This is a genomic window from Streptomyces sp. NPDC006733 (genome assembly GCF_040636125.1).
Lineage (GTDB): Bacteria > Actinomycetota > Actinomycetes > Streptomycetales > Streptomycetaceae > Actinacidiphila.
Map to the genome: position 1 here is coordinate 1 of NZ_JBEYJD010000053.1, position 56,517 is coordinate 56,517.

Annotated in this window: 51 protein-coding genes; 30 read left to right on the forward strand and 21 right to left on the reverse strand. The window is 71.7% G+C overall.

The window, feature by feature from the left end:
- Positions 1 to 137: 137 nt before the first annotated feature.
- A complete protein-coding gene (locus tag ABZ721_RS34065) occupies positions 138 to 2,219 on the reverse strand; it encodes an MMPL family transporter (protein WP_358792660.1) in 2,082 nt (693 codons plus the stop codon).
- A gap of 503 nt (positions 2,220 to 2,722) precedes the next feature.
- Here ABZ721_RS34065 and ABZ721_RS34070 point away from each other — a divergent pair.
- Positions 2,723 to 5,761: a carbohydrate binding domain-containing protein gene (locus ABZ721_RS34070; protein WP_358792661.1), complete on the forward strand. Its 3,039-nt coding sequence runs from the start codon at positions 2,723 to 2,725 to the stop codon at positions 5,759 to 5,761.
- Positions 5,762 to 5,851: 90 nt separating this feature from the next.
- Here ABZ721_RS34070 and ABZ721_RS34075 read toward each other — a convergent pair whose 3' ends face one another.
- Together ABZ721_RS34075 and ABZ721_RS34080 are read right to left on the reverse strand one after the other, a co-directional pair.
- Positions 5,852 to 6,169: an NIPSNAP family protein gene (locus ABZ721_RS34075; protein ID WP_358792708.1), complete on the reverse strand. Its 318-nt coding sequence runs from the start codon at positions 6,167 to 6,169 to the stop codon at positions 5,852 to 5,854.
- Between the two features lie 105 nt (positions 6,170 to 6,274).
- Positions 6,275 to 6,514: a hypothetical protein gene (locus tag ABZ721_RS34080; RefSeq protein WP_358792662.1), complete on the reverse strand. Its 240-nt coding sequence runs from the start codon at positions 6,512 to 6,514 to the stop codon at positions 6,275 to 6,277.
- Positions 6,515 to 6,763: 249 nt separating this feature from the next.
- Here ABZ721_RS34080 and ABZ721_RS34085 point away from each other — a divergent pair, with 249 nt between their 5' ends.
- A complete protein-coding gene (locus ABZ721_RS34085; RefSeq protein WP_358792663.1) occupies positions 6,764 to 8,512 on the forward strand; it encodes a hypothetical protein in 1,749 nt (582 codons plus the stop codon).
- A gap of 20 nt (positions 8,513 to 8,532) precedes the next feature.
- Here ABZ721_RS34085 and ABZ721_RS34090 read toward each other — a convergent pair whose 3' ends face one another.
- Together ABZ721_RS34090 and ABZ721_RS34095 are read right to left on the reverse strand one after the other, a co-directional pair.
- On the reverse strand, positions 8,533 to 8,970 hold the full coding sequence (locus ABZ721_RS34090; protein WP_358792664.1) for a glutaredoxin domain-containing protein: 438 nt from the start codon (positions 8,968 to 8,970) through the stop codon (positions 8,533 to 8,535).
- A 76-nt stretch (positions 8,971 to 9,046) separates the two neighbouring features.
- Positions 9,047 to 10,246, reverse strand: a complete 1,200-nt coding sequence (locus tag ABZ721_RS34095) for a hypothetical protein (protein WP_358792665.1) — start codon at positions 10,244 to 10,246, stop codon at positions 9,047 to 9,049.
- A gap of 244 nt (positions 10,247 to 10,490) precedes the next feature.
- On the opposite strand from ABZ721_RS34095, the gene ABZ721_RS34100 reads away from it, so the two are divergent.
- Positions 10,491 to 11,030, forward strand: coding sequence for a helix-turn-helix domain-containing protein (locus tag ABZ721_RS34100; protein WP_358792666.1), 540 nt, complete (start codon positions 10,491 to 10,493; stop codon positions 11,028 to 11,030).
- Between the two features lie 17 nt (positions 11,031 to 11,047).
- The gene (locus ABZ721_RS34105; protein ID WP_358792709.1) at positions 11,048 to 12,322 is read left to right on the forward strand and encodes an MFS transporter; all 1,275 of its coding nucleotides are present in this window, start codon (positions 11,048 to 11,050) and stop codon (positions 12,320 to 12,322) included.
- A gap of 126 nt (positions 12,323 to 12,448) precedes the next feature.
- On the opposite strand, the gene ABZ721_RS34110 is transcribed toward ABZ721_RS34105, so the two are convergent.
- Both ABZ721_RS34110 and ABZ721_RS34115 read right to left on the reverse strand, forming a co-directional pair.
- The gene (locus ABZ721_RS34110; protein WP_358792667.1) at positions 12,449 to 13,129 is read right to left on the reverse strand and encodes a response regulator transcription factor; all 681 of its coding nucleotides are present in this window, start codon (positions 13,127 to 13,129) and stop codon (positions 12,449 to 12,451) included.
- Complete coding sequence (locus tag ABZ721_RS34115; protein WP_358792668.1) at positions 13,126 to 14,280, reverse strand: HAMP domain-containing sensor histidine kinase; 1,155 nt, start codon at positions 14,278 to 14,280, stop codon at positions 13,126 to 13,128. Before ABZ721_RS34115 ends, ABZ721_RS34110 begins: the two co-directional genes overlap by 4 nt.
- A gap of 195 nt (positions 14,281 to 14,475) precedes the next feature.
- Between ABZ721_RS34115 and ABZ721_RS34120 the strand changes: the two genes are divergently transcribed.
- On the forward strand, positions 14,476 to 16,134 hold the full coding sequence (locus ABZ721_RS34120) for an alpha/beta fold hydrolase (protein WP_358792669.1): 1,659 nt from the start codon (positions 14,476 to 14,478) through the stop codon (positions 16,132 to 16,134).
- A gap of 134 nt (positions 16,135 to 16,268) precedes the next feature.
- Here the strand turns inward: ABZ721_RS34120 and ABZ721_RS34125 are convergent, their stop codons facing one another.
- Positions 16,269 to 16,766: a hypothetical protein gene (locus ABZ721_RS34125; protein WP_358792670.1), complete on the reverse strand. Its 498-nt coding sequence runs from the start codon at positions 16,764 to 16,766 to the stop codon at positions 16,269 to 16,271.
- 640 nt (positions 16,767 to 17,406) lie between these two features.
- On the opposite strand from ABZ721_RS34125, the gene ABZ721_RS34130 reads away from it, so the two are divergent.
- The 3 genes from ABZ721_RS34130 to ABZ721_RS34140 all read left to right on the forward strand — a co-directional run bounded on the left by ABZ721_RS34130 (position 17,407) and on the right by ABZ721_RS34140 (position 19,412).
- Positions 17,407 to 18,270 carry an SGNH/GDSL hydrolase family protein gene (locus tag ABZ721_RS34130; RefSeq protein ID WP_358792671.1) on the forward strand — a complete coding sequence of 288 codons (864 nt, stop codon included), beginning with the start codon at positions 17,407 to 17,409 and terminating at the stop codon, positions 18,268 to 18,270.
- A 150-nt stretch (positions 18,271 to 18,420) separates the two neighbouring features.
- Entirely contained in the window at positions 18,421 to 18,669 is a 249-nt protein-coding gene (locus ABZ721_RS34135) for a hypothetical protein (RefSeq protein WP_358792672.1), read from the forward strand.
- Positions 18,666 to 19,412: a Pr6Pr family membrane protein gene (locus ABZ721_RS34140; RefSeq protein ID WP_358792673.1), complete on the forward strand. Its 747-nt coding sequence runs from the start codon at positions 18,666 to 18,668 to the stop codon at positions 19,410 to 19,412. Before ABZ721_RS34135 ends, ABZ721_RS34140 begins: the two co-directional genes overlap by 4 nt.
- 13 nt (positions 19,413 to 19,425) lie before the next feature.
- On the opposite strand, the gene ABZ721_RS34145 is transcribed toward ABZ721_RS34140, so the two are convergent.
- Both ABZ721_RS34145 and ABZ721_RS34150 read right to left on the reverse strand, forming a co-directional pair.
- A complete protein-coding gene (locus ABZ721_RS34145) occupies positions 19,426 to 19,797 on the reverse strand; it encodes a VOC family protein (RefSeq protein WP_358792674.1) in 372 nt (123 codons plus the stop codon).
- Between the two features lie 51 nt (positions 19,798 to 19,848).
- The gene (locus ABZ721_RS34150) at positions 19,849 to 20,043 is read right to left on the reverse strand and encodes a hypothetical protein (protein ID WP_358792675.1); all 195 of its coding nucleotides are present in this window, start codon (positions 20,041 to 20,043) and stop codon (positions 19,849 to 19,851) included.
- A 418-nt stretch (positions 20,044 to 20,461) separates the two neighbouring features.
- Here ABZ721_RS34150 and ABZ721_RS34155 point away from each other — a divergent pair, with 418 nt between their 5' ends.
- On the forward strand, positions 20,462 to 21,124 hold the full coding sequence (locus tag ABZ721_RS34155) for a DUF4232 domain-containing protein (RefSeq protein WP_358792676.1): 663 nt from the start codon (positions 20,462 to 20,464) through the stop codon (positions 21,122 to 21,124).
- Positions 21,125 to 21,156: 32 nt separating this feature from the next.
- On the opposite strand, the gene ABZ721_RS34160 is transcribed toward ABZ721_RS34155, so the two are convergent.
- The gene (locus ABZ721_RS34160) at positions 21,157 to 22,905 is read right to left on the reverse strand and encodes a TIGR03767 family metallophosphoesterase (RefSeq protein ID WP_358792677.1); all 1,749 of its coding nucleotides are present in this window, start codon (positions 22,903 to 22,905) and stop codon (positions 21,157 to 21,159) included.
- Between the two features lie 334 nt (positions 22,906 to 23,239).
- Positions 23,240 to 24,703: a non-reducing end alpha-L-arabinofuranosidase family hydrolase gene (locus ABZ721_RS34165; RefSeq protein WP_358792678.1), complete on the reverse strand. Its 1,464-nt coding sequence runs from the start codon at positions 24,701 to 24,703 to the stop codon at positions 23,240 to 23,242.
- An 875-nt stretch (positions 24,704 to 25,578) separates the two neighbouring features.
- Between ABZ721_RS34165 and ABZ721_RS34170 the strand changes: the two genes are divergently transcribed.
- Positions 25,579 to 26,592: a LacI family DNA-binding transcriptional regulator gene (locus tag ABZ721_RS34170; protein WP_358792679.1), complete on the forward strand. Its 1,014-nt coding sequence runs from the start codon at positions 25,579 to 25,581 to the stop codon at positions 26,590 to 26,592.
- Positions 26,593 to 27,658: 1,066 nt separating this feature from the next.
- A complete protein-coding gene (locus ABZ721_RS34175; protein WP_358792680.1) occupies positions 27,659 to 29,095 on the forward strand; it encodes an endo-1,4-beta-xylanase in 1,437 nt (478 codons plus the stop codon).
- Between the two features lie 267 nt (positions 29,096 to 29,362).
- Here the strand turns inward: ABZ721_RS34175 and ABZ721_RS34180 are convergent, their stop codons facing one another.
- Positions 29,363 to 30,040, reverse strand: coding sequence for a response regulator transcription factor (locus tag ABZ721_RS34180; protein WP_358792681.1), 678 nt, complete (start codon positions 30,038 to 30,040; stop codon positions 29,363 to 29,365).
- Positions 30,037 to 31,206 carry a sensor histidine kinase gene (locus ABZ721_RS34185; RefSeq protein WP_358792682.1) on the reverse strand — a complete coding sequence of 390 codons (1,170 nt, stop codon included), beginning with the start codon at positions 31,204 to 31,206 and terminating at the stop codon, positions 30,037 to 30,039. Before ABZ721_RS34185 ends, ABZ721_RS34180 begins: the two co-directional genes overlap by 4 nt.
- A gap of 257 nt (positions 31,207 to 31,463) precedes the next feature.
- Here ABZ721_RS34185 and ABZ721_RS34190 point away from each other — a divergent pair, with 257 nt between their 5' ends.
- Entirely contained in the window at positions 31,464 to 31,931 is a 468-nt protein-coding gene (locus ABZ721_RS34190; protein ID WP_358792683.1) for a hypothetical protein, read from the forward strand.
- A gap of 145 nt (positions 31,932 to 32,076) precedes the next feature.
- Here ABZ721_RS34190 and ABZ721_RS34195 read toward each other — a convergent pair whose 3' ends face one another.
- Both ABZ721_RS34195 and ABZ721_RS34200 read right to left on the reverse strand, forming a co-directional pair.
- Positions 32,077 to 32,364, reverse strand: coding sequence for a hypothetical protein (locus tag ABZ721_RS34195; RefSeq protein ID WP_358792684.1), 288 nt, complete (start codon positions 32,362 to 32,364; stop codon positions 32,077 to 32,079).
- 106 nt (positions 32,365 to 32,470) lie between these two features.
- On the reverse strand, positions 32,471 to 33,460 hold the full coding sequence (locus tag ABZ721_RS34200) for a helix-turn-helix transcriptional regulator (RefSeq protein WP_358792685.1): 990 nt from the start codon (positions 33,458 to 33,460) through the stop codon (positions 32,471 to 32,473).
- Positions 33,461 to 33,650: 190 nt separating this feature from the next.
- Here ABZ721_RS34200 and ABZ721_RS34205 point away from each other — a divergent pair, with 190 nt between their 5' ends.
- The 8 genes from ABZ721_RS34205 to ABZ721_RS34240 all read left to right on the forward strand — a co-directional run bounded on the left by ABZ721_RS34205 (position 33,651) and on the right by ABZ721_RS34240 (position 43,095).
- Complete coding sequence (locus tag ABZ721_RS34205; protein WP_358792686.1) at positions 33,651 to 34,751, forward strand: alpha/beta hydrolase-fold protein; 1,101 nt, start codon at positions 33,651 to 33,653, stop codon at positions 34,749 to 34,751.
- 33 nt (positions 34,752 to 34,784) lie between these two features.
- Positions 34,785 to 35,621, forward strand: coding sequence for a hypothetical protein (locus ABZ721_RS34210; protein WP_358792687.1), 837 nt, complete (start codon positions 34,785 to 34,787; stop codon positions 35,619 to 35,621).
- Positions 35,622 to 35,699: 78 nt separating this feature from the next.
- Positions 35,700 to 36,815, forward strand: a complete 1,116-nt coding sequence (locus ABZ721_RS34215; protein ID WP_358792688.1) for a hypothetical protein — start codon at positions 35,700 to 35,702, stop codon at positions 36,813 to 36,815.
- Positions 36,816 to 36,978: 163 nt separating this feature from the next.
- Positions 36,979 to 37,968, forward strand: coding sequence for an esterase family protein (locus ABZ721_RS34220; protein ID WP_358792689.1), 990 nt, complete (start codon positions 36,979 to 36,981; stop codon positions 37,966 to 37,968).
- Between the two features lie 161 nt (positions 37,969 to 38,129).
- On the forward strand, positions 38,130 to 39,629 hold the full coding sequence (locus tag ABZ721_RS34225; protein WP_358792690.1) for a hypothetical protein: 1,500 nt from the start codon (positions 38,130 to 38,132) through the stop codon (positions 39,627 to 39,629).
- 139 nt (positions 39,630 to 39,768) lie between these two features.
- Positions 39,769 to 41,379, forward strand: coding sequence for a M23 family peptidase (locus ABZ721_RS34230; RefSeq protein ID WP_358792691.1), 1,611 nt, complete (start codon positions 39,769 to 39,771; stop codon positions 41,377 to 41,379).
- A gap of 121 nt (positions 41,380 to 41,500) precedes the next feature.
- Positions 41,501 to 42,004: a DUF1990 domain-containing protein gene (locus ABZ721_RS34235; protein ID WP_358792692.1), complete on the forward strand. Its 504-nt coding sequence runs from the start codon at positions 41,501 to 41,503 to the stop codon at positions 42,002 to 42,004.
- A gap of 257 nt (positions 42,005 to 42,261) precedes the next feature.
- Positions 42,262 to 43,095 (forward strand): PIG-L family deacetylase, encoded by an 834-nt coding sequence (locus ABZ721_RS34240; protein WP_358792693.1) that lies wholly within the window; start codon positions 42,262 to 42,264, stop codon positions 43,093 to 43,095.
- A 252-nt stretch (positions 43,096 to 43,347) separates the two neighbouring features.
- Here ABZ721_RS34240 and ABZ721_RS34245 read toward each other — a convergent pair whose 3' ends face one another.
- A complete protein-coding gene (locus tag ABZ721_RS34245; protein ID WP_358792694.1) occupies positions 43,348 to 43,980 on the reverse strand; it encodes a TetR/AcrR family transcriptional regulator in 633 nt (210 codons plus the stop codon).
- 106 nt (positions 43,981 to 44,086) lie between these two features.
- On the opposite strand from ABZ721_RS34245, the gene ABZ721_RS34250 reads away from it, so the two are divergent.
- The 8 genes from ABZ721_RS34250 to ABZ721_RS34285 all read left to right on the forward strand — a co-directional run bounded on the left by ABZ721_RS34250 (position 44,087) and on the right by ABZ721_RS34285 (position 52,289).
- On the forward strand, positions 44,087 to 44,821 hold the full coding sequence (locus ABZ721_RS34250; protein WP_358792695.1) for an SDR family oxidoreductase: 735 nt from the start codon (positions 44,087 to 44,089) through the stop codon (positions 44,819 to 44,821).
- A gap of 31 nt (positions 44,822 to 44,852) precedes the next feature.
- Positions 44,853 to 45,476 (forward strand): NAD(P)-binding domain-containing protein, encoded by a 624-nt coding sequence (locus ABZ721_RS34255; RefSeq protein ID WP_358792696.1) that lies wholly within the window; start codon positions 44,853 to 44,855, stop codon positions 45,474 to 45,476.
- 328 nt (positions 45,477 to 45,804) lie between these two features.
- Positions 45,805 to 47,145, forward strand: a complete 1,341-nt coding sequence (locus ABZ721_RS34260; protein ID WP_358792697.1) for a GAF domain-containing SpoIIE family protein phosphatase — start codon at positions 45,805 to 45,807, stop codon at positions 47,143 to 47,145.
- A 72-nt stretch (positions 47,146 to 47,217) separates the two neighbouring features.
- Positions 47,218 to 47,601, forward strand: coding sequence for a luciferase family protein (locus ABZ721_RS34265; protein ID WP_358792698.1), 384 nt, complete (start codon positions 47,218 to 47,220; stop codon positions 47,599 to 47,601).
- A gap of 39 nt (positions 47,602 to 47,640) precedes the next feature.
- Complete coding sequence (locus tag ABZ721_RS34270) at positions 47,641 to 47,853, forward strand: three-helix bundle dimerization domain-containing protein (RefSeq protein WP_358792699.1); 213 nt, start codon at positions 47,641 to 47,643, stop codon at positions 47,851 to 47,853.
- A 303-nt stretch (positions 47,854 to 48,156) separates the two neighbouring features.
- Positions 48,157 to 48,735, forward strand: coding sequence for a helix-turn-helix domain-containing protein (locus ABZ721_RS34275; RefSeq protein WP_358792700.1), 579 nt, complete (start codon positions 48,157 to 48,159; stop codon positions 48,733 to 48,735).
- A 14-nt stretch (positions 48,736 to 48,749) separates the two neighbouring features.
- Positions 48,750 to 48,935, forward strand: coding sequence for a hypothetical protein (locus ABZ721_RS34280; RefSeq protein WP_358792710.1), 186 nt, complete (start codon positions 48,750 to 48,752; stop codon positions 48,933 to 48,935).
- Between the two features lie 1,266 nt (positions 48,936 to 50,201).
- A complete protein-coding gene (locus tag ABZ721_RS34285) occupies positions 50,202 to 52,289 on the forward strand; it encodes a DUF6351 family protein (protein ID WP_358792701.1) in 2,088 nt (695 codons plus the stop codon).
- Between the two features lie 143 nt (positions 52,290 to 52,432).
- Here ABZ721_RS34285 and ABZ721_RS34290 read toward each other — a convergent pair whose 3' ends face one another.
- The 4 genes from ABZ721_RS34290 to ABZ721_RS34305 all read right to left on the reverse strand — a co-directional run bounded on the left by ABZ721_RS34290 (position 52,433) and on the right by ABZ721_RS34305 (position 54,701).
- Entirely contained in the window at positions 52,433 to 52,858 is a 426-nt protein-coding gene (locus tag ABZ721_RS34290; protein ID WP_358792702.1) for a hypothetical protein, read from the reverse strand.
- 415 nt (positions 52,859 to 53,273) lie between these two features.
- A complete protein-coding gene (locus ABZ721_RS34295) occupies positions 53,274 to 53,792 on the reverse strand; it encodes a DUF4126 family protein (protein WP_358792703.1) in 519 nt (172 codons plus the stop codon).
- Position 53,793: 1 nt separating this feature from the next.
- A complete protein-coding gene (locus ABZ721_RS34300) occupies positions 53,794 to 53,946 on the reverse strand; it encodes a hypothetical protein (protein WP_358792704.1) in 153 nt (50 codons plus the stop codon).
- Between the two features lie 161 nt (positions 53,947 to 54,107).
- Entirely contained in the window at positions 54,108 to 54,701 is a 594-nt protein-coding gene (locus ABZ721_RS34305; RefSeq protein ID WP_358792705.1) for a TetR/AcrR family transcriptional regulator, read from the reverse strand.
- Between the two features lie 107 nt (positions 54,702 to 54,808).
- Here ABZ721_RS34305 and ABZ721_RS34310 point away from each other — a divergent pair, with 107 nt between their 5' ends.
- Together ABZ721_RS34310 and ABZ721_RS34315 are read left to right on the forward strand one after the other, a co-directional pair.
- The gene (locus ABZ721_RS34310; protein WP_358792706.1) at positions 54,809 to 55,231 is read left to right on the forward strand and encodes a nuclear transport factor 2 family protein; all 423 of its coding nucleotides are present in this window, start codon (positions 54,809 to 54,811) and stop codon (positions 55,229 to 55,231) included.
- A 98-nt stretch (positions 55,232 to 55,329) separates the two neighbouring features.
- Positions 55,330 to 56,340, forward strand: a complete 1,011-nt coding sequence (locus ABZ721_RS34315) for an NAD(P)-dependent alcohol dehydrogenase (RefSeq protein ID WP_358792707.1) — start codon at positions 55,330 to 55,332, stop codon at positions 56,338 to 56,340.
- Positions 56,341 to 56,517 lie beyond the last annotated feature (177 nt).

A 56,517-nucleotide genomic window follows, 5' to 3' on the forward strand; every position in this document is an offset into this window, starting at 1 on the left:
GGGGTGTCTCCCGCGCCCCCCCTCGACCGCGGGGGGGGGGGGGCCCCCCCGGCGGGGGGGGGGGGGCGGCGCCCCCCCCCCCCCCCGGCGCTCCAGGAGTAAGCGTGGCCCGTCTACCGGGCCGGCTCCAGTTCCGCCTACCGCACCAGCTGCAGGTCCGCGGCCGTCGGCTCGGGCGGTCGCGGGGCCCTGCGGCTGAGCGTGCCCGGCCACCAGACGCGTTCGGCCAGCAGCGTGCTCGCGGCCGGGATCAGGAAGGTCCGCACCACGAAGGTGTCCAGCAGCACGCCGAGAGCGATCGTCGTGCCCATCTCGACCATCATCACCAGCGGCAGGGAGGCCAGGACGGTGAAGGTGGCGGCGAGCACGATGCCCGCCGAGGCGATGACCCCGCCGGTCGCCTCCAGCGCGCGGACGGCCGAGCGGCCGGCGTCGGCGCCGTGGGCGGCCTCCTCCCGCATCCGGTGCATCAGGAAGATCCCGTAGTCGACGCCGAGCGCGACGAGGAAGACGAAACTCAGCAGCGGCAGGCCCGGATCCATGCCGTGGAAGCCCAGCACCGGGCCGAAGAGCAGCCCGCCGATGCCGAGCGACGCCGCCCAGACCGCCACCATCGCCGCGACCAGCAGCAGGGGGGCGACCAGGCTGCGCAGCAGCGCGGCGAGCAGCAGGAAGACGGCGACGAGCACCAGCGGCACGACGATCAGCCGGTCACGGGAGGACGTGGCGGCGGTGTCGAGCTGCTGGGCGCTGAAGCCGCCGACGAGCGCGTGGTCGGCGGCCGCCCCCGTCCGCAGCCGTTCGATCGTGCCGCGCTCCGCGGCGGTGTCGGGCGCGGCCGAGGGGAAGGCCTCGATCTCACTCCAGCCGCCCGCCGTCCGGCCTGTGGCGGCCGCCGCGACCCCGTCGGTGGCCCGCACCCGGGCGAGCACCGCACCGGCCCGCTTGCTGGGGGCGAGCACGAGGACGGCCTGAGCGCTGCGCTCGGGGAAGGCGCGGTGCAGCGTCTGCGCGGCCGTCGCGGACTCCGAGGTGACGGTGAAGGCCTCGTCCTGACGCAGGTCGCCGGGGAGGTTGGTCATGCCGAGCGCGAGCGCCCCGACGGCGAGTGCGGAGACGGTGAGGACCGCGACCGGGCGGCGCACGACGAGCGCGCCGATCCGGCCGTAGAAGCCATGGCCCGCCGCTTTCGGCGCGCTGCCGTGGGCGGGGATCAGCGGCCAGAACACCCGGCGGCCCAGCAGCACCAGGACCGCGGGCAGCAGGGTCGTCATCGCGGCCAGCGCGCAGACGATCCCGATGGCACCGGTCGGGCCCAGGCCGCGGCTGCTGTTGAGGTCGGCGGCGAGCAGGCACAGCAGTCCGGCGACCACGGTCGCGGCGGAGGTGAGCACGGCCGGACCGACCCGGCGCAAGGCGGCACGCATGGCCGCGTACGGCTCGGCCCGGTGGCGCAGTTCGTCGCGGTAGCGGGCGATGAGCAGCAGCGCGTAGTCGGTGCCCGCGCCGAAGATGAGGACGGTCATCACCGAGGAGCCCATGCTGGAGACGGTCAGGCCGAAGGCTTGCACCAGGGCGTAGACGAGGGCCATCGCGGTGCCTGCGGCGACGCCGACGGCGACCAGGGGCACCAGCCACAGGAACGGGCTGCGGTAGGTGACGATCAGCAGGAACGCGACGACGCCGACGGTGCCGATCAGCAGGGCTCCGTCGATGCTGCGGAAGACGGTCTTGGCGTCGGCCAGCATCCCCCCGGGGCCGCCGACCCGGACGGTCAGCCCGTCCGGCAGGTCTTTCGCGAGCAGATCCCGGACGTCCGCGACCACGTCCTCGGGCTTTCCCTCCTTCTCGGCGATCGCTACCGGCACCATCAGCGTCCGGCCGTCCCGCGCCGCGACGACCCGGGGCGTGCCGCCGACCAGTTCGTATGCGGCCGCCAGGGACGCGGTCTGCCGCTGGACGGCGGCACGGTCGGGACCGGTGATCCCGGCAGCCCGGTCGTAGACCAGCACGAGGTCGGTCGCGCCGCCGCCCGGCATCGTCTGCTGGATCTTCGCGACCTGGGTCGACTGGGCACTGGCCGGCAGATAGTCGACGGCGTCGTCGTGCTTGACGCCGTCGAGCTTCCCGGCGAACACCCCGGCGACGGCGAGCACTACGATCCAGAACCCGATCACCGCCCACGGCAGTGCGATGCGTTGCGCCCTCGTGGCCCCCATCAGGGCCTCCCCTCCATCAACGACTGGTTTTCTGGGCACCAGCCTCTCCTGGGGGAAGCCCGGTCTCGTCAGGCTCAGGACCGAAGGACGACCTACTCCGGGGGGTGGTGGGCACGCCGTGTACTCCCGGGGGAGTACGCCACCACCAGCCGTGCGGCCGCCCGTGGGTGCAAGGACCGTCACGGTGTTGCGAAAGCCCGCGTCCCGGGCCCGTATCCGCCGCTCACAGCGGGAGTTGCTCGTCGCGGGGGCCTGCCGGGCGCTGCGGGGGAACGGATCGTGTCCCGGCCCTTTACCTCTTTGGCATGGACAGGTAACTTCCTGCTGCGCAAGAGATTGCAGCAACTTTCCTACCGTGGCGGTAGGGCAAGAGGCTGTTCGCCCGAGTCCTGCGGCGCGTCAGGGCTCCACGGCGGGAGATGCAGACGAGGCAGCCCGACCGGGCCCGCCCCGTTGACCACCGCGGCCACCGGCCGCGGCATACCCCCACCTGGAGCCATTTCGTGAAACCCCCCACGCGCAGGCGGCCGCGACCCCTGCTGGCCCTCGCCCTGGCCGCCTCCGTCCTGCTGGCGCTCCTCACGGCGATGCCCCACCCCGCCCCCGCCACGCCCACCACCCCCGTGGCGGCCACGGCGAGCACCTCCACGACGGTGTTCTACTACACCAAAACCCGCAACTGGGCCGCCTACCGCCTGCACTACGCCCCCGACGGCGGCGCGTGGACCACCGTGCCCGGGGTGGCGATGGAGGCCGCCTGCACCGGCTGGGTGAAGAAGACCGTGGACCTGGGCGGGGCCGCCGGCCTGGCCGCGACCTTCACCGACGGCACCGGCACCTGGGACAACAACAACGGCAAGAACTACGCCCTGGGCACCGGTGCCATCACCGTCAAGGACGGCGCCGTGGCCCACAGCGACCCGTGCCCCGGCGGCGGCACCGACCCCACGCCTACACCCACCCCCACCCCGACCGGCACCACCTCCGCCACTGTCTTCTACTCCACCGCGACGGTGAACTGGACCACGGTCAACCTCCACTACGCGCCGACCGGCAAGGCATGGACGCCCGTACCCGGCCTCGGCATGGAGGCCGCCTGCACCGGCTGGGTGAAGAAGACCGTGGACCTGGGCGGGGCCGCCGGGCTGGCCGCGACCTTCAACAACGGGGGCGGCATCTGGGACAACAACAACGGCAACAACTACGCGCTGCCCAGCGGACTGAGCACCGTCCAGGACACCCGCGTCACCCCGGGCGCCACCGACCCGTGCGCGGCCACCGTCCCCGACACCCGGGCCCCGACCGTCCCCCGCGCTGTCACCGCGTCCGCGACTGCCGTATCCACCGTGCTGACCTGGGAGCCGTCCACCGACGACACCGCCGTGACCGGCTACCAGGTGACGCGGACCGGCGGCACCAAGGGCACGGTCGTGACGAACACCGGCTCCACCGTCCTGTCGGAATCCGGCCTGGAACCGCTCACCGCCTACGCGTACACGGTCAAGGCGCTGGACGCGGCCGGCAACCTCTCCGCCGCCTCGGCCCCCGCGAGCGCCACCACCGGCGCGGCCCCACCGCCGACCACGCCGGGCAAGGCCCTGGGCACCGACCCCCGCAAGGACCCGATCTACTTCGTGCTCACTGCCCGCTTCTACGACGGTGACAGCAGCAACAACCGCGGCGGCAACCAGGACGTGGCCTCCGGCAACGCCGCCCACCACGACCCGATGTTCCGCGGTGACTTCAAGGGCCTGGTACAGAAGCTCGACTACGTCAAGGCGCTCGGTTTCTCCGCGATGTGGATCACCCCGGTCGTCCTCAACCGCAGTGACTACGACTATCACGGCTACCACGGCTACGACTTCTACCGCGTCGACCCGCGCCTGGAATCGGCCGGGGCGTCGTACCAGGACCTGATCAACGCCGCCCACGCCAAGGGCATCAAGATCTACCAGGACGTGGTCTACAACCACAGCTCCCGCTGGGGCGCCAAAGGCTTGTTCACTCCAACCGTCTACGGGGTGCGCGACACCCAGTGGTCCTGGTACTACGACGAGGAGCAAGCCGGCTTCGAGTACGACGGGCTGACCCTCGACCCGAAGACCGGCAAGTCCTACTACAACGGCGACCTCTGGTCCACCGCCGTCCCGACCGGCAACACCTGCCTGAACTGGGGCAAGCCCACCGGCCAGAAGAGCCCCGGAGGCTACACGCTCTACAACTGCCAGTGGCCCGGCCCGACGAACAAGCTGTTCCCGGCGACGTACTACCACCAGTGCTGGCTCGGCAACTGGGAGGGCGAGGACTCGCGCTCCTGCTGGCTCGCCGACGACCTGGCCGACTTCGACACCGAGCACCCCGCCGTGCAGAACTACCTGATCGGCGCCTACAACAAGTACATCGACATGGGCGTCGACGGCTTCCGCGTCGACACCGCCGTGCACGTCCCCCGCATCACCTGGAACCGCCGGTTCCTGCCCGCGATCCAGCAGCGGGTCGCCCAGGACTGGGGCGCGGACACGGCACAGAACTTCTATGTCTTCGGCGAGGTCGGCGCCTTCGTCAACGACAAGTGGAACCGCGGCTCGGTCAACCACTCCGCGCAGTTCTACACCTGGAAGGAACGCAAGGAGTACTCGGCCGACGACACCCAGGCGGCCCTGGAGCAGTACACCTACGAGGAGCAGTTGGGCACCGGCAGCCAGCCCACCTCGACCAACGCCACCTTGAACGGCAACACCTACCACGCCCCGGATCACAGCACCTTCTCCGGCATGAACATCATCGACATGCGGATGCACATGAACTTCGGCGACGCGCACAACGCGTTCCACAACGGCGCCGACTCCGACGACGCCACCAACGACGCCACGTACAACGCGGTCTACGTCGACAGCCACGACTACGGGCCCAACAAGTCCTCCGCCCGCTACACCGGCGGGCAGGACGCGTGGGCCGAGAACATGGCACTGATGTGGACCTTCCGAGGCATCCCCACCCTCTACTACGGCTCGGAGATCCAGTTCCAGGCCGGCAAGGCCATCGACTGCGGGCCCAGCTGCCCGCTCGCCACCACCGGCCGCGCCTACTACGGCGACCACCTCGAAGGCACGGTGACCGCCACGCAGTTCGCCCAGGCCGACAGCGCCACCGGCGCGGTCGCCACCACCTTGGCCCAACCCCTGGTCCAACATCTGCAGCGGCTCAACCAGATCCGCCGCGCGATCCCGGCGCTGCAGATGGGCCAGTACAGCACGGAGCACATCGCCGGTGGCGGCATCGCCTACAAGCGCCGGTACACCGACGCCGCCGCGGGCGTGGACAGCTTCGCCCTGGTCGCGGTGACCGACGCGGCCACCTTCACCACCGTCCCCAACGGGACCTACGTCGACGCGGTCACCGGCGACCGGCGCGTGGTCACCGACGGCACCTTGGCCATCGCCGCCCCCGGCAAGGGCAACCTGCGCGTGTACGTCCTCGACCTCGGCGGCAAGAACACCGCACCGGGCAAGATCGGCACCGGCGGCCCCTACCTGAAGTGACCGCTGTTGGAGAGGCGTTCGTCCCCGGCCGGGCCCCGTACAGGGAGCCGGACGGGGACCAACGCCAGAGGCCCGTAGGGCGACCGCAGGTCAGGTGAGCGGGGCCCCGGGTGCGGCGCCGGGCAGCAGTGGACGCATGAAGGTCCGCTCGTAGCGCAGCACACAGCCGCTCTCGTCCCGGATCCGGTCCGCCTCGACGAAGTCGGGGTCGTGGCCGAACAAGGTCCGGTACTCCTCGTAGGCGGCGAGACTGGGGAAGCTGAACAGGGCCAGTGCCTTGTCGCTGGCGCCTTCCGCGGGCAGGAAGTAGCCGTGGTGGGTGCCGCCGTGGCGGTTCACCAGTTCCATCCAACGGCGCCCAAAGCGTTCGAACGCCTCCGTCTTCGCCGGGTCGATCACGTATTCCACCACGCAAGTAATCACCGTCCCATACTGACCCACCGGCCCCGCGCGCAGCAGCAAAGCAGCACACGCACCCGCCGTGCGACGACCGGACGGGAGGCGGTGGGGGCGTCACCGCGGCGACTGGGATGGCGTCGGCCCGGGAAGCGGGCTCTTCTGGGCCGTCTCGCTGCCCCCGCCGAAGAGCAGGAGCAGGGCGGTGATCACCGCGACGGCGGAGCCGATCGCCCCGACCACGTCGCCGGAGGCCGTCGCGCCGGGTGCGGTCCTGCTGTGCCGGTGCACGAGGTAGCCGACGGCGCAGCCGATCATGAGGATGGAGCCGCCGAGATCGGTGAGGTGGAGCGTCATGTGCGGGCCTTTCGGCTCAGGGGGCCCGACCGCTTCCTGCCGGTGCGTGCCGGCGGAAGGCAGGGTCCTCACCCGGCCGCACGGTGGGCCGGGGTTGCTGGCTGCGAACCTCCCAGGCGGGCCGGTCCTCGGCGCGGACCGGCCGGGGGCGGATAACTGCAAGCGCTGCTCACCCGGCGGGTGTTGCGAGATAGCGTTCCGGACAACACCGGATTGTCCGCCGGTGCGGGCGCGGGGGAGGGGGAGGCGATGGGGCGGCCGTGGGGGCCGGTCAGTGGCACGGCCAGCGAGGAGATGACCGCGCTGGTGCGCTTCTTGCGCGAGCGGATCGACGGCAGCCCGCTGACGCTCAAGGCGCTCGTCGGACCGCTGGGCCTGTCGTCGCAGCGGATCAGCGAGCTGCTGGCAGGCAAAGGGCAGCCGACCCTGGCCTTCGTGCAGAAGATCGTGGTGCTCACGACCTCGCCCGACCACCAGCCACGGGTGCTGCTCCGCGCCGAAGCCCTGCACCGGGCGACGTACCGCGCTTCACCCGCCCCGATGCCGGCGACCCGCCCGCAGCAGCAGGTGTCGGAGTCCCTGCTCGCCCAGATGCAGCGGCTGGCCGACCTGGAGCGCACCCGCGGTGACAGCACCGTTCTGATCATGGTGCTGCTCGGCATGGTGGGGCGTCTCCATCAGCAGGTCGCGCACCTGGGCCGCGCGCAGGAGGACCTGCGGGCCCGGCATCCCGCCGACGCGGCGGAACTGGAGCAGATCCGGGCGGATCTGGCCCATGCCCGGCAGCAGCAGGACCGGGCCCAGCAGGCGCTCGACGAGGCCCAACAGCAGCGCAGCGCGGCCGAGCGTCTCGCGGTGGTCACGCAGCAGCAGATTGCCGACCTGCGGGCCGAGCTGGACCGCCTGCGTGCTGCCCAGGACAGGGGCGGAGAGCCCGTGGAGCCCCTGGCACCGGCTGCCGTGCCCCCTGCCACGGTCGCGGCGGACGACATCGACCAGGCCCTGGACAAGATCGACCACGTGCTGACGTCCGGCGCCCGCACGCTCCACCGGCTGGCGGAGGGCGAGGCCGGCCTGCATCCACCGCACGGATCGCCGGACATCGCGGCGACCAGCGACGCTCCGCCGGACAACGCCGGACAACCGCTGCAGGCCGCGCGGGAGCTGCGGGCGGCGCGGGCCACCTGGGGCAGCGAAGCCGTCGCTCGCGCGCAGTCGTTCATCGCCCGCGTGGGGGAGCTGTCCCGCGGCTCCGACGCTGCCCGCCGGCAGTGGAAGGAAGTCCGGCGCGAGCTGACCACCGAGGAGGAACTGGGGGCCGTCCTGGCCGTGCTGAGTGCCGAGGGCATGGAGTGGGAACTGCGCTCCACCGCACGATCCATCGCGCAGGACGCGCGCGCTCCCCTCCTCCTTGACCGGCTGGCCGAAGGGGGCGTGACGAGGGCCGAAAGCGTCCTGCAATGGGAGTCGGCCCACAAGCACGACGGACAGCCGCGCCCCGACCCGCCGCAGACGTTCCCGCCGTTCCCCGACGTCCTGCGCGACGCCGGCGGCCTGCGCCAGGTGACCCGGGACGAGCCCCTGTGGCTGGCGGACATCGAACAGGCTGCCCGCTACTGGGCCACGCGCGAGTTGGACGCCGAGATCCGCGCACCTCGCGATGAGCGCATCGTGCAGGCGCTCTGCCTGGCCGTCGGCCGGCACCGGGCGGCCGCCGAGGTCGTTCCCTTCGTGCGAGCCCTGGTCACCGCCCAGCAGTTCCGGGAAGCCGACACGGTGCTCCAAGCGTGTTCGCAGCGTCGCGCCGGGGAGATCTCCAGGATTCTGGGCGCTCTGCTGAGTGACCCTGACTTGGGAGCCCAGGCGACATGGCTCCAGCAGGAGATCGTCACGACCAAGTCCGATGACTTCCAGCAGGCGCTCGCCAGCCGTCTCGCCCGCGCCCACCCGGCCGCCGCCGCCCGGTTCACCGCCGGGGCCCGGCCCGACGGTCCGTGAGGCGCGCCGGTCGCTTCCCGTCAGGTGGCAGGGGGGAACTGCTCACGCACCCAGGCAGGGTCGGGGTTGACGTGCGCCCGGCCCGCCACCAGGACGGTCGGCACGGTCTCGTTGCCGTCGTTGGCCGCCCGCACCGCCGCCGCGCCGTCCGGGTCGTGCCAGATGTCGACCCAGTGCGCCCGGCGGGCGCGGCGGCCCAGCCGGAACCGCAGGCGCAGGCAGTACGGGCAGCCCGCTCGCCAGTACACGATCGGCCGGCCGTCGACCGCACTGCGGCGCTGGGCCTCCGCCGCCGTGATCGATCGCGGGAACGCCAGCGGCGAGTGCCCTGCTGCGAGCAGGACGAACCCCAGCAGCAGGGCGGCGGCCGTACCGGGGGACCCCCGGACCAGCAGACCGGTCGCAACGAGTGCGCCGCAGAGCGCCAACACCATCGGGAACTTCCAAGCACGCGTCATAGCGACGCACGCTACCGGTGGTGTGCCAACCGCAGGTGCGGCCGGGGTCGTCCTGGAGGTTCCGCGGTCGAGGCGGCTACGTCCTGCGGAGGACGACGGTGACCGGCGCCAGGGTCAGGTCCGCCCACACGCTGGAGAACACGCCGGCCTGCTCAGGGCCGTACAGGGCGAAGTACCAGCGCCGCGCGCCGTCCGAGACGCCGTCGCGGTTGTAGTTCTCCAAGGTGATGCGGGCACCACCGTCCACCGCGACGACGGTCGCCAGGTGGTGGTCCCACTTGTCCGTGGCCTGAGCGGCCTCGGCCTGGGTCGGGTTGCGGCTGCTCACGATGAAGAACACCTCACCGACCGCCGGTGCGGCACCCTCGTTGACGCCGAAGTCCGCGGCGAGCCGGCGCCGCACATCGGCGGATGCCTGCTCGTACGCGGCGTGCGGTGCTGCCAGCGCGGTCAGCGCCGCCGTCCAGGCGTCCTCCATGATCTGTTCGAAGCCGTCGGGGGCGCCCTGGCCGAAGTCCCGGGGCAACTGGTCGACCCACAGCTGCTGCATCACGGGCTTGGAGTCGAAGTTCGTGCACATGAACTCCGTGACGGCCTTCGCGGTGGGCTTGGACACCCCACCGGCCACGAGCTGCCGGGCGGCGTCCTTCGCCGCTGCCTCCGGGCTGGAGTCGTCGGAGTCCTCGACCTCGAAGGCGGCCACCGGGATCGGGGCCGCCGTGTGCGGCCAGGTGAAGACGTAGCGCGCCAGCTCGCTGGTCATCCGCTGCACCAACTCCGCCGGAGTGCGGGCGGACCCCACGAGGACGCGGGCCAGCGGCCCGTACGCATCGGTGCGCGCGCCGGGACCGGAGGCGATCGTCAGGGGCGCGACCGCCTCCGCGTGGCCGCCCACCGACCGGAAGACCGCGCGCCACGATCCCTCCTTGGCCAGATCGGCGGCGACGTCGGTGCACATGGAACTGCTCAGCAGGGCGTCTCCGCGCCGCGCCTGTCGGCCACCGCCGTGCACCGGAAGCACGCGGAGGAGGTTGCGGTCGAGCAGGAGCTTCGGGACGTCGTCCTTGTCCACCTCCAGGCGGAGCGGTGATCCCGCCGCCTCCAGTGCCTGGTTGCACGCGTCGACGATCTCCCCTGTCGCGAAGAAGTCGCGCGTCTCGACGCGGGTGCCGGGCTGCTGCGCGGCGACGGCCGTGCGCCCGCTCGGTGAGAGCAGCCAGGTGCCCACGTGCCGTTCTTCCGCCGAGAGTTCCGGCTGGTGCGATCCACCGATCACGATGTCCCCCTCTGGGCCGCGGTGCCGGCATCCCCCGTTGGCGCCGGCGGCATCCATCACCCTGGCAGCGCGCCGGCGTCGTATCAGCAGAAGGACGAAAATTGCCGTGCCGCCGCCCGAAGTGGGGCGTAGCGTTCCGCCGGCCGGAGGCGGGGCGGTGGTCGCGCGGGGCAGGGGAGCAGTTCTGGGACTCCTCAGGGGAACCCCCTTGCGCAATGGTCAAGAAACGTTGACCATTGAGCGCATGCCCACCGATGACCTTCCCGAGACGTTTCACGTCACCACCGACGAGCAGCTGCGCGCCGTCTCCAACCTCACGCGCCACCGGATCATGGCGGTGCTCCGCTTCGAGCCGGCGACGATCACGCAGATCGCCGCGCGGGTGGGCCTGGCGAAGGGGAGTTCCAGCTATCACGTGCGCTTCCTCGAGCGGGCCGGCCTGGTGAAGGTGGTGCGGACGCGGAGGGTGCGGGGCGTCACCGAGCGGTACTACGCGATGGCCGCGCGGTCGATCGTGCTGCCGGATCCCGGCGAAGGGGGGCCCGATGTGCTGATGCGCCATGCGGTCGCGGACCTGGAGGAGGCCCCGGCGGACGGCGAACGGCACGTGGGGATGGCGCATCTGCGGCTGACCGACGAGCAGTTCACCGAGTTGGGCCAGCGCCTGCAGGCGCTGGCGCTGGAGTACCGGGAGCTGTCCGACCCCGCGCTGCCGGACGCGTCCTTGGTCTTCGCGCTGTTCCACCCGGCGCGCCGTGAGCAGGCCGAAGGGGAAGCCAAGTGAACGCGACGACCAGCACGTTGCCGACCGGGTTCGGGCGGCTGTGGACCGCACAGACGATCTCCTCGCTCGGCGACGGCGTGACGCATGCCGCGCTGCCGCTGCTCGCCCTCACGCTGACGCGGGATCCGATGGCGCTCGCCGTCGTCACGGCCGCCGGGACACTGCCGTGGCTGCTGTTCGGGGTGCTCGGCGGTGCGCTGGTGGACCGCTGGGACCGCCGGCGCACGATGTGGGTCGCGGACGCGGCGCGGGCGGTCCTGCTCGCGATACCCGCGGTGGCGGCCGCGCTCGACGCGCTGAGCATTTCCCTGCTCGCGGCCGTCGCCTTCCTGCTCGGCCTCGGCGGACTGTTCTTCGACACCGCCGCCACGGCCTACCTGCCGGACCTGCTCCGCCGCGACCCCGCGCTCCTGGAGCGCGCCAACTCCCGGCTGCGCGGCGCGCAGACCGCCGCGTCCGGGTTCGCGGGGCCGCCCGCGGGCAGTGCGCTGCTCGCGCTCGGCCGGGCGGTTCCGCTGCTCGCCGACGCGCTCTCGTTCGCGCTGTCCGCGGCGCTCGTCCGGTCGCTGCCCGCCACGGCGCGCCCCGCACCGGAGGCCCGCGAATCGCTGCTGCGCCAGGCGCGGGCCGGCGCCGCGTACGTCTTCCGCGACCGGTTGCTGCTCGGGCTCGCGCTGCGCCCGGCGGTCGGGAACATCTCCTTTCTCGCCGTGGAGACCGTCCTGGCCCTGTTCGCCCACGACCGCCTCGGCATCGACACCTACGGCTTCGGCCTGCTCCTGACGGCAGAGGCCACCGGCGGTCTGCTCGGCGCGGCCATCGCCTCCGTCCTCGGCCGACGCCTCGGCACCGGTACCGCCCTGACGTGCACGGCCGCCGTCGAGGGGCTGGCCATCCTGGGGCTGGCCGCGGCCCCGAACCCGTACGTGGCCGGGCTCGCGCTCGCCGTCTGCGGGGCGGGCATGGGCGCCACGATGGTGCTCGCCCCCTCCCTGCGGCAGGCGATCGTGCCGGCCCACCTGATGGGCCGGGTCGCCTCCACCTCCCGCATGCTCGCCATGTGCGCCGCTCCGCTCGGCGCGTTCCTCGGCGGCTGGCTGGCCACCACCTACGACCTCCGCACCCCGCTCTTCGCCGCCGCCGGACTCCTGCTCGCCATGACGGCCGTCACGGCGACCATGACCAGCAACCGCCGCGTCGAAGCAGCCCTGCGGGCCGCCGCCCCGGCCGACCGCCCGAACCCCTCGGCCGACCGGGAACCCGCCCAGGAGAAGGCTCCCGACCTCGTGTGACGAGCGCCGCGCGAGCTGTCGCCCGCCACCGGGCGCGAGCAGCGGCCCGGCCGATCGGCCGTGCCGGCCGCGATCCAGCGCCCCGGCACCGCCCGTACCGCCAACCCCGTTCGGCGCTCGGCGCGGTCAAGAAGGGCCCTCCGCCGGAACCGCCCCGATGCGATAGCCGGCCCCGGCGACGGTGACGATCACGTCGGGCGGTCCGAGCTTGCGCCGCAGGCGGGCCACGGTCACCGGAACGGTCTTGGTGAAGGGGTCGGCGTTCTCGTCCCAGACCCGTTCCAGCAGTTGCTCGGCGCTGAGCGGCAGCGGGGTGGCGGCCAGCAGGGCGGCCAGTACCTCGAACTCCTTGGGCGACAGCCGCAGCGGGCGGCCGTTGCGGACCGCGGTGCGCAGCGCCGGGTTGAGTTCGATGCCGGCCGCCCGCAGGATCCGCGGCTTGGCCGACGGCCGCCGCCGGGCCAGGGACTGCACCCGCAGGACCAACTCGGGGAAGTGGAAGGGCTTGGGGAGGTAGTCGTCGGCGCCCAGGGTCAGGCCCGCGACGCGCTCGCCGGGCGAGCCGGCGGCGGTGAGCATGATGACCATCGCCGGTTCCTCGGCGGCGGTGATCTGCCCGCACAGCACGTCGCCGTGCAGGCCGGGCAGGTCCCGATCCAGGACGACGACGTCGTAGTCGGTCAGTGCGGCCTTCTCGGCGCCGGCCAGGCCGTCGTAAGCGACGTCGACGGCCATGCCCTGGTCCCGCAGGCCCTCGGCGATGTCGTCGGCCAGCCGGTGGACGTCCTCCACGATGAGCACCCTCACAGCCACACCTCCGCGCGCAGCCCGCCCTCGGCGCGGGCGGACAAGGTGAGCTGCCCGTGGTGCGCGGTCGCGATGGCCTTCACGATCGACAGGCCCAGACCGGTGCCCGGCCGCGCGGTGCGCTCGGTGCCCAGGCGCAGGAACGGCTGACCGAGCAGCTCCACCGACCGCTGGTCCAGCAGGTCGCCGCTGCTTTCGACCGTCAATCGCGCACGGGCCCGCCCGCCGACCGCCCAGCGGCCCAGGCCTGCGGGGATCGTCGCGGTCGTCACGCGCAGCCAGCCGCCGGGCGTGTTGTGCCGGACCGCGTTGTCCACCAGGTTCTCGACGAGGCTCGTCAGGAGCATCGCATTGCCCTGCACCGTGGCCAGGGCCAGCCGGCGTTCCACGGTCAGGTCCTTGTCGGCGATCGCCTGCGCGCGGGAGTCGAGCGCGGAGGCGGCCAGTACCGGCAGCACCACGGCCAGCACTTCGGACCGTCCGTTGTTCTGCGCGCGGGCCAGCAACAGCAGCCCTTCCAGCAGCCGGTCGGCCGCGTCCAGGCCCTCGTGGAGCTTGCCGGCAAGGACCGTGACCTCGGGCGCCGGCTGCGGCTTGCCCACCGCGACATCCACCGAGGTGCGCATCATTGCCAGCGGCGTGCGCAGCTCGTGCGAGGCGTTCGCGACGAACTGGCGCTGCGCTTCGAACGCCAGCTCCAGGCGGGCGAGCAGCCCGTCGATGGTGTGCGCGAGCGCGCTCATCTCGTCCTGCGGTCCGGCCGGGGACAGCCGCTCGTGCAGGTTGCGCTCGGAGATGCGCTGCGTCTTGGCGGCCATCGTCCGCAGCGGGGCCAGGGCCCGCCCGGCGACGAGCCAGCCCAGCGCGGTGGACATCACGGCCATCAGGGCCAGCACCCCCAGGGACTGCAGGAAGACCGCCCGCACGGTGCCCGAGGTCGGGGTGACCAGCATGTCCACCCCGCGCGTGCTCGGCGGCAGGGCCGCGCCGGGCAGCGGGGCGGCGCCGAGCAGGTCCGGGGGTGGTTTCGGCGGACCGTCGGGCGCGAACGTCGCCAGAATCGGCTGGCGGAAGACCACCAGCCACGCGATGGTCAGCAGCACCGTCCCCGACACCAGGAACAGGGACGTGTACAGGAGCGTCAGCCGCATGCGAATCGTGCGTGGACGCCAGGCGATCGACACCTTCCACCACCCCCAGTCGTCGTGTGTGCCCGGGCCAGTATCGGCGTGCGGCGGCAACAAACCGATAACAGCGGCTGTGAAGCTCCTGTTGCCGTCCGGCGCGTAGACCTGAGGACCGACGGACCATCAGCCCCACCAGTGGAGGAGAACATGGGTCATCGCATGCGAGCAGCGGCGTGGGCCGCCGTGTCCGGGATCTGCCTGAGCATCCTGGGCACGGGCCTGGCGGCCGGTGCCGCGCCCCCGCCGGCCGCCGCGGCCACGACGCCGCCGACGGTGAACTGGCAGTCCTGCCCGAGCTACTCCGACGAGGTCCTGGAGTTTCTGCGCATCCGGCCGGAGGACCGGACGGCGTTCCGCACACTGTGGGCGCGCACCGAATGCGGCACGGTCAAGGTCCCCCTGGACTACCGGCAGCCGCAGGGCGAGCAGATCACCGTGGCCCTCACCCGGCTGAAGGCCAAGGACCGCACCCACCGCCTGGGCAGCCTGTCGATGAACCCCGGCGGCCCGGGCGGCAGCGGCTACCTGATGCCGACGACGCTGGTCCTGGAGAACCCGACCGTCGCCCAGCTCAACGACCGCTACGACCTGATCGGCTTCGACCCGCGCGGCGTCGGCTACAGCACGTCCCTCGACTGTCCGCGCCCCGGCCCCAGCGGCCCGGAGATGCCCGCGACGCAGCCCCTGACCAGGGCCCAGCTCCAGCGGATGTACGACGACCAGGCCCAGGCCAACGCCGCCTGCTCGTCCGCGCACCCGCAGTTCCTGGCGCAGCTGACCACCGCGAACGTCGCCCGCGACCTCGATGGGATCCGGCGGGCGCTGCACGAGCCGACGATGAACTTCTTCGGGGCGTCGTGGGGCACGCAGCTCGGCGCCGTCTACCGCAGCCTGTTCCCGCAGACGATCGGCCGGATGTGGCTCGACAGCGTGGTCTCGCCGCACGCCTACGACCTCGCCTACCGGTTCGACTACGCGGCCCGCACCACCGAGCAGCTGTTCGCCCTGTTCGCGAACTGGCTCGCGGCCCACGACAGCACCTACGGCCTCGGCGCGGGCGCGGCGCAGGTACGGGCCAAGGTGCTGGCCATGCGCCAGGCCGCGGACGCCCACCCCTGGCAGTTCTCCGACCTGCCCCTGCCGCTCGGCGGCGGCTTCATCGCGTTCCTGGCCTCGGCGCCCGATCTCGCCTGGCCGCAGGCCGCCGAGATCCTGCACGCCTTGACCACCGCGACCAACGGCGGCCCCGCGCCGCAGGTCGTCAAGGACGTCGTCGGCATCCCGGACGGCCCCCCGCCCGAGCCGCCGGCGGGCGCCCCGGCGAACTTCAACGACACGGCCGGCAACGCCTACCTGTGCAACGAGGACACCAGTTCCCGGGCGTTCGAACCGCTGTGGCAGGAATACCAGCGCAACCTGCACCGCAACCCGGTCACCGGCCAGATGACCGCGCTGCGCCCGACCTGTGCGGGCTGGACGCTGCCGGTCCAGCGGTTCCAGCTGCGGCACAGCACCGGCTCGCTGCAGATGTCGGGGCACCGGTACGAGACGGCGACGCCGTATCCGTGGGTCCACCAGATGCAGGACACGATCGGCGGGAACGTGCTGACCGTGGACGACTGGGTGCACGGCTCGGTGCCGTTCGTGCCCGAGTGCGCGGCGCACCTCGTCGCGTACTTCGACACCGGCAGCCCGGACAACGGGACCTGCCCGGGGATGCGGCCGCGGGACGAGGGGGCCGGCGAGCGCACCGCACCGTCCGCCGCCCGACCCGCCATCGCGGTCACCACGGCGTCGGGTGTGCGGTTCGCCCTGTGACGCCGCCGTAGCGGGGCATCCGGCTCTCCGCACCGGGCGGGTCCCGTTCCCACGGGGCCCGCCCGGTGCGGGGTCTGGTGCACGTTACGGCGCTCGGCCGCCGTACGGTGGTGCGTCGTTGGGCGCGGGGACCGTCAGAACTGCAGGCGGTCGGTGAAGACCTTGTTGTCCTCGCTCAGAGACAGGCGGCTCTCGGTCGTCGGGACGAAGTCCCCGTCGGAGAAGTTCAGGTCCAGCTCGTAGCCGAACTTCCAGGTGTCGTTGCCGTTCGGCTGGATGGTCAGCCGCACGCTGCCGCCCTGCAGGGCCTCCCAGCTGATGCCCGACCGGATCGGCAGCGGAATGGTGGTGGTGGACTGGTCGCGGAACTCGCCGAAGAACCCGGTCTTCGACGCCACGACGGTGCCCCCGGCGGTCCGCACCTGGATGGTCAGCAGGGTGTCGAAGTCCTTGTTGTCGTCGAGCGTGAAGAAGCTGATCGACGCGCTGGTCAGGGTCGCCCCGGCGGCGTGCGGGTGCACCCCGGACGAGGCGATCGCGCCCGGGGCGGGGGCAGCGCTCGCGGCGCTGACACCGCCCAGGATCAGGGCGGTGCTCGCCACGGTCACCGCGGCGGCTCGGGCCAGTTTCATGTTGCGCAAGGTGGTCTCCTCGGTCGGGAGCCGCACAGGTCATGAGTTACCTGACGGCCCATCATGGTTGGTTGGGCGGGACGGCTTTGCGCCGTCCCGCCGAAGGGGCGCCGGCCGCGCGTGGGTGGGACGGTTCCCCCGCCCACGGCGATCGCCGATACGTCCGCTCGGCCGGGAACGGGTCGAGGCCCGGCCCCGTGCCGCGGTCTGCCCGCTCCTGGCAGCCGCATCCCCGGGTCCAACCCGCCTCGTGCGTCGCTGGGCCCCCTTCGCCCAGCAACTGTTCCCGACCGGGCTGTGGATGTCGCGCCGTGTTCCGCTGAGCGGGCCGGGGCTGCCGGGCGCGTCGCCTGCCGGGGACTTCCGGGACGGGAGCGGGCAGGTGGGCGCGGGGCGGCGGGGCGGACGCGGCCGAAAAGCGCTGTCCGCACGGTTGACCCGGGGGCAGTGCTGCGCCACATTACCTAGCGGTAGTACCCCGTGGTAACCCTGCGGCCGGTACGCCCCGGCCGGTGGCGTGCACGCCGGCAGCCGCCCGGATCGCCGTCCGCACCCTGCTCGAGCCGCTTCTTTCTCGTGAAGCCCGGCCGCCTTCGACGCGGCCGGGCCCCGCCCCACCACTCGTGAGAAGAGAGAGCACATGCCCAAGTTGCATCATGTCATGACCGCGTCAATATTGGCGGGGGTGCTGGCCGTCAGCTTCACCGGCGCCACCGCCCACGCCACCTCCCCCCTGCGGTACGCGGCCCTCGGCGACAGCTACAGCGCCGCCTCGGGCGTCACTCCCGTCGACCCCAGCAACCTGCTGTGCCTGCGCTCGACCGCGAACTACCCCCACGTCCTGGCCGCCGCAACAGGCGCCCACCTCACCGACGTGACCTGCGGCGCCGCCCAGACCAAGGACTTCAGCGGATCCCAGTACCCGGGGGTGGCCCCGCAACTGGACGCGCTGAGCGCCGACACCGACCTGGTGACCTTCACCATGGGCGGCAACGACAACAACACCTTCATCAACGCCATGCTCGCGTGCGGCACCGCGGGCATCTTCAGCGGCGGCAAGGGCAGCCCCTGCAAGGACCAGCACGGCACCTCCTTCGACGACCAGATCGAGACGAACACCTATCCCGCCCTCGTCACGTCCCTGCAGAGCATCCGCGCCAAGTCCCCCACCGCCCGCGTCGCCGCCCTGGGCTACCCCTGGATCACCCCGGCCACCGCCGACCCGTCATGCTTCGCCAAGCTCCCCCTCGCCGCCGGCGACGTGCCCTACGTGCACGCCATCCAGGCGCACCTCAACGACGTCATCAAGCGCGCGGCCCAGGAGACCGGGGCCACCTACGTGGACTTCACCGACGCCTCCGCAGGGCACGACGCCTGCAAGGCCGCCAGCACCCGATGGATCGAGCCGCTGCTGTTCGGACAGAACATCGTGCCCGTCCACCCCAACGCACTGGGCGAACAGCGCATGGCCGAGCAGGCCCTGAGCGCCCTGCAGCTCGGCTGATCGGCCGACAGCCACCCCCCCTGACCCCGGCCGGACCTCCCGGCCGGGGTCCTTGCGGCCGCGACGCGAGAACGGGTGACCGTCCGTCATTCGGGTCAGTACCGCGCGCGCCCGCCGGTGCCACAGGTGCCCGGGTGTGAGGATCGGGCCATGACCGAACCCCGTCCTCTGCGCGCGCGGGCCGTCCACAGCGGAGCCACCCAGGATCTTGCCGCCGACGAACTGGAGATCACGTTGCCGGGCGGGATCCCGCTGACCGTCCAGGACCCGGCGGCTCAGAGCGCTGTCGGGACGCTGTCGCATCCTGCCCCCGCCGCCGGCTCGTGGCACCGGGGAAGCACCGCAGCCGACCCTGCCGCCCGCACCCGCGGCCTGCACGGGGCAGAGGCCGCGCGGTGACCGCCGGATCGGCGACGCACGCGGAGCCGCACCACGCGGCGAGCGCCGGCCGGCGCGCCCGGTGGTCGCGTGGCTGGCATCTGGCATTGGCGGTGATGATCGCGTGCGCCTTCGTGGTGCAGGTGGTCCTGGTCCTGACCGGGGGAGAGGACGCCAACTCCGGCGACTCCGGAACGCAAGTGGGCACCTGGACCCGGATGGTGCGGCTGCTGAGCTACTTCACCATCCAGTCCAATCTCCTGGTCCTGGCCTCCAGCACGTTCGTGGCCCTGGCACCCGCACACGACAGCACCCTCCTGCGGGTCCTGCGCCTGGACGCGGTGCTGGGCATCGCGGTCACCGGCCTGATCTTCGCCACCGTGCTCGCCTCCCAGGTCCATCTGACGGGCTGGGCCCTGGCCTGCACGATCGCCTTCCACTACATCGCGCCCGTCGCGGCGGTGCTCGGCTGGCTCCTCTTCGGTCCCCGCAACCGGCTCGACCCCGCCACCCTCGCCTGGTCCGTGCTCTGGCCGCTGGCCTGGATCGCCTACACCCTGCTCCACGGGGCCGTCACGGGGTGGTACCCCTACCCCTTCCTCGACGTCTCCCTGAAGGGCTATCCGGTGGCGCTGCGCAACGTGGCCGGCGTGGCCGTGATGACCCTGCTGTTCATCGCCGCCCTGTGGTGGCTGGACCGCGTGCTGCCACCACGGGCCCCGCGCCCGGTGCGCACGGAGCACAAGGACCGCGGACCGCGATGACTGCGAACACCTTCTAGTTGATCAGGGTCGACTTCGGGCGGACCACGCAGAACTCGTTGCCCTCCGGGTCGGCCAGCACGATCCACGACTCGTCGCCCCGCTGGCCGACGTCCACCCGGCGGGCACCGAGCGCGAGGATCCGCTCGATCTCGGCCTCCCGGTCCTGCGCGGCGGACGTCAGATCCAGGTGCAACCGGTTCTTGGCCACCTTCCGATCCGTCACCGCCATGAAGCAGATGCCCACCGACGCGGTCTCGGCCGGCCCGATCACGACCTCCCGCTCCCGTTCGGACAGGATCTGCCAGCCCAGCACCTGCGCCCAGAACCGGGCCAGGGCGGGCAGATCGTGCGCGTCGATGACGATGTGGTGCAAGGAGAGAGGCATGCCCGCCAGTGTGCCCGCAGTCCGCCCGAACGGCACGCACCCGACCGGCGGTCAGTCCTGGCCGGACGTCCCCTGCAGACCCCGCCGCCGGCGCTTGTCGGAGCGGCGCACCGCGTCGCCCGCGGCGAGGGTCACCGATGCCACGGCACGGACCCACCGGGGGCCACCGCGAGCGCCCCACACCACGCAGACACAACCGCCCACGGCGGCCAGCACCAGGAGCCCGAGCAACACCGGAACGATCACGTTTCTTCACCTTCGCATGACGGACGGACGGTACGGGGCCCGGTTGCGTCGTCGGTCGAGGCTGCACGGTCCCCGCCGCGAGCACCCCGCCTCGAAGGACGCTACCTCACCCACGCGAGAGCCGCGGGCGGGCCCAGTGCCGGTACCGGCCCTCGACCCACGCCACGTCCAGCAGGGCAGGTGCCCGAACGTGGTCAAGATCCACCGGGTCACAGCTCTGTTCCAGCGGTGCGGCGATGGCGGGCGACGCGCGGTGGCAGCGCACCGGCGGTCGGGCTGTGTGTAACGGGGATGTATTAGCAGGCAGTTCCGCGGAACGGCGCGCTGGGTGGAACGCCTCTTGGTGATCGGAAACGCTCGCCGGTACGGATCCGTACCCGGGCGGCCCGTACTGCCCACTGACACCGAGGAAGACACGATGCCCGTTCACCAGCTCACCTTCGCAGCCCTGGTCGTTGCCACCGGACTTGCGCTCACGGCATGCCAGAGCGACGCGGGTGGCACGGACCAGAGCAAGGCGTCGGCCGCTCCCAGCGCACCGTCCTCGAGCAGTGCTCCGGGCGCGAGCGGCTCCGACCAGAGCGGCGCCAACGATGGCGGCGGCAAGAAGTCCGCCGGGCCGGGTTCGGCCGCCGGATCCGGCTCCGACAACAACGGCGCGTCCGGCAAGTGCCGCACCGGCGAGCTGGAGATCACAGCGATGGACAGCACCATCGACGGTGACCGCGACGGGACCGTCGCGGTGACGTTCAAGAACCACGGCGGGCGGGATTGCACGCTCGCCGGGTACGCGGGCGTCGACCTGAAGACCAGCGCCGGGTCGCTGCCCGCGCTGCGCACGGGGCAGAAGGCCGATTCGATGACCCTGAAGAACGGGAAGTCGGTGTCGTTCGGCATCAACTACCCGATCAACGCCTCGGGCGGCTCCGGCGTCCGCGTCACGGGCCTGCTGGTGACCCCGCCGAACGAGACGAAGACGGTCAGCCTCGCCTGGCCGGGCGCCGCCACGCTGCCCGTCACGGACGGCGCCGGCTCATCGGTGAAGGTCGGTCCGATCGGCAGCGCCGGCCAGGGCGGCTGACCCGCCCACCCGGCCGACGCCGCCCTCTCGGCTCAGGCGCCCGGCTTGGCCAGGAGCAGTTCGGTGTTGTGGTCGGCGGAGCCGCCCAGCTTGGTGGCGGGCGAGGCGTAGGGGTCGTTGAAGGACAGCTCGCGGTAGAGGGCGGCGAGGTTCGCCTCGGCGGAGGAGGCGTAGTCGGTGGCGTAGGGGGCGGCGGACTCCACGAGGGTGGTGAACAGCGACAGGGTGCCGTCCTGGTTGTCGGCGATCTCGATCAGCCGGGCATGCTGGGGAAAGTCCACGTGCGAGGCGGTGTTGATCTCCCAGAAGGCCCGCTCCGCGACGGCGTGGCCGTGCGGGGTGATGCGGTTGGCGTGGGTGTGGCCGTTCACCCACGCGACGACGTTGGGGTACCGCTGCAGGAGCGTGACCAGCTCGCCACCGGTGTGCCGGCCGTCCAGCAGGTTGTACGGGTCCGGCAGGGTGTTGCCCATGGTGGTGCTCGTGTGGTGGCTGAACAGCACCACCAACTGGTCGTTCGCGCCGCGGCGGACGACGCGGCCGTCCTTGTCGTACCAGTGGGTGCTGGCGGACTGCAGGACGCCCTCCAGCCACCGCAGCTGGGCCGATCCGATGGAGCCGTCCGCCCAGCCGGCGCGGTTGGTGGTGTCGAGGCTGATGCCGAGCACGCCGTCGGAGATCGGGAAGGTGTAGTAGAGCTTGCCGCTGGCGGCCGCCGCGGAGGTGTAGCCGTGGCCGAACGGGCCGGGGCCGGTGTACGCGGCGTTGAGGTGCGCCTGCGCGAACTGCTGAGGGGTGAACGGGGCACGCTGGGCGTCGGGCGTCACATGGCGGACGGGCGCGCCGCCCTTGAGGAGCTGCAGCAGCAGCACGACCGCGGCGGCCGGGTCGTGCTGGAGCACGTCGGCGAGTTTGGCCGCGGTCGCGTCGTCCACGCCCTCGATCTTGCGGCCACCGGTGTAGAGCGAGCTCAGCAACCCCAGGTCCGGCAGCGTGCCTTCGATGCTGTCGTCGTGGTTGCCGACCGTGCTGTACCAGGGCGTGCGCAGCCCGCCGGCGGTGAAGGGCTTGCCGGCTGCCGCCAGGAACCCGGGCACCTGCGGGAAGCCGACCTTCTTGTAGTCGTCCTGGAACGACGACTCGGGGTTCCAGTACAGCGCGGAGCCCGAGTTCTGCACACCCTCGTACCGTGCGGTGTCGCCGGTGTTCGGGGTGAGGGTGCCGCCGCTCATCACGGACAGATACCAGTCGAGTTCGACCCGCTCATGGTTGTCGGTGTTGTCCCCGGTCGCCATCACCAGCGAGAACGGCAGGCCCGTGTAGGGGCCGCCGGACAGGGAGTTGATCCGCTCGACGAGGGAGGCCGCGCCGCGCGCGGTCAGTGCCTCGTGCGGGCGGTAGGCGGAGCCGATGTACTTCGCCAGGTATTCGAAGCGCACGGGGGACTCGGTGTCGGCCAGGTGCAGGTCGGTGAACTGCACGAAGGAGGCCACCCCCGTGCGCCGGGTGTCCCGCCCGGGGGCACCGGCGGACAGCTCGGCGCGCACCACCAGCGGCCAACCCGGCCCCGCGGCCAGCGTCTTGTACGTCCCGGTGCCGGTCGCCGTCGCGGCCTGGGCGAGCGTGGTGCCTTCGATATCGACCGCGCGTGCCGCGCTCAGGGCCACGGCCCGGTCCCGGGCGGCGGCCGACGCGTACGGCGCGTCCGCCAGGCCCAGAGCTGCTGCCGCCGCAGTGGCCGCAGCACCGGTGAGGAAGTGGCGTCTGGTGTGAGCGCTCATGGGCAGGTCTCCTGACGGTGAGCTGTACGAGGGCGCGCGGCCGCCCCGCGCCCCTACGTATTACCAGTCAGTAGCGATGCTCGGCCACAGTCCTGCCAGGACTTCATGGAAAGTTGGCTCCGGCGTCAGCCCACCCAGGGGCCGGCTGCGCCCCGGCCCTCGATGCGGAGCGCCGTGCCCTGGTGCTACTGCGATGCTCACCGGTAGATCACGGACGTTGCCGGCGGTCAGGGGTCGTGAACGTGGCGCGTGGCCCGGGCGGGCTCGGCGTGCCGTCGAGCCCGCCCGGCCCCGGTTCCTGAGCGGAGCCGGGGCCGGGGCCGGTGGCATGCTGTCAGTGCTGCAAGGTCAGCAGACCCGGCCGGTAGGGCAACAGGCCGTAGTCACCGGAGGAGTTGGGGCTGCGCCCTTGGTACAACAGCTGCAGATTGCAGGGGTCGACGGTGAAGGTCTGATCGGCGCTGGTGCGGATCAGTTCGCCGTGGCTGATGTCGTTGGTCCATGTGGCGCCGCTGTTGGCCTTGCCGGCGAAAGGATTGCCCTCGGTCGCGGCCTGAGGCGTCCAGGAGCCGTTGAGGCTGGAGGCGGTGAACGAGCGGAAGTAGCGGCCCTGCGTACCGATCGCCTCGACGAGCATGAGGTAGCGGTTCTGGCCCTGGAGTTTGTAGACCTGCGGGGCTTCGAACAGGTTGTTCGTCGTGTCACTCATGATCACGGTCGAGGTCGAGCCGAAACTGCCCGGGAAGTTCCCGATCGGCATGCCGGCACGGTATATCTTCCCGTTGTCTCCGGCGAAGAACAGATACATGGTCGTGCCGTCACCGATGAGCGTCTGGTCGATGGGTCCGGTGCCGGAACCGGCGATGCTTCCGGAGAAGAGCACCTGCGGTGCGGACCAGCCGTTGGGGTTGGCGGGGTCGCTCGACGTCCGGTAGGAGAAGGCGCTGCCGCCCCACTGGTAGGTGAGCACCCAGATGTTCTTCGGCGCGAAGTAGAAGAGTGTCGGCGCGACGGTGGCTGCCGACATCGTGTTCTGGCCGGCCGAGCCCATCTCCGACCAGTTGGTGAACAGGCCGAAGTTCATCGAACCCCAGCTGCTGCCCGTGTCGTGCGTCGTCGCGTAGACGAGCTGCTTGCCGTTGTAGGGGGCGACGGTGAAGTCCTTGAGCGACGCCCACCCTGCCTTGGGCTGCGCCAGTGCGCCCGTCGAGGCCCAGCGGTACGACGACGGAAGGGCGCAGGTGCCGGGGTTGCCGGCGCCGACCGGGGCGAGTTGCCACTGCTGGTTGGTGCCGCCCCAGTCGTCGTACTGGACGATGTTCGCGTTGTCGGCGGTGGAGGCGCCCTGGACCTCCAGGGCCTTGTTGCTGTGGCGCGCGATGAGCCGTACGTAGCCGTCCGGGCTCTCCGCGAGTCGCCACTGCTGGTTGGTGCCGTTCGCGTCGGCCCACTGGACGATCGGAGTGCCGTTGGCGGTGGATCCGCTCTGCACGTCCAGCACCTTGCCCGAGTGGCGGGACTTGATGCGGTAGTAGCCTCCGCCGGAGTCGACGAACTGCCACAGCTGCTGGTTCTGGTCGTTCCTGGTCCACTGCGTGATGCGTGCGCCGTCGTTGGTCGCCAGGTTGTAGACGTCGAGGGCTTTGCCGCTGTTGCGGTTGACCAGCGCGTAGGAGGCGTTGGTGTCGATGGTCGCCGCGGCGGCGGGCGGGGCGGCGCTCAAAGTGGCCCCGAGCAGCAAGGACGTCAGGACCGCGAGGACGAGGCCCAGGATCAGGGGTGGATGGCGAAACCGCATCAGAAGAGCTCCTTCAGGGGGCGGGGGTGGGGCGATCCCGGCGCACCGCGCAGCGGCGGCGTCGGGGAGTCGGGGGGACTGGGGTCGAGCCGGCCGGTCCCGGCCAGACAGGCTGCGACCCGGTCGGTGTACCGGGCGGCCTGGGTGGAGGGCAGCGGGCAACCGGATCCGCCGATGGGCTGCGGAGCGGGCCGACGATAGTCGGCGCTCCGTGACGGAGTGAAAGCCGACGGTAATGATAGCGCTAACATTTTTGAGTCGGCCAGGGCGGTCAGACGTTTCACAGCGTCTCCTGGGGGGTGGATGCTTCCGGGGTGGGTCGGCCTGTGCTGGTGCCCGCGGCGAGGCGGCCGATCAGCGGTCGTTCGGCGACGGCGGGGAAGGCGCGGGCGGGGGGGGGAATGGCCGCCACGAGGGGGCCAGGGCGAGCGCGTTGTCGGCGCGGCTGGAAGGCCGGGGGATCTGCGGGAAGAGGGACGTGCCCGGTTCCGTCGTCGCGATGCTCTGTCAGGTGAAGGACGCCGTAACGTCGGCTGACGTGCCGTCGGAGTCGGCACCGCTGCAGGCCGCAGTCGGCGGCGCGGACGGTGCGGTCAGGGCGAGAGCGCCGGGAAGTGCCGTCGGGTGGGGGGAGTGCCGGCCATGGGACCTCCGGGTGGAGAGTGTCGGTGCGCGAGCGAAAATGTTTCGAAATACTCTCGAATTCATTGCTGCCACAAAGTAGGAACACCAGGCTGTTCGGTCAAGACCTACGGCCGAATTTCTCCAGAACGGGCGCTGTTTGCGGCCTTGACAAGCCGGCTGAATCGACCGGAAACTTTTCGAAAGTTTCCGTTATCTGTCGCCGGCCGCAACGGCCGTGCAGAGGAGCGAAGTTGAGCGAGCAGCGTCCGACCCTGGCGGTCATCGCGGCGGAGGCAGGGGTCTCCCAGGCCACGGTGTCCAAGGTGATCAACGGCCGCTCCGATGTCGCACCTGCGACCCGTGACCGGATAGAGAGCCTGCTGCGATCCCGCCACTACCTGCACCCCGGGCGGCAGGGCAGGGCCCGCAGGTCGGGCCTGGTCGACTTGATCATTGGTGGTCTGGACAGCGCCTGGGCGGTGGAGATCCTGCGCGGTGTCGAGGCCGAATGCGCGCAGCGCGGCGTCGGCACCGTCGTCTCGCTCGTCCCGCCGGGGGAGGCCACACCGTCGAGTTGGGCGGAACTGCCGGTGCTGCACCACAGCGACGGCGTCATCCTCGTCACCGCCTCGGTCACCCACGCCCAGCGCGCCCAGGTCGAGCGGGCCGGGGTGGCGCTGGTCGTCATCGATCCGATCGACCTGCCCGGCAACGGGGTGCCGAGCATCGGTGCGACCAACTGGGCGGGCGGCCTGGCCGCCACCGAGCACCTGCTGGAGCTGGGGCACCGCCGGATCGCCGCGATCGGCGGGCGCAAGGAGATGCTCTGCAGCCAGGCCCGCATCGACGGGTACCGGGCCGGGCTGGAGCGCGCCGGGGTCGAGGTCGACCGCGACCTGATCCGGTTCGGCGACTTCCAGCACGAGGGCGGATTCCGGCGCGCCCAGGAACTGCTCGCCCTGCCCGAGCCGCCGACCGCCATCTTCGCCGGCAGCGACCAGCAGGCGATGGGTGTCTATGAAGCCGCCCGGCGGGCGGGGCTGAGTATCCCGCAGGACCTCAGCGTGGTCGGGTTCGACGACCTGCCGACGTGCGGATGGCTCTCCCCACCTCTGACGACGGTCCGCCAGCCGCTGGAGGAGATGGGCCGGCTCGCCGCCCGCACCCTGCTCCAACTGCTGGACCGCCAGCCCCTGGTCAGCCCTCGGATGGAGCTCTCGACCGAGCTCAAGGTCCGGCTCTCCACCGCTCCGCCTCGTCCCTAGGAGAAACCCTTGACCGAGCCCGGGCACGACCCCCTGCTGCCCGCGTCCGAGCGCGTCGCCGGTCTGGTGCGGCGGATGCGTATCCGAGGTGGCGTCCACCGCTGGGCCCGGGCGTCGCTGACGTGCGCCCACCGGTTCCGGCCACCGGCCAGCGGCGCGCCGGACCGGCTCGCGTGGGCGGGGGACGGCCCGGCCGACGCCGCCGACCCTGCGGTCGAAAGTCTTGACACGCTCATTGTGAGCGTTAACACTCGGGCTGCGGACGGGCGCCGCCACCCCTGGCGCCCCGGCCCGGATCCACCGGTTCCCGCCGCCGGCCCCTGGCCGCCCGGAGGGTGCGGTGAACCTGCCGCAACCGTGCGGCCGAAGGCCACACCACCGTGCGGCACCTCCTACGTCGCCCGTCGAGGACCCCTCGGCCGCTGCTCCCACCGACCCTGGAGTTCGCCGTGCCGGCCCACCCCTTCAGTCGCCCCGCCGTGATCAGGGCGACCGGCGTCGCGGCCGTGGCCGCGCGGGCTCCAGCGCTCCGGTCCGCAATAGGGCAGCCCACTTTTCGGGGGGCGCAGAGCGATTACTGAGACGCGCACCGAAACATCGAGCCGTAAATGGCTGGATTCCCCTTCGTGAATCGCCGTGTGTCCCCGCACTTTCTCGCCGGCTCGGGCATTCGTGCCCGGCCCGCGCTTCTGTCGGCTGGCCCGCCCGCGACTGCCCAGAACGCTGAGGAATCGCCCCGGAGCGCCCGCGCCACGATGCGATGACCCCTGCTGGCTTGGCTCTACAGGTGATGCTCCACGGGCGGGTGTCGATGAACTGCTGCGCCCACCGGCCCCGACAGGGCCGCCTTTCCGAAACAATTTCGAAACCCTTGACTTGTTTCCGGGAAATTTCCAGACTGAATCCCGAAGCGATATCACCCGTCTGTCCGGGTGTCGGGTGCCGGCCTGCAAAACGTCGCGCCCCGGCCGTGCACGCCCTTTACCGCGGATACGGGCATCGCTGACGCGGATTACTTCTGCCGCGCTTTCACCTCTTCCGTGATAACCATCCTGGAGGCTCGGTCATGCGCTCATCTGCCATCCCCCCACCCACCGTCCGCCGCAAGATCGGCGGTCTGTGGATGGCGCTCGTCGTCGGCGTTCTCGGCTCGGCCACCGCACTGGCGGTGCCGCAGACCTCACACGCCGCCGCCAGCACGCTCGGCGCCTCCGCGGCGCAGAGCGGCCGCTACTTCGGCACCGCCATCGCCTCGGGCCGCCTCAACGACGGGGCGTACACCACGATCGCGGGCCGCGAGTTCAACATGGTGACGCCCGAGAACGAGATGAAGATCGACGCCACAGAACCCCAGCGGGGCCAGTTCACCTTCTCCGCCGGTGACCGCGTCTACAACTGGGCGGTACAGAACGGCAAACAGGTACGGGGCCACACCTTGGCCTGGCACTCCCAGCAGCCCGGTTGGATGCAGAGCCTCAGCGGCAGCTCGCTGCGGCAGGCGATGACCGACCACATCAACGGCGTCATGGCCCACTACAAGGGCAAGATCGTCCAGTGGGACGTCGTGAACGAGGCGTTCGCCGACGGCAACTCAGGAGCCCGGCGCGACTCCAACCTGCAGCGCACCGGCAACGACTGGATCGAGGTCGCCTTCCGCACCGCGCGCGCCGCCGACCCCGCCGCCAAGCTCTGCTACAACGACTACAACATCGAGAACTGGACCTGGGCCAAGACCCAGGCCGTGTACTCCATGGTCCGGGACTTCAAGCAGCGCGGTGTGCCGATCGACTGCGTCGGCCTGCAGTCGCACTTCAACAACGACAGCGCGTACAACAGCAACTTCCGCACCACGCTGCAGAGCTTCGCCGCCCTCGGTGTCGATGTGGCCATCACCGAGCTCGACATCCAAGGTGCCTCGCCCACGACCTACGCCAACGTCACCAACGACTGCCTGGCCGTCTCGCGCTGCCTCGGCATCACCGTGTGGGGTGTGCGTGACAGCGACTCCTGGCGAGCGGAGCAGACCCCGCTGCTGTTCAACGGCGACGGCAGCAAGAAGGCCGCCTACACCGCCGTGCTGAACGCACTCAACGGTGGTTCGTCCGACCCCGGCCCGACCCCCGGGTCCGGGCAGATCAAGGGCGTCGGCTCGGGCCGCTGCCTGGACGTACCCGGCGCCAGCACCACCGACGGCACCCAGCTCAACTTGTGGGACTGCAACAACCGCACCAACCAGCAGTGGACCTCCACCGCCGCCGGGGAGCTCACGGTCTACGGCAACAAGTGCCTGGACGCCGCCGGCACCGGCAACGGCACCAAGGTGCAGATCTACAGCTGCTGGGGCGGCGACAACCAGAAGTGGCGGCTGAACTCCGACGGATCCATCGTCGGCGTCCAGTCCGGCCTGTGCCTCGACGCCGTCGGCAACGGTACCGCCAACGGCACCCAGATCCAGCTCTACGCCTGCTCGGGCGGCAGCAACCAGCGCTGGACCCGCACCTGACCCCCACCGCGCGAGGAGGAAGCGAGGACGCTCCGCCCTGCGGCTACCGCCGCCCGAGGTCCGGTCCGACAGGCCGCGTGCCCTCCCCCCAAGAACGCGCTCGCCGGGGCACCGGGCCCCACTGCGGTAGCTGACGAATGGTGCACGAGCGTCATCGAAGATGGTCGACGGACGGCCCGCGGGAGACGATCCCGCGGGCCGTCCAGGCCGACGCCCCTGCCGAGGGCCGGATCGGCGTCCCGACGCAGGACACCTCTCCGCGGGCGGTCAGCTCGCGCCCCCGGGAGTGACCAGGCCCGTCTCGTACGCCACCACCACGGCCTGCGCCCGGCTGCCCAGGTCCAGTTTGGTCATCGTGCGATTGAGGTGGGTCTTGACCGTCGCCTCGCTGATGACCAGCTCACCGGCGATCTCCACGTTGGACAGGCCTCGGGCGGTCAGGCGCAGCACCTCCCGCTCGCGCGCGGTCAACGCCCCCAGATCGGGCGGCGGTTCGCCCGTGTGCGCGGCGGTTCCGGCCCGCTGGGCGAAGGCCTCGACCAGACGGCGGGTGACGCTGGGTGCAAAGAGCGCGTCGCCTCCGTCGACCGCCGCCACCGCGGCGAGCAGCCGCTCGGGCCCCGAGTCCTTGAGCAGGAACCCGCAGGCACCGGCCCGCAGAGCGCCGTAGACGTACTCGTCCAGGTCGAACGTGGTCAGGATGAGGATGCGAGGCGGTGGGTCCGGCGCGTCGGCCAGGATGCGCTCCGTGGCAGCGACGCCGCTCATGCCGGGCATCCGGATGTCCATCAGGATCACGTCGGGACGGGTCTGGGCGGCCAGGGCGAGGGCCTCCTCACCGTCGGCGGCCTCGCCGACCACCTCGATACCGGGTGCCGCGCGCAGCAGACCGACCAGTCCGGCGCGAATCAGAAACTGGTCGTCGACGACGAGCACCCTGGTCATTCCGGCGTGTCGTCCCCCTCGCCTACGGCCTGCGGGGAAGTGGGCAGCGTCAGACGCACCGCGAATCCCCCTGCGCTCCGCGGGCCGATGTCGACCCGCCCGCCGTAGAGCTTGGCCCGCTCCCGCATGCCGATCAACCCATGCCCGCCCCCCGGCCGAACCTTGTCCGAAAGCACCCCCTGTCCGTCGTCCGCGACGATCACCTCCACCTGGCGCGCGGTATACCGCAGGTCCACGCTCGCACTGGCACCGGGCGCATGTTTGAGCACATTGGTCAGGGCCTCCTGCACGACGCGGTACGCGCACAGGTCGATCCCGGGCGTCAGCGGGCGGACCGGGCCCGTGATCCGCAGATCGACGCGGACGCCACCGGACCGGACCCGCTCGATCATCTCGCCCAGCCGGGCCAGGCCCGGCATGGGCGTGGCCGGAGCGCTGTCCTCGTCCCCGGCCCGCAGCACCTGGAGCATGCGGCGCAACTCATCGAGGGCCTCGGTGCTGGTGCCGGAGATCGTGGCGAGCGCGGTGCGCGCCGTGTCCCGGTCCGAGTCGAAGACGAAACCGGCCAGGCCCGCCTGCACCGCTATCACCGACAGGTGGTGCGCCACCACATCGTGCAGCTCGCGCGCGATCCTGCCGCGTTCCTCGGCCACTTCGCGGCGGGCCCGCTCCGCCTGCTCCTCGCGCAGCCGTCCGGCCAGTTCGGCGGCGCGCCGGGCGGTGGTGCCGAAGCGCCACAGCACGGCCGGGAAGACGAGGGCCTGGCCGACGACGGACGGCAGGGAGTCGCTGTGGCTGACGACGCCCGCGTAGATCCAGATGCCGGCCATCACGGCGGCCCAGGGGATGGACTGCCGGGCGGGACGCAGCGACGCCACCGTGTAGATAGCGAGCATCGGACCGAAGGTGTTCACCACGGGCCAGTAGCCGGCGGTGACGTAGCAGAACCACACCCCGTGGACGAAGGCGCAGACGGCGACCGGTGCCCTGCTGCGCAGCGCGAGCGGCAGATTGACCAGCGCGACGAGCGCGTAACCGCAGGCGTCGAGCGCGGTCCACCCCTGGCTGGAGGCCTCCTGCCCCAGGAGCACGGCCACGCTCGTCAGCGCCACGGCCAGCAGCGCGTCGGCGGCCAGGCCCACGCGGCCGGGGAGGAGGGTCCGCATTGTCGCAGCGTAGCCCGGGGGGCGGGGGCAGGGCCTCCAACTGGCGCGGTACCGCGAAAGATGCAGGAACCGCGCGTCTACTGCCGCGGTTGGGCCGGTAGTTCAACCCGTCGCCGGACGCGTCCTGGCAGGGCCCGCCCGTAGCGTCTTGCCTCAGCACCACGGCGCCGCGGCCGATGAGACCGGGCGCCGGACAGACCCGGTCGACACGGGGCCCAACGGGGGAACCCGACCGGTGGTCCGGGAAGGGATGGGACATGATGACGGCACGAAAGAGCCTCGCCTTGGCGACGGCTACGGTGGCGCTGGGCACAGGGCTGGCGCTGGCCGCTCCGGCCGCCCAGGCCGCGCCCGCGGCGGCGAGCGCACCGGGCAGCGCCGCTGCGCGGACCGACGCGTCGGCCGCGAGGGCGAGTTGGCACCTGATCTGGGGGCCGAAGAGCCACAAGCCCACCAAGTACTGGGCCACGCCCGACTTCGTCCCGCGCAGCGGCACGCTCGGCGTCAACGCCCGCTGCTGGAACGGTGGTGACGGCACCAAGTACAAGATCGACGTGGTGCGGACCCGCGACAAGAAGGTCGTCAAGAAGGGCGGCTGGGGCTACTGCAACGGCAACTGGATGACGGTCAAGACGACCGCGTCGTCCGGCACCGCGTACTACATGCGCATCTACCTGCAGGGCAAGGCGCACACGGTCGAGGCGAAGGCCTACTACTACCGCTGAGACGGGGGAGGGTCGTCGCCGGAGCAGGTGACCGGCGCGACCACGGCGTGGCCCCCGGGACCCTCCGGGGGCCACGTTCACCCCACCTGCCGGCGTGCTCCTGCGGCAGGCCGCGCCCGGTGCCCCCAGCGCGACGCGAAGGGGCTCAGCCGAGACCGCGGTGGGCGGCCCACAACCTGCCGGCGTGGCCGGCCGCGTCCGCGACCAGGGACGCCAGTGCGGGATCGTCGGGGACGGGGAACGAGACGTAGGCGCCCCGACCCCCACCGACCGGTCGTCCGTAGGCCTTGGCGGCGAGGCTGCCGTCCGGGAGCAGCCGGACGTTGAGGGTGGTGAGCGTGAACGTTTCACCGCGGCGCGTGTCCGTCCAGCGGAGCGCCGGCGGGATCGTGACATTGATCGCCAGAGCGCTCACGTCCAGGTCGCTGCTCATGGACGGATGATCTCACGCGCGTCCCGCCGGCGGCATCGGGGCCGCTGGTCGTCCGCGCACGGCGACCGGTGGGGGGCGGCGTACGCGCGGGCTGTGGTGCGGGGGTTCACAGCCAGTCGCGGCGGGCCGCCTGCACGCCGGCTTGGAAGCGGTTGGAGGCGCCCAGCGCGGCCAGGAGCGTGGAGACGCGGCGCACGACGGTGCGGCGGCTCAGGCCCAGGTGCCGGGCGATCGCGTCGTCGGTGGCGCCGCTGGCCATGAGGGTGAGGATCTGGCGGTCCCGGGCGTCGATCTGCGTGCCGCTGCCCCCGGCCGACACCGGCACGGCGAGCCTCCACAAGGACTCGAACACGTTGGCCAGCGCCTGCAGCAGGCTGGAGGGGCGGATCACGAGGGAGACGACCCCCAGGTGGTCGTCGGCGGGCAGGGTCACGACCGCCAGGTCGCCGTCGCTGATGGCGAGTTTCAGCGGCGGATCGTCCAAGGTCCGCGCCTGTTCGCCGGCTTCCACCATGCGGGCCATGTTGGGCCAGGCCACCGGGTCGTCGAACACCGAGCCGTGGTAGATCGAGCGGTAGGCGACGCCGGCGGCCATCCGCTCGCGCTGGAGTACCTCCTGCTCACGGTAGTGCTCGGAGGTGCCGGTGTACGGGGGGACGTCGATGACCCGGATCTGCTGGCCCGCGGTGTGCTGCAGCTGCCGGCTGACGGCCATCCGGCGGGCGGACTCCTCGACGACCTCCAGGGCGCCGTAGTGGCCGGCGTCCCGGCGGGCGAAGCGGTAGAGGCGCTCCAGCTCCGTTCCGGTCCTGCGCAGGGTGCTCTGGGCCGCGGCCTCGCGCTGCAGCAGGTTCTCGACGACCTCCGTGGGCGGTATGGCCTCCCAGGAGGTTTCCCCGGCTCCCGAGGCTTCCCCGTGGCGGGTGTCGGTCCGCACAATGATGTCGTGGGCGGCGAGTTCCTCCACCACCGCGCGGACCACGGCCGCGCTCAGCCCCGTGCGGGCCGCCAACCCGCCGACGGGCTCTCGCGGATGGCCGACCAAGGATCGGTAGACCCGCCCGCGGTCGGAGTGCGGGTCCAAGACGTCGTGCACGGCTCCCCCTCATCCGCACCGGAGTCGGTGGCACGGCCATCGAATTCTACTGTCGGGTAGGCGCAGCTGCGCCAGTGGCTCATGTGCGACACCGGCATCGCTGGCGCCGCGCGGAGTCGTGCGATGACAATTCCTGAGTCGGGCTGAACCGCCAGCCCCTGGCCATCCAGCGCACCCTTGAGGACAACTGATGCGATCAGTCCTGCCCGCACGGCTTCTGCGCGCCCGAGCAGCCGTCGCCGCCGTTGCCGCCACCGTGATCCTGACGGGGTTGTCGACCGTGTCCACCACCGCGTCCGCGCAGGCGGCGGGCCCGGGCCCGCAGCGGACCGCCGACGGTTTCGGCCTGACCCAGGTCGGGGAGCCCGTCGGGTCCGCCACCAACTTCGTGATCACCGTGACGACGCCCGAGGTCGCGGGGGAGCACCACATCCGGATCCTGCTGCCCCGCGACTACGCGGCCGACGCCACCAAACGCTACCCGGTGCTGTATTTCCTGCACGGCGCCTCCGACGACCCCGGCAACCCGAACCTGGCCTACCCGGCCCTCACCGCGACCCAGAAGATGATCACGGTCATTCCGGACGGGGGCAAGCGGGGCTGGTACACCAACTGGCTGGATCAGCACACCGCGGCCGGAGCGCAGAACTGGGAGAACTTCCACATCCAGCAGGTGATCCCGTTCATCGACGCGAACTTCCGCACCAACGCGACCAGGAGCGGGCGCGCGGTGGCCGGGCTGTCGATGGGCGGCTTCGGCTCCGTGCACTACGCCCAGAACCATCCCGAACTGTTCAGCCAGGTCGGCGCGTTCTCCGGTGCGGTCGACCTGTCGGTGGACCACCTCGTCATGCGCGCGGCCGTGGTCGCCACGCTGACCAACGTCGGGGCCGCGCTGTGCGGGACCAGCGGCCCCACCTGCTCGCTCGATTTCGGGCCCGCGGTCTCCAGCGACGCCATCTTCGGCTCGCCCTACCCGGTGTTCAACGTCGACTGGCGCTGGACCGAGGCCGACCCGTCCACCCACATGGACCGGCTGGCCGGCATGGGTGTGGCGCTCTACACCGGGAACGGCGACGGCGACGCCGCCAACCCGGAGCTGTGGGCGCAGTCCGCGTCCGCGCACGCCAAGGAGGCCCTGGACGCGCTCGGCCAGCCCTACCACTACGTCGACTACGGCAACGGCGCGATGTGGGGCGGCAGTTGCGACGGCGGCCACAACTCCGGGTGCTGGGCACAGGACCTCGTGGACTTCGTCCCGCGGCTCGAAGCGACCCTCGTTTCCGCCTGACCCCCTCCGCACGGAAGACAGGACTCTCCGCACATGACCAAGCGGCTGACCACGCTCCTGCTGAGCCTCGCCCTGGTGCTGTCCCTGGGGGCCGTCGCCGCCCAGGCGCAGCCGGGCAAACGCGTCTTCAACGCGATGCAGATCCTCTTCAGCCTGTCGCAACCCGACGCGTTCTGCACGATCGGCGCGGTGGGCACCGACAAGTACGGGCACCACATCGCCATCTCGGCCGGCCACTGTGTCTCCGGCGCAGGCTACGCGGACCGCGAGATCCACGAGGACATCGCCCCCGTCTACGACCGGGCCGACCCGGGCTTCGGCCCGATCGGACACATCCGCTACTTCAAGGGCCCCGAGGGGTCGCAGACGGGACACCTGACCAAGGACTACATGATCATCGAGCTGGTGCCCGAGGTGACGATGTCCGCGCAGGGGCCCTACCTGCGGCAGACCGGCGAGCTGGCGGTGCCCGGCGGAGAGGTCAGCCCGAACGCGCTGAGCCCGGCACTCGACACCGAGCGGCTGCTCGCCCCCGGCAGCAACGAGCTCATCGTGTCCGGCCAGACGGGGGTGTGGTACGGCACGCTCTGGGACAACCAGGACGGCATCTACCAGGCAGTGGCCCCGCACCAGGCCGGCGACTCGGGCGGCCCGGCCATCCAGCACGTGCCGGGCAGCGCGCTGCCCTCGTCGGACAACGGCTTCCAGGCGTCGGGCCCGTGGGCCGGCATCACCAAGGCGATCATCCTGTCCTGGCCGCCCTTCGCCTACACCAGCTCCGCGAACATCCTCGCCGACCTGCGGGCCCGCGACGCGGCAGCGCCCGCCGGGGTGTACGGCGCGGGCTTCGACGTCACCACCAACCCGTAAGGCGGGACCTGTCCGCGGGCGCCCCGCCGGGCGCCCGCCCCGGTCCGCCCCCATGCCCGCCCTCAAGGAGGGAACAGCTTGTCCATCGCCCCGCTGTCGCGCCGCGCGACCACCGCCGCGCTCGGCCTGCTCGCGCTACTGGCCGCGCTGCTGACCACCGCACCACCGGCCCGCGCGGACGTGCCCGCGTTCGAACTCCTCCCGATGGTGCCGGCCGGCGCCGACCACCAGCAGAAGCTACGGGCGGAGGTGGAGTACTGGACCCTCGCGAGGATGGCCGCCACCGGCCTCAACCACGAAAGCCAGGACGCGACCGCACCGCCCGCCGGCTGGGACAACCTCAGCAAGCCCTGGCCCCAAAAGCAGGGGCTGATCTCCCGCACCGCCGGCAAGCTCTTCATGGTCTACACCGACGTGAGCACCGGCGCCGTCTCGACCTCCTCGTGCTCCGGTGACGTGGTCACCAGCGGCAACCAGAGCGTCGTGGTCACCGCCGCGCACTGCCTGCGCATCCACACCCCCCTCGACATCGGCTTCGGCAACGTCCTCGCCACCAATATGGTCTTCGTCCCCGGCTTCAACGGAGCGAGCCTGCCGCGCAACACCACCAGCACGGCGCTGCCCGGCAAGGACATCGCCCCGTACGGGGTGTGGGGCGTGACCCGCGAGTGGATCACCAATACCTGGAGTCAGAGCGCCGACTGGATGCTCGGCCGCGACATGGCCGCGGTCCTGGTGGCCAACCCCGACGACCCCCGGCCGATCGAGCAGGTCACCGGAGCGCAGCGGATCGGCTTCGGCCAGCCGCAGAACCAGACGAACCACATCTTCGGCTACCCGACGATCAACGAGCGGAACTACTACCGCCCCGGCAACGTGCCGGCAGCGCTGCAGCGGACCTTCGACGGCCGCAGCCTCATGGTCACGGCGGGCACCACCCGCAACGACCCGGTCTACTACAACGACGTCATGCCCGGCGCGCAGGCGCCCGGCTGCAGCGGCGGCGCCTTCCTGCAGAACTTCGACCCCGCCACCGGCGAAGGCCTCCAGGTGGGAGTCTTCTCGCGCTACGACGACCCGGGACAGATCATCGGCCTGTTCGGCTGGGTCCAGGGCCCCAACATGAGCTCCACCCACTTCGGCGCGGAGGAGCAGGCCGTCTACAGCGCCGCCGCCGCAGCGAGCCTGCCGTAGCCGCCGGGCCCGTCCGCCCGGCCCGCACCCCGGCCACCCCGCCACCGCCCCGCGGCCGCCACCCGGCCGCCCGCCCCCGACCCCTGCCGCCGCTCGTCCACCGGACGGCGCCGCTCACCGCGGGCGTCCGTCCCCTCCCTTGCCCCTCGACCTGGAGGTCGTGTTGACCGCACACCAGCCCACCCGCCGCAGCATCCTCAAGTCCGTGGGCGGACTGTCCGCCGCGATGGCCCTGGGCGGCGCCGGCGTCCTCGCCGCCGCGCCGTCGGCCGCGGCCGCCGATGACGGCTTCGGCCTGCGCATCGTGGACCGCAACGAAGGCGACCCGCGCATGTGGTACTACCGGTTCGCGACCAACGAGATCGGGTGGAACCCGGGCGTGAACGTCCTGCTCCCCGACGATTACCACTACAGCGGACGCACCTACCCCGTCCTGTACCTCTTCCACGGCGGCGGCACCGACCAGGACTTCATCACCTTCGACCGCGAGAACATCCGCGAGATGACCGCCGGCCGGCCGCTGATCGTGGTCATGCCCGACGGCGGACACGCCGGCTGGTACTCCAACCCCGTCAGCTCCAACGTCGGCCCCCGCAACTGGGAGTCCTTCCACATCGGGCAGCTGCTGCCCTGGGTCGAGGCGAACTTCCGCACCTACGCCGAATACGACGGCCGGGCCGTCGCCGGCTTCTCGATGGGCGGCTTCGGCGCGCTGAAGTACGCCGCCAAGTACTACGGCCACTTCGCCTCGGTCAGCGCCCACTCCGGCCCGCCGAGCCTGCGCCGCGACAACGGCCTCGTCGTCCACTGGGCCAACGTCACCTCCGCGGCCCTGGACCTCAACGGCGGCACCGTGTACGGCGCGCCGCTGTGGGACCAGGCCCGGGTGAGCGCCGACAACCCGGTGGAGCGCATCGAGAGCTACCGCAACAAGCGGATCTTCCTGGTCGCCGGCACCAGCCCCGACCCGATCAACTGGTTCGACACGATGAACGAGACCCAGGTCCTCGCCGGACAGCGCGAGTTCCGCGGACTGCTCGGCAACGCGGGCATCCCGCACGAGTGGTACGAGGTGCCCGGCGGCCACTTCATCCGCCACGACCTGCTGCAGCGCGACATCGACGGCGTCGTCGGCCGGCTGCGCCGGGCCTGACGCAACAATCGCCCGGCGGTGGGCTGGGGGGACGGGGCTCCCACCGCCGGGACGGGGGCCATGGGGGATCGGCACGGCCGATCCCCCATACGGCTGTGCGGCTAGGTGGTTACAAGGCCGGGGCGCTGGACCGACCCCGCGAGAACCTGGAGGAGGAGCAGATGCTCCACGTGCAACGGTCCGCCCGGACCGGAACGACGGCACCGGCACACCGCACCCGGCGCCACGCCGGCGTGTCCCTGCTGGCGGCCCTGCTCGTCACCGCAGGACTGCTCATCGGCGCGTCGCCGGCGTACGCCGCCCCGAGCGATCTGTGCGCGCAGGTCGGCTACACCGCCGGCTGGCGGGGCGAAGCCCTCGAAACGGCCGTCGCGGTCGCGCTGGCCGAATCCGGCTGCAACCCCTCCGCGACCAACACCCAGGGCAACGTCGACGCCCCGGGCTCGACCGACCGGGGCCTGTGGCAGATCAACGACGAGTACCACCCGGACGTCACCGACGCCTGCGCCTTCGACGCCCAGTGCAACGCCAACGAGGCCTATCGCATCTCCTCCCACGGAACGAACTGGCAGCCGTGGTCCACCTACAACCGGGGCAGCCACCTGCGGTACCTGGACGAGGCCCGCGCCGCGGTGGCCCGCCTGGGGAATCCCGGCACCGGCCCCGTACCGCTGGTGTATCCGTCCGAATCGGGCCGGGTGGTGTCGGCCCGGTCGGCCGACGGCCGCCTGGAGGCCTTCGCAGCCGGGGCCGACGGCGTCTACCACGCATGGCAGACGGCGGCGAGCGGCAACTGGTCCGCCTGGGAGCCGCTGGCCGGCCCGGCCGGCGCGGAGCTGGGCATCGCCCCGAACGCCGACGGCCGCCTCGAACTGTTCGCCGTCAACGCCACCACCCTGGAGCACCGCTACCAGCTCACGCCGTCCGGCAACTGGTCGGGCTGGGAAGCGTTCGGCACCGGCGGGCACGATGTCGCCGTGGGCGCCAACGGCGACGGACGGCTGGAAGTGTTCGCCTCCGGGCCGGTCGGGGTGTTCCACAAGTACCAGACGGCGCCGAACAGCGGCTGGTCGCCCTGGACCCCCACGGGCGGCGGACCGGCCGACGGCCGTCTGGAGCTGGAGAAGTCCGCGGACGGCCGTCTCGAGGTGTTCGCCCTCAACGGCGAGGTCTTCCAGCACCAGTACCAGACCGCGGTCAACGGCGGCTGGTCGACCTGGGATGCCTTCGGCGGTGGAGGCCACGACCTGACGGTGGACCACAACGCCGACGGACGGCTGGAGGTGTTCGCCTCCGGGCCGGTCGGGGTGTTCCACAAATACCAGACCGGCCCGTCCAGCTGGTCGCAGTGGCAGGGCGCGGGCGGACCGGCGGATGCCCAGCTGACCAGCGAGCGAACACCGGACGGGCGCGTCGAGGTGTTCGCCATCAACGGCACCGTCGCCCAGCACACCTGGCAGACGGGGCTCAACGCCCCCTACGGGCCGTGGGCGGGCTTCGGCGACGGCGGCAGCGAGATCACCGCCGTCACCAACGCCGACGGCCGCATCGAAGTGTTCGGCACCAGCCAGGCGGGCGTCTACCACAAGTGGCAGACCGGCTTCACGACCTGGTCCGACTGGGCCTGGGTCGGCAGCGGCTCCGGCCCCGCCGTCACCTGAGCCCGACCACCGCCCACCGGACCGGACCGCACCACCGACCAGGGCGGGCAGCCGCAGCTGCCCGCCCGTGATCGCCGTGCCCGCACGCCACCGGGCGGGCAAGCCGGCACCTCCCACCCCCACGACGATGGAAGGCCCCGTGACACTCCAGACACCGCCCCCGGCGCCGCCCGCCCCCACCCCACCCGCCGGCACCGCCCCGGCGCGCACCGCAGCAAGGGCCGCAGCCCGCGCCGTGCTGCTGACCCTCACCCTCCTGCTCGCCCTGACCGGCACCGGGCTCGCCACCGTGGGCACCGCGGCCGCCGACTCGGACCGCGGCGGCCCCATCACCCGCAGCGAAGTCATCGCGCGGGCGCAGATCTGGCTCGACCACCAACCGGGCCCCTACGACCAAGGAGCCACCTCACCGGGCCCCGGCGGTGACTTCAACTACCGCCGCGACTGCTCGGGCTACATCTCGATGGCCTGGCACCTCAACGCCAACGCCGGCACCTCGGTGCTGTGGGACCAGTACTCGTACCCCATCGGCCGCGACGACCTGCGCCCCGGCGACATCCTGGACAACTACCAGGAGCACGTGTTCCTCTTCGACCACTGGCTCAACGCCGACGGGGACTTCGCCTACTACACCTTCGGCGGCACCTGGGTGCAGCACCTGACCGCCAACATCGACGACGCCTCCCTCGACGGGCACCCCAACAGCTCCTACACCGCCCGCCGCTACCACCAGGTGATCGAGGACAGCGCCGCCACCGTGCGCCCGCACCCGTACGCGTCCGGACGGGTGGTGTCCGGGCGCGACGCGGACGGCCGCCTGGAGGCCTTCGCCGCCGGCCCGGACGGCGTCTGGCACGCCTGGCAGACAGCGGTCAACGGCACCTGGTCGGACTGGTTCCCCGTCGGCGGCCCGGCCAACGCCCAACTGGCGCTCGCCCCGAACCAGGACGGCCGGCTCGAGGTCTTCGCCGTCAACGGCACCACCTTGGACCACATGTGGCAGAACGCCCCGAGCGGCGACTGGTCGGGTTGGTCCGGCCTGGGCGGCGGCGGATACCGCATCGCCGCCGGCAGCAACGCCGACGGCCGCATCGAAGTGTTCGCCTCCAGCACCGCGGGCGTGTTCCACACCTGGCAGACCGCCCCCAACAGCGGCTTCGCCGGCTGGGCCGGCGTCGGTGGCCCCACCGACGCGCGCCTGCAGATGGAGAGCACCCCCGATGGCCGCCTGGAGGTGTTCGCGCTGTCGGACAGCACCTTCGGCCACCTGTACCAGACCAGCGTCAACGGGGGCTGGTCGGCATGGGAGAACTTCGGCACCGGCGGCTACGCGCTGACGGTCAACCACGACGTCGACGGGCGCCTGGAGGTGTTCGCCTCCAACGCGACCGGCGTGTACCACCGGTGGCAGACCAGCCCCACCACCTGGTCGGCCTGGATCGGAACCGGTGACGCGCCCGCGAACTCCGCGCTGTCCTCCGCCCGTTCGGCCGACGGCCGCATCGAGGTGATCGCCCTCAACGGCACCACCGCCGCCCACCTCTGGCAGACCGCCGTGAACGGCGACTGGTCGCCGTGGGCCGCCTTCGGCACCGGCGGTACCGAGATCACCGCGGTCAACAACCAGGACGGCCGGATCGAGGTGCTCGGGGCCAGCAGCGCAGGCGTCTTCCACAAATGGCAGACCGGCTTCAATACCTGGTCCGAGTGGGCCTGGCTGAACACCACGGCCGGCCCGCGCATGGCCTGACCCCTCTCGCCGAACAGGCGTGACCGCCAGACCCTGGCGCCCGAACGGTGCGGCGGCGATGCCCGCCGCACCGTTGTCGCGTCCTGGTCGGCGCCGGGGACGCGTCGGGTAGGGTGCGCGAATGTCCGACCTCACGTACAGCCCCGCGGGCATCACGGCCGACGACGCCGGGCCGCCGCCCCCCGGATTCCACGTGCTGCACGTGCGCACCCTGTTGGATCCGGGCAGTTTCGACACCGCGGCCCAAGCGCTCTTCGGCTGGCGGATGCACCGTGCCGTCCCGATGCGCGTCTCGGCAACCGCCGACGAGGCGGCGCCAGGCGTACGCGTGCTCCTGCGGGCCGGGCCGTTCCGGGCGCCGTGCGAGGTGGTGTGGACCGTGCGCGAGGAGCACCGGACCGGGTTCGCCTACGGGACCCTGCCGGGCCACCCGGAATGCGGCGAGGAGGCCTTCGTCCTGCGGCGCCATCCGGACGGCGCGGTCGATTTCACCGTCTCCGCCGTCAGCCGCCCCGCGACCTGGTACCTGCGGGCGGTCGGTCCGCTCGTCCGGCTGGCCCAGCGGTCCGCCGCCCGGCGGTACGGCAGCGCGCTGCGCAAGCTGTCCGGGCCCCCGGCGGGCTGACGAAGGGCACGATCCCGGCTGCCCGCTCCTCGCGGCGGGCAGGTAGCCGCCGGATCTGCCGGTCGTGCGTCCTGGCGCGGGGCGCGACAGGACCGCACCGGGAACAGTCGGCCCGGCCGGCATGGTTGCATCGACGGAGGCACCGGCGCCGCACGGGCGGGGAACCCCCAGACCCGCAGGTCTGGCCCCCCCGGCAGCCGGGCTCCAGGTTCGTGGTAGGCCTGCCGCGCACTCTATTTCTGCAGAAGGACTGTGTTATGACCGATCGGCCCCTGACGTTGATGGCAGTACACGCCCACCCCGACGACGAGGCCACCGGAACCGGAGGGGTCCTCGCGCGGTACGCGGCGGAAGGCATCCGCACGGTTCTGGTGACGTGTACCGACGGCGGGTGCGGTGACGGGCCGGGAGGTGTCAAGCCGGGCGAGGCCGGGCACGATCCAGCGGCTGTCGCCTCGATGCGCCGCGCGGAGCTTCAGGAGAGCTGTGACGTGTTGAAGATCAGCGATCTGGAGACGCTGGACTACGCCGACTCCGGGATGATGGGCTGGCCGAGCAACGACGCCCCCGGATCGTTCTGGCAGACCCCCGTGGAGGAGGGCGCCGCCCGGCTGGCGGACCTCATGCGGCAGTACCAGCCCGATGTGGTCGTCACCTACGACGAGAACGGCTTCTACGGTCACCCCGACCACATCCAGGCCCACCGCATCACGATGGCGGCGCTGGAGATGACCACGCTGACACCGAAGGTGTACTGGACGACGATGCCCCGCTCGATGATGCAGCGCTTCGGGGAGATCCTGCGCGAGTTCGGCGAGGACATGCCGGAGCCGGACCCCGCCGAGGCGGCCGCGATGGCCGAGATCGGCCTCCCCGACGAGGAGATCTCCACATGGGTGGACACCCTCGCGTTCAGCGGTCAGAAGTTCGACGCGCTGGCCGCGCACGCCAGCCAGGGCGAGAACATCTTCTTCCTCAAGATGGGCAAGGAGCGGTTCGGTGAGCTGATGGGCACGGAGACCTTCGTGCGGGTCAAGGACACCACCGGCGCAACCGTCCCCGAAACCGACCTCTTCGCCGGCCTGCGCTGATCCGCCCGTCCGGTCGCCCTGCCGGCCCCTGCGGGCGGGGCGACCGGGCAGCCACTTCAGGGTCGCGCGCGTTGTCGCCCCCGGGCCGACGGCGGCCCGGGGGCGCTCCGCCGTGCGGGGGGCGTCCGATCACCCGGGCGCAGGCCCCCGCGCCCTGCCTGCTGAACTCATTGCCGAGGCGTGCCGCTTCCGCCACGGCTGAGCCACTGTTGCTGACTCCACGGGAGCAGAGCGGACTCGTCGGCCGCCGCGTCATTCGGAACGAACCGCGTCCTGCGCGCTTCCCCGCACCCGGTCCGTCGCTGGCAGGGCGTTGTCGATGAGGACGACGGCGATCGCCGCGGCGGTGGGGAAGCATTCGGCGTTGAGGACCCGGGTGCGGGCCGAGGCGCCATCGAGGAGCAGCGCCAGTTGTTCGCCGAGCTGCTCGGGGTTGGCGGCGCCGGCTTCGCGGGCTGTTGCGGCGAGCCGCGCGGCGATGGCGAGTTTGTGCTCGCGTGCGTACTGGGTCGCGGGGTGTTGCGGGTCGTGGATTTCGACACTCGCCGCGATGTACGGGCACAGGGGCGTGAGTTCCTCCGGACCGGAGGTGGGGAGCTCGAAGACCGCGAGGAGTCGTTCGCGGGGCGAGAGGTCGGTGCGGTCGAACACCGCGGCCATGAGACCGGGATCGAATTGACGCAGGTACTCGGCGACGAGATCGTCCTTGCCGGCGAAGTGCTGGTAGGCCGTGCGCTTCGAGACCTGGGCCACTGCGCAGAGCTGGTCCATGCCGGTGCCGTTGATGCCCTGAGCGCGGAACAGTTGCTGTGATGCGCTGAGGATGCGCTCGCGCGCCCCCCTGCCGCGGCGCTGGCCCTGGGGGCCTTTCTCCACGTTCGTCATGAGTCCATCATAGCCCCACTCGGTACCGATCGGTGTACTTAGCTTGCGCTGCCGTGGGGCGCCGGATACGTTAAGTACACCGATTGGTTTACAAAAGGAGTGGGTCATGGGAAAGCTCGAGGGCAAGGTCGCGGTGATCACCGGCGGGTCGACGGGCATGGCGCTGGCCGGCGCGAAGCTGTTCGCCGAGGAAGGGGCCCATGTCTTCATCACGGGCCGGCGGCAGCAGGCGCTGGACGACGCCGTCAAGGTGATCGGCCGGAACGTGACCGCCGTACAGGGCGATGCGGCCGACCTGGACGACCTGGACCGCTTGTACGAGACGGTCCGGCGGGAGAAGGGCTCGATCGACGTGCTCTGGGCGAGCGCCGGCATGGGGGAGCAGGGCAAGCTCGGCGAGATCACCGAGGAGCAGTTCGATCGCGCGTTCTCGCTGAACGCGCGCGGCACGCTGTTCACGGTGCAAAAGGCGCTGCCGCTGTTCAACGACGGCGGCTCGATCCTCATGACCGGGTCGAACGCTTCGCTCAAAGGCTTCCCCGGATGGAGCGTGTACGCGGGGAGCAAGGCCGTGCAGCAGGCCTGGGCCCGAGTGTGGCTGAACGAGCTGAGGGACCGGCGGATCCGGGTGAACGTGCTGACCCCCGGCCAGGTCGCCACGGCCAAGCAGGAGGAGTTGTTCGACGAGGAGACCCAGCGGCAGTTCGAGTCCCTGATTCCGCGCGGCACGATGGGCCGCCCCGAGGAGATCGCGACGGTCGCCCTGTTCCTCGCCTCGGACGACTCCAGCTATGTGAACGGGCTGGAACTGACCACCGATGGCGGCACCACGGTCATCTGAACGGACCCACCAACGGAAGCGAGCACAGCGCATGAGCAGCATCAGCATCATCGGCACGGGAAACATGGCCGCTACCATCGGCGCCCGGGCGCTGACCGGCGGCAACACCGTCCAGATCATGGGCCGCGATCACGCCAAGGCCACCGACCTGGCCAAGACTCTCGGCAGCGGCGCCACCGCGGGGGAGTGGGGCACCGCCCCGGCCGGGGACATCGTCATCGTGGCCCTGTTGGCCGACGGTGTCGTTCCGACCGTCGCCCACTTCGGCGACGCCCTCGCGGGCAAGGTCATCGTCGACATCAGCAACCCCTTCAACGCCACGGCCGACGACCTGACCCACCGCGAGGTCACCTCCATCGCGCAGGAAGCCGCCAAGGTCGCCCCGGCGGATGCCAGCGTGGTCAAGGGATTCAACACCGTCTTCCGCCACGTCCTGGAGAACGGCCGGCCCGACGTCTTCATCGCCGGCGACGACGCGCAGGCCAAGGCAGGCGTAGAGGCGTTCATCACGAGCCTCGGGATGCGCCCGATGGACGTCGGGGACCTGGAGATGGCGCACTGGCTGGAAGGAGCGGGTCTGCTCACGATGGGCCTCGCCCGCCACGGGGTGGGGGGCTGGGACTTCGCCCTCGGCGTGACGGCAATCCCCGCCTGAGCAGAACCTGGCACCCCTGAGCCCGGCACTGGCAACTTCGGAACCACGAAGTCGCGAGTTCCGGGCTGAGCGGTCTCAGTTCCCGGGCGGGACCGGAGCTTCGCCCACAGCCGACCCACCCTCGACGGCACCCCCGAGCGCGCTCTTCGCCAGCCGACCGGGAACCGTGGCGGTGCAGCAGGCGCTCGTGTCGGTCACCTCACACGTTTCCGGGGTGCGCACGCGGTCCGGGGAGTTGATGATGGTCTTCCGGGGCGGGGGCCGGAACGAGGAGGCGACGGTGCGTTCCGATGGAGCGGGCACCGGTCCAGGCGAAAGGGAGACGGTGTTGGCACCGCCCTTCGGCGACTCCGCAGCCCTGCACCGCCTGTTGGCCGACCAGGCGCGGCTGGCGCTGCTGAACGAGGCCGCCCAGCGGATCGGGACCCGAATGGACCTGGACGCCACCTGCGCGGAGCTGGCGCGGTTCGCGGTCGCCCGCTTTGCCGACCTGGCCAGCGTGGACATTCTGCCCCCCGAGTCACTCCCCAGCGGGCCGACCATCGCGGCCGGGCCGCTGCGCACGCGGCGCACCGCCCTGGAAATGGTGCCGACCTTGCGGCACGCCGCGCAGATCTCTGCCCCGGGTACGGCATGGGTGCGCCATCGTCCGGGGTGCCCGACCGCGCAGTGCCTGCAGAGCGGCCGGCCGTTCGCGGAACCCCGACGGCCGGGCGGGCAGGGACAGCCCAGGGACGAGGAGTGGTCCTGCGAGGCCGGTGGCAGCGCCGGCGCCGCAGCGGTCCTCATCGTCCCGCTTCGCGCGGACGGCCGGCTCCTCGGGGTCCTGTCGCTGCTGCGCGTCGAATCCAGCCCCGCCTTCGAGGGCGACATGGCGATGATTCAGGCGGTCGCGGACCGGGCGGCCCGGAGTATCGACCACGGCCGTCGCTACGCCGTGGCGCAGGAGCTGACGATCGAGCTGCAGCGGGCATTGCTGGCCGACGCGGGCAGCCCGCACGCGAACCTGGAGCTGGCCTCCCGCTACCTGCCCTGCGGCACCTCCGCGACGGTGGGCGGCGACTGGTTCGAGACCATCCGCCTGTCCTTCGGCCGCACCCTGCTGGTCATCGGCGACGTCATGGGCCACGGGGTGGAAGCGGCGGTCGACATGAGCGCCTACCGCATGCTGCTGCGTGAGGTCGCGGCCACCGACCTGCCGCCGCACCGCATCCTGCGGCAACTGGACCACGTCACCTCGCAGAGCGACGCCACCCGCCCTGCCACCTGCCTGCTGGCCCTGGTGGAACCGGCACGTGCGCGGTGCACCTTCGCCAGCGCCGGGCACCCACCACCCGCCCTGCTGCGCCCGGACGGTGCGGCAGAACTGCTGGCGGTCCCCACCGGACCGCCCCTGGGCACCGGTCTGGGCGACTACCGGGCGGCGGCGCACACCCTGGACCTCGGACAGGTGCTGCTGCTCTACACCGACGGCCTGGTCGAACGGCGCACCGAGGACATCGATGCCTCGCTGACCCGACTCACCCGCCTGCGCCGACCGCGTCCCGGCGAGTCTCTGGAGGACCTGCTGGACCACGTCCTGGCCACGGTCGCCCCTACCGCACCCGACGACGACATCGCTGTCCTCGCGGCGCGCGTCCGCAGAGAAACCGAACTGGCGTCCGAGTAGGTCAGTACTCTACGGCCGGATGTCACCAGGGCGGGGTAGCGGCGCCGAGAAAGAACAGTTGAGGATGTGGGCATGGCATCTGCACGTCGCGCGCTGGAAGATCTGATGACGTGGCCGGGTCTGTCCGCGGCTCCGGCTCGGTGCGGTACCGGGACGGCAGTGGTGGCCGAGGGTGGGGAGATCGCGCACTTCCATTCCGGCCGGCAGGCGGACCTGTACCTGGGCCGACCTGCGATCCAGCGGTTGCACAAGGAGCTGGGGCACTCCACGGCGCTGCGCCTGGTGCCCGGTTCGGGATGGGTCAGCGTGGTGCTGGGGGGCGACACCGACGCGGACCTGGTGATCACTTTGGCCAGCGTTGCGTTGCGGGCACAGTCCGAGCGAGCGGATGATGCCGAGGCCGGGGCGTGCAATCTGGGCCACACTTCGATCATCCCTACGGGGCATACGACGTAGCACGGCACGCCACTCGCCCGCCCGCCCGAGGAGAGCACCATGGCCCTGGACCTGCACGAGGACGAAGCGGTCGGCAAGGTCGCCGACCGGCTGAAGGACGCGTACCACGACCAGTACAGCCCCGCTTCGGTCGACGCCACGGTGGCCACCGCCCGGGACCACTTCCGGGGCGCACCGATCCGGGACTTCATCCCGGTACTCGTCGAACGCCGCGCCCGTGCCACCCTCAACCGCCCCGGCCGCGCCGCCTGACAGCGCGGCCCGCACCGGCGGGCGCCCGGCGCACGACACGAGCGGCTCGGTCGCCACCGACGCTTCCCGCGGTCCCGATGCCGTATACAGCCGCCGTGAGTTCGCACTCCTGCACGGGGGCGGCCAGCGGCTGCCCCCGTGCACGGCGACGCGGCCGAACTGAAGCTCCGGGGCCTGCGCAGGCGGCCGTGACCGCTCGATGATGAGGCCGGATCGTCCGGACGGTGTGGACCGGAGACGACGCAAAGAAGTGGTTGCAAAGAAAAGGTTGCAACGTATTCTTTGCATGGCTACTGTGGAGGCATGACCGAGCCCCAGGACCCGCAGGTCCACAACCTCGACGCCCGCTCCCTGCGCGGGCTGGCGCACCCGCTGCGCATGCAGTTGCTGGACGCGCTGCGCTTCGGCGGTCCAGCCACCGCCTCGCAACTCGCCGCGAAGCTGGGGGAGTCCAGTGGGGCCACCAGCTACCACCTGCGGCAACTGGCCGCGCACGGCTTCATCGAGGACGCACCCGAGCGAGGCAAAGGCCGCGAGCGGTGGTGGAAGGCGGCCCATCAGGGCCTGCGCTTCGACGACGCCCTGCTCACCGACAGCAACCCGGAAGTACGGGGGGCCGCCGACCTGTACCTCCACGAGGTCGCCACCATCCAGACCCGCGACCTGTCGACCTGGCTCGGCAACCGGCACACCTGGCCGGACGCGTGGAGCCGTGCCTGGGACATGAGCAGTTCGACGCTGCGCCTGACACCGGAGCTCACTCAGGAACTGGTCGAGAAGATGCAGGCGCTCATCGACACCTATCGCGAGCGTGCCACGGACGCGGACGACGCCGCGCAGGTGCGCATTCACACCCATGCATTCCCCCTGGTCACGGAATGAAAGGCCACAGACACATGCACCCCGACACCCACCTTGCCCTGCACCTCGCCCACGTCGCCGACCTCCGTGCCGACGCCGACGCCTACCGGCTCGCCGCGGCCGCCCGCCACCCCCACCGCCTTCGCACCCGTCTGGGGTGGGCCCTCGTGGAGGTCGGCCTGCGGCTGACCGCCGCGCCCCGGACTGCCGCCGCCTGCTAGTCCTCCGCGTCCCGCCCGACCGCCCACGCGCGGTCGGGGAGTACGGTGCCGGCCGGCCGCACAGTTGCGCACCGTGCATCGTCCCCGGGCCAACCGCTGGCGGCCTGCCCCGCGGGGCCCTGATCCGCATCGGCCTTCCATGGAGAGCCGGCCCGCCGTCATCACCCGGAGCAGTTCCTGCGAGGTTCGAGCAGACCCGGGCGCGCTGCAAGGCGAAGATGGCCGACAGCGGCCTGCGACTGACCTCTGACGCACTGGGGTCCGGCATCCCGCGGCCCCCGCGGTGGAGTTCGTAGGCCCGTTCGGACACCCTTCATCATGGGCGAAGGTCCGCGAGGACCTCGCCGAGTTCCTCGTAGGCAGCCTTGACCGGGGCGGAGGCGGCCGAGCAGAGGGCCCTCCCGTGAACCCCAGCCGTCCCGGCCGGCATCGAAGGCGCCGTGTACGGCGACGCGATCCACCGATCGTTCCCCCGTGGGCATCTCCGGGGCGTCCGCGGCCTTGCGTCGGGCCGACGGGTCCCATGCGGGCTGACGAGGCATCATCTCAACATGCGCAATCCCGTCGTATCTCCGGTCCTCCGGGGGTGGGTCGGCTCCCTCGCGGCGCTTCGGGATGGGCTGTTGCGTGCACCTCCAGCATCTCCCCGTCGAGACTAAGTAAATGACGAATAGCTCAACACGATGAGTCCAGTGCGTGCACGGCCCTTGCAAGATGTCATGGCGTGTCCATAAGTTAATCATCGCTAGTCAATGAAAGGGATCATGCATGAGTGTGCGGCCACGTCGCTCGGGGAGGGTGTTCTCCACCCGGCCGGGGAGGAACGACTTCTGCCCTGGGAGGGGCCGGCGGACCCGAAGGCGGGCCGACTGACGCTGCATCGGCTCCGTGCCGGCTCGCCGGACTCATGAGTCCGCGTGCGCCGACTGGCTTGGCGCCACCTGGTCAGGCCCCGCCCTGACCGACCGTACGGCCCGTCACCATGCACCACCGCTCCACCGCACCGCACGCTCCGACCGCCCTGCGGCGCATCAGACGTCACCGAACTGCCGCCGGCCTCCTCCGCACGATCCCCCGCGCGAGCTGCGCACAGCGTCGGGACACGACACGGACCCTTCCGCCCCTCAGCGGCCAGGCAGTTCGACTTTGGAAGCCCCGAACCGGCACGGACACCGTCCGGGAGATCTGGCACGGCATCACGTCCGCGCCAGGAACGTCCTCCCGTGCGCTGGCGTGCACCTGCTCCTCATGTAAGGAGGACTACTCATGGGCCGCACTTTCCGCAGCGCGATCGCCCTCGCCTGCGCTGCCCTGATGGCCGCGATCCTGCCCCCCGGCGGGATCGCGGCAGCCGACACCCCGCGCGCACCCGCGATCGCCGTCGCCTCGACTCCCGACCGTGGCCAGGTCAGTGGGGGAGACGCGCTGCTGCGCATCACGGCCGCAGGATCCGGCCCCGTGACCGTGACCGTGAACGGACACCTCACAGGCGGCTTCGTACGGCAGCCCGACGGCAGCCTGCTGGGCCGGGTCGACGGCCTGAAGGAGGGTGGCAACCACGTCACCGCCGCCTCTCACGGCCGTACCGCCACCCGGACGCTGGTCAACCACCCCACCACCGGACCCGTCTTCGCCGGGCGGCAACCCCTGCCGTTCTACTGCGAGACCGCCGCCTTCGGCCTTGCCCCCGCCCACCAGCCGGACTGCTCCGCACCCACCACCGTCCACTACACCTACCGCAGTAGAACCGGGGCCTTCGTCCCCCTCGCCGACCCCGCCCAGCGCCCCCTGGACCTCGCCGACGCGACCGTGGCCGGCCGCAAGGTGCCCTACATCGTCCGCGTCGAAACCGGCACCATCGACCGCGCCGTCTTCGAGACCGCCGCCCTCTACGACGGCACCGCCCCCTCGCCCCTGCGCCGGAACCAGAGCTGGAACGAGCGGCTCGTCTACGTCTTCGGCGGTGGCTGCGCCGGCGGACACCACCAGGGCGCCCAGACCGGCGGTGTCCTCAACGACCTCTTCCTGTCCCAGGGGTACGCGGTCGCCTCGTCCACCCTCAATGTGCTGGAGACCAACTGCAACATCCCCACCTCGGCCGAGGCGGCGATGATGGTCAAGGAACACTTCACCGAGACCTACGGACCCCCCGTGCACACCATCGGCTGGGGCGTCTCCGGCGGCGGCATCCAGCAGTACACGATCGCCGACTCCTACCCCGGCATCCTCGACGGGATCATCCCCACGGTCGGCTTCCCGGATACGTTCACCGCCGAAAAAGTCTCCTCCGACTGCCAGTTGCTCGTCCGCTACTTCTCCGGTACCGGCGGCACACTGACCCCCGCGCAGCGCGACGCGGTGGCCGGTTTCCTCGAATTCGGCACCTGTATCGGCATGGACCAGACCATCGACCTGCGCCAGCCGACCGTGCGCTGCGACAAGTCGATTCCGCTCACCGCCCGCTGGCACGCGACCTTGAACCCCGGTGGCGTGAAGTGCACGCTGATGGAGGCCTACGCCAACCAATTCGGCCGCGACCCGGACACCGGCTTCGTGCACAGCACCCTGGACAACGTCGGTGTGCAGTACGGCCTGAAGGCGCTCACCAGCAAGCAGATCAGCCCGGCGCAGTTCATCGCGCTCAACGCCGCCATCGGCGGCTACGACGCCCAGGGCGCCCCGTCGGCCCAGCGCAGTGCGGCCGACCCGCAGGCGGTGAACGCCGCCTACTGCGACGACCTCGTCAACAGCATGCGCCTCGGCCTGCGCAGCACGCCCATCATCGACCACCGCGTCTACATGGACCGGGTACCGCTCGACGTGCACACCGCCCAGTGGTCCTACATCGTGCGCGCACGGCTCAAGGCAGCCAACGGCACCACGGCCAACCACGTCATCGTCGAAAGTCAGCTGGTCCTGAGCCCGACGCAGACCGCCGACGCCTACGTGCTGGCGTCGATGGACCGCTGGCTGACCAACATCGGGGCCGACGACTCCGCCCGCAGCCGGCAGGCGAAGGTCGCGGCAGACAAGCCCGCCGACCTCTCCGACGCCTGCTACCTGGCGCCCGACCGGCGCGTCTCCACTCCCTGGACCTACCCGGCGAGCGGACCGTGCGCCGCCGACTACCCGATCGGCTCGGACCCCCGTCTGCAGGCCGGCGAACCGCTGGCGCAGACCACCCTCCAGTGCGCCCTGCGGCCGCTGGACTTCACCGCCTATCCGGTGCGCTTCACCCCCGCGGAACAACACCGGCTGCGCACGGTCTTCCCGACAGGCGTCTGCGACTACACCCGCCCGGGCCCCGGCGAGAACCAGCAGCCCCACACCTGGAAGGAGTACAGCGCTCACTGACCTCACCCGGACCGTGACCCCTGACGCGGCGCCGCCGAGCACGCCTGGCGACCACCGCGCCCGTCGGGGGATCAGCGAAGCGGCCCACCCGCCCCGGCGGTCGGCCAGCGGGGCGGGCAGCCGGCGGCCGGCGGGGGGACAGATCAGCCGGCGCTCTCGTGCCGCCAGCCCGAGCACCCGTTCATGTCGTACGTCTGGGTGGTGTACTCACCGAGACAGACCCGGTACTCGACCCAACCGGACTCCGGAAGGTTCATGTTGATGTCGAGCCGGGATCCCTTTCCGTACTGGTTCCAGTCCCTGATCTGCGTGTCGCCGCTGTCGGACCGGTAGTACATGACCATCACCGAGTGGCCGTCCGCGTTGTTGTCCCAGACCAGCAGGTGCTCACCGTCGTGGACGAACGACGCTGACCCGTCACAGTAGTTCGGCTCATCGGTGCACAGGTCGCCGGCATGGGGGCCGGGGTAGGTGACGGTGTAAGTGGAGGCGGATGCGGGGCTGGCCACCGCGAGTACGGCCAGCATGCCTGCGGCAGCGGCGCCTATGAGCTTGGAGTGTTTCTTCATCCTGGCGATCCTCGGATTGACGGTGTCACACCTGAGGCCGACGAGTGCAACAGCGATGGCCGCAGGTGAATCGGGAGCGAACGGATGCTAGCGAAGAAGTAGATCTTGGGCCAGGATCTGGAGCCGTTTCCTGACCGGTCCTCATCGGATGCGCATGGTCATCAGCACGCCCAGGCTGCGCCGGCTCGAACACCCCGCGCTCGACGGCCCCGGCAACGGCCGGCGGGGCCGCCGGTACGGCAAGGACCGCCGGCCAGAACTGCGCAGCCCTTCGCGTCGCGGTTCGCTCAGACACAACGCTCGGTTCGTCCCCCGTGCCGAGCGATCCGTGGGGAAGTGCCCCGACCGGGGAGCGGCCGCAGGGTTCTGTCGGCCTGCGGGGGGCTTGCTGCGCGGTGGTGGGTGCGATGCTTGTTCAGGGTGCTGTGGCGTCGTTCCTGTGCTCGGTCACGGTGGGATGCCCCGGTCGGCAAGCTGCAGCGCTCAGGGCCACGACCACAGCGTCCTCCAGGACAGCGCCGACCCAGCCCGGCAGACCGCGGTCATGGACCGCGCCGCGCCAGCGCGCCCCGGCCACGGCACCCGCGACGGCCGTGACCCCGGCGACGCCCGCCGACAGCGCCCACACCCGGCGGTGCTCGCTCTGCGTCCGGTGGGCGGCCAGAGCAGCCGCCGCCCACCCGCGCAGAACCACTCGGGGTAGCAAGCCCGCTACGGATAGGCGACTGGGCGCCGACGGCCACTTGTCCAGCCCCAACTCCGCCACCGCGGCCAGCACTGCCAGGCCCGTGGCCCGCTCGGAGGCCAGCCAGGCGGCGGGCCGGTGCTGCTCCCCAGCGGGGATCGTCAGGGCAACGGCGGCCAGCGGGCTTTGACTCCGCCCACCGCCGGCCACCCCCAGCAGCGCCGCCCGGTACCAGGCGTCGCGTCCCACCTCAGTCCTCCTCGAGAGCGAGGAGCGTGGCGTAGGCGGCCAGCCCGTAGGCCAGGTGGGGCACGGCGTCGCTGATCCAGTCCGTGCGGGACCAGCGCCGCGGGTCGCTGACCCCTGCGGCTGCCCCCGGCGGATGAGGGACAAACGATGTCATCGGGCGAAAAGTACGACTGGCCGGTTGCCGCCGGGCGCCGTTGACGCGCGATCCCATGCCGCGCTGCACCCGGCCCGGCGAGCACCCGTTCGCGAGCCCGCTGCCGACGGGCCGCCTCACCCGGTACGCGACCTACGAGAAGACGGATTGACCGCGGACGCTCACCGGGGCGGTCCGTCTTCCTTCCGGCGGAAGTCGATGACGTGTTCGGCGAGTTCGCGGACAGTAGCGGCCGGCGGCCGGTCCTCGGAGCGGGACGCGCCGGTGGCGAGGAGGCCGTCGATGAGGATGAGCAGCTGGTCGGCGGCGTAGCCGGGTTGCGGGTGGGCGAGCGCGGTCAGTTCGTCGGTGAGCAGGCCGTGCAGGGTGCGCCGGTAGGCGCGGGTGACCTCGTGCCCGGGGTGCTCCGGATCGGTGAGCGCGAGGTCGGCGGCGAGGTAGCGGCAGCCGTGGAAGTCCGCGGCGGCGGCGACGGCGCCGAGGCGGTCGAAGACGGCGAGGAGACGGGCCCGGGGCTCGTTCCCGGCGGCGTCCATCGTGGTGCGGTACTTCTGCACATCCTCGGAGGTGCTGCGCCGCAGCACTTCGGCGACGAGGCCGGCCTTGCCGCCGAAGTGCTCGTACAGCGACCGCCGGGCGACCGCGGCCTCCTTGAGGAGGGCGTCCACGCCCACGCCGACGCCCTGGGTGTAGGTCAGCTCCTGGGCGGCGAGCAGGAGCCGTTCACGGGGGCCGGGCTTGGCGGTGGTGGTCATGGCGCGATTGTGCCAGACCTTGACGCGGTAGATCAACTGGTCTATCTATATTCTTGGAGCGCTCGGTAGACCGAACGGTCCATCTCTTTCCTGGTCCTGGAGGCTTCATGTCCGTCCGCAGCACCGCCGAGGTCATCGACCGCTTCAACCGCGCGTTCACCGAGCACCAGGCAGGCCTGCTGGCCGACCTGATCGCCGAGGAGTGCGTCATGGCGAGCGTCCAGCCCGCCCCGGGCGGGCAACTGGTCCGCGGCCGCGCCGCCTGCACGGCCTGGTGGACGGCGGTCCTCGAGGACCGCGCCACCCAGTTCACGCCGCAGGACGTCATCATCGCGGGCGACCGCGCGACGATCGTGTGGACCTACCGCTTCGGGGCCGGCCCCGACTCGTGGGTACGCGGCGTCAACGTCATGCGGGTCACCGGCGGCCGGATCGTCGAGGCCATCGGCTTCAGCAAGACCGCCGGTGAGGTGCCGCTGGCCGCCGAGGCCGACGAGGTCGACAGGCGCACGAGGACCGGCGGGGTTTGAGAGCCCGCGATCGCCCGCCCCGCGGAAAACCCGCGCACCGCACCTCCGCACACCCTTGCCACCCCCGCGCCATCCCATCCCACGAAGGGCACCACCCCATGCGGAGCTACCACCTCTCCCACAGCGGTGCAGGACTGTCCGGCCTCACCGTCCGCGAGCACGAGACCCCGACGGCCGGTCCGGGCCAGGCCCTGGTCGCGGTGCGGGCGACCTCCCTGAGCTTCCGCGAACTGATGGTGCTCGACGGCACCTACGTCCTGCCGGTCGCACCGGACGTCGTCCCCGTCTCGGACGGCGCCGGCGAGGTCGTCGCCGTCGGCCCGGGCGTCGACACCGTACGCGTCGGGGACCGCGTCGCCGCCACGCTCTTCCCGTCCTGGCAGGACGGCCCCTTCGCCACCGAACACCTGCCGCAGCGCGGCGGCTCCCTCGACGGCATGCTCACCGAGTTCGCCGTGATCCCCGCCGACGCGCTCGTTCCCGTTCCCGCGCACCTGACATACGAGGAGGCCGCGACCTTGCCGTGTGTGGCCGTCACGGCATGGAACGCGCTCACCGGCGACGGCACCGGCACACGTCCCGGCGACACCGTCGTGGTCCAGGGCTCCGGTGGCGTCTCGCTGTTCGCGCTCCAGTTCGCCCAGGCGCTCGGCGCACGCGTGATCGCCACCACCAGCAGTCCCGCCAAGGCCGCCCGCCTGCGCGACCTCGGCGCCCACGAGGTCGTGGACTACTCCGCCACGCCCGACTGGACCGCCGCGGTCCGCACCCTCACCGGCGGCCGGGGCGCCGACCGCGTCGTCGACGTCGCCGGACTCCTGCACGAGTCCGTGCGCGCCGTCGCCCTGGCCGGCACCATCGCGTGCGTCGGTTTCACCGGCCACCGCGCCCCGCCGCTCGACCCGTACGCCCTCTTCGCCTCCGGCGCCACCATCCGCTCCGTGGCCGTCGGCAGTCGCGCCCAGTTCGCCGCGATGAACACCTTCATCGCGGCCCACGGCCTCCGCCCCGCCATCGACCGGGTCTTCCCCTTCGACGACGCCCTCGACGCCTACCGCCACTACGCCACCGGCAACCCCTTCGGCAAGGTCGTCATCAGCACCTCGTGACCGCCCACGCCCCGCACCCGCGAACGTCCCGGGCGCACCGCAAGGCCACCAACGGCAAGGGCGGCGCGGGCGGCAACCGCATCCGGCTCCGAGGGCCAGGACCTGGTCCTGCCGGTGCCGGACGGCACCGTCGTGCTGGACCGGGACGGCAACGTGCTCGCCGACCTCGTCGGCCAG

Excerpts from the sequence above, each read along its gene's own strand:
- ABZ721_RS34065 (WP_358792660.1), bottom strand. The coding sequence starts at position 2,219 with ATGGGGGCCACGAGGGCGCAACGCATCGCACTGCCGTGGGCGGTGATC.
- ABZ721_RS34080 (WP_358792662.1), bottom strand. The coding sequence starts at position 6,514 with ATGACGCTCCACCTCACCGATCTCGGCGGCTCCATCCTCATGATCGGC.
- ABZ721_RS34085 (WP_358792663.1), top strand. The coding sequence starts at position 6,764 with ATGGGGCGGCCGTGGGGGCCGGTCAGTGGCACGGCCAGCGAGGAGATG.
- ABZ721_RS34090 (WP_358792664.1), bottom strand. The coding sequence starts at position 8,970 with ATGACGCGTGCTTGGAAGTTCCCGATGGTGTTGGCGCTCTGCGGCGCA.
- ABZ721_RS34100 (WP_358792666.1), top strand. The coding sequence starts at position 10,491 with ATGCCCACCGATGACCTTCCCGAGACGTTTCACGTCACCACCGACGAG.
- ABZ721_RS34115 (WP_358792668.1), bottom strand. The coding sequence starts at position 14,280 with ATGCGGCTGACGCTCCTGTACACGTCCCTGTTCCTGGTGTCGGGGACG.
- ABZ721_RS34120 (WP_358792669.1), top strand. The coding sequence starts at position 14,476 with ATGCGAGCAGCGGCGTGGGCCGCCGTGTCCGGGATCTGCCTGAGCATC.
- ABZ721_RS34125 (WP_358792670.1), bottom strand. The coding sequence starts at position 16,766 with ATGAAACTGGCCCGAGCCGCCGCGGTGACCGTGGCGAGCACCGCCCTG.
- ABZ721_RS34130 (WP_358792671.1), top strand. The coding sequence starts at position 17,407 with ATGCCCAAGTTGCATCATGTCATGACCGCGTCAATATTGGCGGGGGTG.
- ABZ721_RS34135 (WP_358792672.1), top strand. The coding sequence starts at position 18,421 with ATGACCGAACCCCGTCCTCTGCGCGCGCGGGCCGTCCACAGCGGAGCC.
- ABZ721_RS34145 (WP_358792674.1), bottom strand. The coding sequence starts at position 19,797 with ATGCCTCTCTCCTTGCACCACATCGTCATCGACGCGCACGATCTGCCC.
- ABZ721_RS34155 (WP_358792676.1), top strand. The coding sequence starts at position 20,462 with ATGCCCGTTCACCAGCTCACCTTCGCAGCCCTGGTCGTTGCCACCGGA.
- ABZ721_RS34160 (WP_358792677.1), bottom strand. The coding sequence starts at position 22,905 with ATGAGCGCTCACACCAGACGCCACTTCCTCACCGGTGCTGCGGCCACT.
- ABZ721_RS34165 (WP_358792678.1), bottom strand. The coding sequence starts at position 24,703 with ATGCGGTTTCGCCATCCACCCCTGATCCTGGGCCTCGTCCTCGCGGTC.
- ABZ721_RS34175 (WP_358792680.1), top strand. The coding sequence starts at position 27,659 with ATGCGCTCATCTGCCATCCCCCCACCCACCGTCCGCCGCAAGATCGGC.
- ABZ721_RS34180 (WP_358792681.1), bottom strand. The coding sequence starts at position 30,040 with ATGACCAGGGTGCTCGTCGTCGACGACCAGTTTCTGATTCGCGCCGGA.
- ABZ721_RS34185 (WP_358792682.1), bottom strand. The coding sequence starts at position 31,206 with ATGCGGACCCTCCTCCCCGGCCGCGTGGGCCTGGCCGCCGACGCGCTG.
- ABZ721_RS34190 (WP_358792683.1), top strand. The coding sequence starts at position 31,464 with ATGATGACGGCACGAAAGAGCCTCGCCTTGGCGACGGCTACGGTGGCG.
- ABZ721_RS34195 (WP_358792684.1), bottom strand. The coding sequence starts at position 32,364 with ATGAGCAGCGACCTGGACGTGAGCGCTCTGGCGATCAATGTCACGATC.
- ABZ721_RS34205 (WP_358792686.1), top strand. The coding sequence starts at position 33,651 with ATGCGATCAGTCCTGCCCGCACGGCTTCTGCGCGCCCGAGCAGCCGTC.
- ABZ721_RS34210 (WP_358792687.1), top strand. The coding sequence starts at position 34,785 with ATGACCAAGCGGCTGACCACGCTCCTGCTGAGCCTCGCCCTGGTGCTG.
- ABZ721_RS34225 (WP_358792690.1), top strand. The coding sequence starts at position 38,130 with ATGCTCCACGTGCAACGGTCCGCCCGGACCGGAACGACGGCACCGGCA.
- ABZ721_RS34235 (WP_358792692.1), top strand. The coding sequence starts at position 41,501 with ATGTCCGACCTCACGTACAGCCCCGCGGGCATCACGGCCGACGACGCC.
- ABZ721_RS34240 (WP_358792693.1), top strand. The coding sequence starts at position 42,262 with ATGACCGATCGGCCCCTGACGTTGATGGCAGTACACGCCCACCCCGAC.
- ABZ721_RS34245 (WP_358792694.1), bottom strand. The coding sequence starts at position 43,980 with ATGACGAACGTGGAGAAAGGCCCCCAGGGCCAGCGCCGCGGCAGGGGG.
- ABZ721_RS34250 (WP_358792695.1), top strand. The coding sequence starts at position 44,087 with ATGGGAAAGCTCGAGGGCAAGGTCGCGGTGATCACCGGCGGGTCGACG.
- ABZ721_RS34255 (WP_358792696.1), top strand. The coding sequence starts at position 44,853 with ATGAGCAGCATCAGCATCATCGGCACGGGAAACATGGCCGCTACCATC.
- ABZ721_RS34265 (WP_358792698.1), top strand. The coding sequence starts at position 47,218 with ATGGCATCTGCACGTCGCGCGCTGGAAGATCTGATGACGTGGCCGGGT.
- ABZ721_RS34270 (WP_358792699.1), top strand. The coding sequence starts at position 47,641 with ATGGCCCTGGACCTGCACGAGGACGAAGCGGTCGGCAAGGTCGCCGAC.
- ABZ721_RS34275 (WP_358792700.1), top strand. The coding sequence starts at position 48,157 with ATGACCGAGCCCCAGGACCCGCAGGTCCACAACCTCGACGCCCGCTCC.
- ABZ721_RS34280 (WP_358792710.1), top strand. The coding sequence starts at position 48,750 with ATGCACCCCGACACCCACCTTGCCCTGCACCTCGCCCACGTCGCCGAC.
- ABZ721_RS34285 (WP_358792701.1), top strand. The coding sequence starts at position 50,202 with ATGGGCCGCACTTTCCGCAGCGCGATCGCCCTCGCCTGCGCTGCCCTG.
- ABZ721_RS34290 (WP_358792702.1), bottom strand. The coding sequence starts at position 52,858 with ATGAAGAAACACTCCAAGCTCATAGGCGCCGCTGCCGCAGGCATGCTG.
- ABZ721_RS34300 (WP_358792704.1), bottom strand. The coding sequence starts at position 53,946 with ATGACATCGTTTGTCCCTCATCCGCCGGGGGCAGCCGCAGGGGTCAGC.
- ABZ721_RS34305 (WP_358792705.1), bottom strand. The coding sequence starts at position 54,701 with ATGACCACCACCGCCAAGCCCGGCCCCCGTGAACGGCTCCTGCTCGCC.
- ABZ721_RS34310 (WP_358792706.1), top strand. The coding sequence starts at position 54,809 with ATGTCCGTCCGCAGCACCGCCGAGGTCATCGACCGCTTCAACCGCGCG.
- ABZ721_RS34315 (WP_358792707.1), top strand. The coding sequence starts at position 55,330 with ATGCGGAGCTACCACCTCTCCCACAGCGGTGCAGGACTGTCCGGCCTC.